The sequence below is a fragment of the Jiangella alkaliphila genome, assembly GCF_900105925.1.
Taxonomy (GTDB): domain Bacteria; phylum Actinomycetota; class Actinomycetes; order Jiangellales; family Jiangellaceae; genus Jiangella; species Jiangella alkaliphila.
Genome location: NZ_LT629791.1, coordinates 339245 through 395865, shown reverse-complemented (window position 1 = coordinate 395865; position 56621 = coordinate 339245). Strand labels below are relative to the sequence as shown.

Genomic DNA, 56621 nt, shown 5'->3' with positions numbered 1-56621 from the left:
CGCGCGGCCCGCCCGGTCCCCACCGGTTCTCCCGCAGCAAGACTGAGAAGCCGTTCAGCACCTCGCCGTCGCGGGCCAGCGTCAGGTAGGCGGGGTCCTGGACGAGGACGAAGTGCGGCGCGGCCTCGCGCGTTCGGGCGCCGACGACGGTGCGCACCAGCGCGGCCGACTCCACCGCGCGGTCCAGCTCCTTCGGCAGCGTCACCCGCATCGAGTTCGTCACGCGCACGTGCAGGCTGAACTTCAGCTGCCACGGCGCGTCGGCCCGGTACACCGTCCGCACCGACGTCGTCGGCAGGAACGGCGCGCCCCACGCCCCGAGATCGACGACGGCGCCGGTGTCGAACAGGTCCGCCGTCTGCGGGTCGGCGGCCAGCCGGTCCGCCTCGTACGGGTGCGCGGGCAGCAGGATCCGGTCGCCGCCGACGGCCTCGCGGGTCGCCTGAAGCGCCGCCTGGTCGACGGCCGGATCGTCGCGCAGCAGCGCCGTGGCCAGCTCCGGCGCCGGCGTGTCCAGGGCGCTGCCGTGCCGCACCAGCTCGCGGTCGACGGCCAGCCAGCGCAGCGCGAACCGGCCGCCGGTCTCGGGGGAGAACCGCTGCCGCTCGACGGCGCCCAGTTCGCCCCGGCTCTTCGGCGTCGGGTGGACGAGATGGCCGAGCAGCAGCGCCTGCTCGGTCTCGGGGAAGGTCAGGGGAGCGGCGGACCACAGCCGGTCGATCTCGCCGGCCCGGCCGTCCAAGTAGCCGGCCACCGCCGCGGCGCTGTCCAGGACCCGGGCGAGCAGTGGCTCCGTCCGCAGCCCGGTCCCAGGCAGCGCGTCGGCCAGCAGCACGGCCAACTGCGCCAGCCCGACCGGCCGCGGCTCGCCGTCGGCGATCTGGACCAGCGCCGGCAGCTCCAGCTGGTGCCGGTAGGTCGCCGACACCCTCCGGACGCCGATCAGGAGGCGGGCGTTCCAGTGCGGCAGCGGGATGACGATCCGCGCGCCACCGGCGGCCGACTCCAGTGTCCAGCCCGGCACCTCGCGCAGCCAGCAGGACAGCAGCGCGTGCGCCGTCGCGTCGTCGGCGGCTCGAGTGGGCGACGGCGCGGTCTTCGCCAGCAGCTCTGTCATGCCGCCACCCCCAGCCCGGCCGCCGCCTCGGCCGCCACCGCCGCGAGCAGCGCGGCGACGTCGTCGTGGCTGGTCAGCGGGTTGGTGAAGGTGAGCTTCAGCGCGACCCGGCCGCGGTACCGGGTCCGGCCGACGACCGCCCGGCCCGACGCCAGCAGCCGCCGCTGCACCTCGACGCTCAGCGCGTCCAGCCGGTCGTCGTCGACGCCATCCGGGCGGCAGCGGAACAGCACCGTGACCGTCTGCGGCGGCGCGACCAGCTCGAGGCCCGGCACCCGCCGCACCGCCTCGCCGGCCTTCGCGGCGAGGTCGACCAGGTGCTCGACCAGCCCGGCCAGCCGGCGCCGGCCGGTGGCCCGCAGCGAGACCAGGATCTTCAGCGCGTCGAACCGGCGCGACGTGTCCAGCGACCGGTCGACGAGGTTGAGCACGTCGTCGTCCTCGCTGCGGTTGAGGTAGTCGGCCGGCTCGCGCACGCTGCCCAACGACGCCCCGTCGCGGACCAGCAGCGCGCTGGCCCCGATGGGCTGCCACCACAGCTTGTGCAGGTCGGCGGTGATCGAGTCGGCCCGCTCCAGCCCGGCGACCAGCGGCCGCAGCCGGTCGCTGAGCACCAGCGCCGACCCGACGGCCGCGTCGACGTGGAACCAGGCCCCGGCGGCGGCCGCACGGTCGGCCAGCGCGGCCAGCGGGTCGACGGCGCCGGTGTCGGTGGTGCCGGCGGTCCCGACGACGGCGATCGGCACGCCGCCGGTCTGCGCCAGCTGGTCCAGCGTCCGGTCCAGGGCGGCGACGTCCATGCGGCCGTCGTCGTCGGTGGTGACGGCGACGACGGCGTCGCGGCCCAGCCCCAGCACGGCGGCGGCCTGCCGGACGCTGACGTGCGCCCCGGCCGACGCCAGGATGCGCCAGCGACCCGCGCCGGCCGGCAGCCCGCTGAGGTTGGCCCCACCGGCGGCGTGGTCGCGGGCGAGCAGCAGCCCGAGCAGGTTGGACGCCGTCCCGCCCGACGTCAGCACGCCGGACCCCGTCGACGGCAGCCCGATCAGATCGTTCAGGCGACCGACCAGCCGGTCCTCGACGTACGTCGCCATCGGCGCCTGGTCGTAGGAGTCCATCGATTGGTTCGTAGCGGCGATCGCCAGTTCGGCCGCGACCGCCGTCAGCAGCGTCGGCGGGTGCAGATGGGCGGCGCACCACGGGTCGGTGACGCGCGCGCCGTGCGCCAGCACCGTCCGGCCGACGTCGGCGAGCACCTCCCCGAGCGGCTCCGCGTCGTCGGGCAGCGGCTCGATCGCCGCCGCCGTCTCGCGCAGCCAGCCTGGGCCGGCGGACGGGAACGGGCCCCGGCCGCCGGGGTCGTCGGTGGCGGCGAGGACGGTGAGCACCTCGGCGACGGCCGCCCGTAGCGCGTCGTGCGCGGCGGGGCTGCCGTCGAGGAACAGCGGCCCGGTCACCGCTCGCCCCCCTCGTCGGCCTCCGCGTGGACGGCCCGCAGCGCCGCGCCGAACGCGTCGACCACGCGGTCGAGCTCGTCGTCGCTGATGACCAGCGGCGGCAGGAACCGGACGACGGCGTCGTGGCTGCCGCCGACCTCGACGATGACGCCGCGCTCGAGCATCGCCCTCTGAACGCGACCCGCCAGCCAGCCGTCCGGCACCGGGACCCCGTCGGCGTCGACCACGCCCGGGTCGACCAGTTCCGCGCCGACCATCAGGCCACGGCCGCGGACGTGCCCGACCCGCGGGTCGTCGGCGGCCACCGCGAGCAGCCCCTCCGTCAGACGGCGGCCGGCCTCGCGAGCCCGCTCCGCCAGCCCGGCGCGGACCACCTCGCGGATCGTTGCCGCGCCCGCCGCCAGCGCCAGCGTCTGGCCGCGGAACGTGCCTGCATGCGAGCCGGGCTGCCAGCCGTCCAGCTCGCCGCGGTGGACGATCACCGCCAGCGGCAGTCCGCCGCCGATCGCCTTCGACAGCACCAGCACGTCCGGGTCCAGCCCGATCGCCTCGCCGGCCCACAGGTCGCCGGTGCGGCCGAGGCCGGTCTGGACCTCGTCGGCGATCAGGACGGTCCCGGCCGCGCGCGTCGCACGGCGCACCGTCGCGGCGAACGCGGCGGGCATCGGCTGGACGCCGCCCTCGCCCTGCACCGGCTCGGCGATGACCGCGGCCGGCGTCGCGATGCCGCTGAGGTCGTCCGTCAGCGCCCACTCGACCAGCCGCCCGGCCATCGCGGCGCCGTCGTCGAGGCCGAACGGCGACCGGAACGCCGTCGGGAACGGCAGGTGGTGGACGTCGGGGAGGAGCGTGCCCAGCGGCTCCTTGACCGCCTTGCGGCCGGACAGCGCGAGCGTGCCCTGCGTCATGCCGTGGTAGGCGCCGCCGAACGCGACCAGACCGGACCGGCCGGTCGCGGTGCGGGCCAGCTTCACCGCGGCCTCGACGGCGTCGGCGCCGGTCGGCCCGCAGAACAGGATGCGCCCGTCGCGCAGTGGCTCGGGCAGCACGGCGAACAACTGCTCGACGAACCGGTCCCGGACCGGCGTCGGCAGGTCCAGCGTGGACAGCGGCGCACCCTCGTCGAGGACGTCGTGCAGCGCCTGCACGACGACCGGGTGGTGGTGGCCGAGCGCCAGCGCGCCGGCGCCGGCCAGGCAGTCGATGTACTCGCGGCCCTGGCGGTCGCGGACGGTGGAGCCTGTGGCGGACACCAGGGCGATCGGCAGGCGGCGCGGGTAGGAGCGGGCCGAGGATTCTCGGAGGCGTTGGCGTTCGAGCAGGTCGTCGGCGGTTTCAGCGGTTCCGGTTGCCGGCGGCTCGGCGAGCCTGACACCCTCGTGGTACGCCACGGACGCGGTCCTTTCACAGGGAATGATCTGCAGTCAACTAGGTTTGCCTAACCTAACCCAGACTGCAAGCCGCTCCGTCAGGTGCCCGGGGGTGTGCGACACCCGGCACCCTCACCACATCTGGGTCGTAGGCCACGCAGGCGACCGTCCGTTGTTCCGGCCAGGAGCCCTGGAGCGGGTAGAAAGACAGATATCCGATGATCGCCCCGCTGACCGTGTCGGGCGGCCTACTCCCCATCAGCTCGCGACATCGGTGGTCCGACTCACGGCGCATCGACGCCTCGCCTGGAAACTCGTCGGCGACGAACACGAACGTGCCGTAGACCTCACCCTCGTGCGGACCAGAGCACGGCACCACCGTGAGATCACTGGGTGACGGGTTCTCCTCCGGCAGCGTGCCGAGTCCGTCGATGCACTCGCCGTCCTGGAGGACCGACCAGTCCGACGGCGTGCGATCGGGTTGGAGGAACTGCGTCGGTGCACCGCCGAGGACCAGCGCGACCGTCCATACGCTGGCGGCGACTATCCCGACGATGGCGTACCAGCGGCCGTCCTGCCTCCGTCCGGCGGTCTGGCCGAGGGCGATGATGCCGAATACGATCGCCAGCGGGATGAGCGGCAGTAGGCCGCAGACGAATGCCGCGATCGCGAACCCGTTGGTGTCGGGCTTGCGCGGTGGCGGCGCGGCAGGCCAGGTGTGCTGGCCGTACGTCGGCGGATACTGCCCGTGCGGCGGCTGCCCGTAGGCCGGGTATTGCGCCGGTCCGGGCGGGACCGCCGAGCCGTTCGGCGGGCTCGCGTACGGGTTGGGTGGCGGCGTGGGTGTCGGCGCGCCGGGATCGGACATAAAAAACGGTATCGCCGGGGCCGGACTGAACCGTCACAACGTGACATGCCATACCTCTCGTGCGAAAGGTCACGAAGCGATAACCTCGCCGGGTGCCTGCCTTGCAATGAGCACTCATACGCACCGGTGCGCAGAGGTGCTCATTGCAAGAAGCCCGCCGGGTCGGCCGATCCTCACCGGCCCGTCCCGCCCCCCTTCGGTTCTGCGGAGAGGAACGCGTTCATGAGGCGTACTGATCGAACCCGTTCGAGTCGTCGCACCGTCATGCTGGCCGCGGCCGCCGTCCTGGCCGTGCCCGCGGTCTCCGTCCCCGCCGCCGTCGGCGTGGCCGAGCCGGCACCGTCGGTCGCGGCCGGCCTGCCCAGCGGCAACACCGAGTACCGGACGCTGGCCGACTACGAGGCCGACATGGCGGAGCTGGTCGCCGACCACCCCGACCTGGTCAAGCCGATCACGCTGCCCTACCCGACGACGTCCGGGCGCACCGTCCGCGGGGTCGAGATCAGCACGAACGTCACCGCCGACGACGGCAAGCCGGTGTTCGTCGACGTCGGCATGCACCATGGCAACGAGTTCCCGAGCGGCGAGCTGACGATGGAGTTCGCCATCGACCTCGTCCAGCGCGCCGCCGCCGGCGACCGAGAGGTCACCCGGCTGCTCGACAGCGCGCGCGTGGTCGTCGTGCCCATCGTCAACGTCGACGGGTTCGTGCGCGGGCGCCGGCAGACCGACACCAACACCGACATGAACCGCAACTACGGCATGGGCTGGCTGCCGATCTCGACCGGCGGCGCCGCGCCGTGGTCGGAGCCGGAGACCCGCAACATCGAGTGGCTGCTGTCGACCCGCCAGGCGGTCGTGTTCAACACCCAGCACACCTGCATCCAGGTCGTGCTGTACCCGCCGCTGCAGCTCGCCGCCGGCCCCGCCCAGGACGTCGGCCGGCTGCACGCCCTCGCGTCCGAGGTCGCGTCGATCTACGGGCCCGGTTACGACGCGCTGCCGTCGGCCGAGGACTACGAGACGACCGGCGAGGCGATCGACTGGGCGTACTACGCGACCCGCGGGCTCGCGTTGACAACCGAGACGTGTCCCGACGCCGGTGTCGCGCGGACCTACCAGACGCAGGTGCTCGACGTGTACGACCAGCACCGCGAGGCGATGCTGACGATGCTCGAGACGGCCGCCGACCCCGACCAGTACGCCGTCATCGACGGCAAGGGTCCGAAGGGCGCCGTCCTGCGGATCACCAAGGCGTTCGACATGTACACCAGCCCCTACCTCCAGTCCGACGGCGCCACCCGGCCGTCGTCGTTCACCACCACGCTGACGTCCGACCTCACGCTCGGCCGCAACGGGAAGTTCGAGTGGGCCGTCAACCCGTCGTACCGGCCGATACCGGCGTACCAAGAGGACGGGATCCACGGGTTCCAGACCGGGTTCTACGAGGAGCCGTGGATCCTCACCTGCGAACGGCCCGACGGCACCGTCCTGCAGACCGTCCCCGTCGACGTCGACCTCGGTGAGACCGTGACCGTCGACCTCAAGGAGTGCCGCCGCGAGTTCCACCAGGGGCGTCCGTAGGTCAGCAGGTTTCGACCCTCCGTGGTCATGGGCCGGCGTGTCACCGTCGGCCCATGACCACGTTTCCCGTTGTGTTCGAGAGCAACGGCACGCTGCTCACCGGCCGTGTCCACCGGCGTACGGAGGACCTGCTGGAGCGGCAGCCCGCCGTGCTCGTCACCGGTTCCTGGCTGACCGTCAAGGAACAGATGGCCGACCTCTACGCGGCCGAGCTGGCCGCCCGTGGGTACACCGCCATCACGTTCGACTTCGCCGGCTTCGGCGAGAGCGCAGGCGAGTCCCGTCAGTTCGAGCTGCCCACCCGCAAGATCGCCGACATGGTCGCGGCCGCCCGCTTCGCGTCCTCGCTGTCCTTCGTCCGTCCCGGCGCCCTCGGCTACGTCGGCGTGTGCGCGAGCGCCCAGTACGCGCTGGCGGCCGTCGCGGCCGGCGCCCCGATCGCCTCCTTCGCCGGCGTCGCGGGCTGGTTCCACGACACTGAGTCGGTCGCCCCCTTCTACGGCGGCCTCGACGGCGTGCGGATGCGGCTGGACCGCGCCACGGCGGCGCTGGACGTGCTGCGGCGGGACGGGACGGTCGTCACCGTGCCCGCCTACGAGGTCGGCAACGACCGCGCCGGCATGTTCTTCGAGATGGACTACTACTCGAACCCGGCGCGGGGTGCCGTGACGGCCTGGCCCAACGAGATGGCCGAGGCCAGCTGGCTCCCCTGGCTGACCTTCGACGGACTGTCGCCGGCAGCGGCCGTAACGGCGCCGTCCCTGTTCGTCCACTCCGACGGCTGCGTCTTCCCGGAGCACATCGAGCAGTTGCGGTCGCGGCTGCGCGGTCCGGTGGAGGTGGCGTGGGGCGAGGGCACGCAGACCGACTTCTACGACCAGCCCGCCCAGGTCTCCTTCGCCGTCGAGGCGCTGGACACGCACTTCACCAAGACGCTGCCCGCCTGACGGTCACGACTGATCCTCGGAGCCGTGCGCGGCGTAGTAGCGGCGCGACTTGTCGCGGCTGCCGCAGGTGGCCATGCTGCACCACCGGCGCCGGCCGTTCTTGCTGGTGTCGAGGAACAGCCAGTGGCACGACGGGCAGTCGCCGACGCGGTCGAGCGGTCCCTGCGTGAGCAGCCCCACCGCGGACCCGGCGACCTCCCAGAGCAGCGCTCGCAGCGTCTGCGGCTCCGCCCACGACAGCCGGAACGTCGCGCCGTCGTCCACGAACCGGCACCGCGCGATCCCCTCGGCGTGGGCGGCGTGGACGATCTCGAGGTCGTCGGGCGAGGGCCGCTCGCCCTGCGCCAGCGGCCGGAACACGCGGAACACGGTCTCGCGCAGGTCGCGAGCGACCGGCAGCGTGAACACCAGGCTCGGATCGTCGTCGACGGGGTACCCGACTGCGCGCGCCCAGGTCACGACCTCCGCCGGCGACCCCAGCCAGTCGCGCCGGGCGACCGGCCGGGCGTTGACCGTGTTGGCGAAGTCGAGGCAGAGTGCATTGCCGACCAATTCGACGTCGCTCATGTGGCCAGAATATCTCACCGTTCATTTGGCGTTGACAGGTAAGAAGTCCTGTATGGACACTACAACCAGTGAAACGCCGATGAAGGGTGAGAATCCGATGCGGGTGCTGCCGGTGTCGCTGGGGCGGTCCTTCAATGGGCTGTGGTTCGGGACGGGGGCGGCCAACCTCGGTGACGGGATGGCGCTGTTCGTGCTGCCGCTGCTGGCGCTCGCCGTCGACGCGTCCGCGGGCGGGGTCGCGGCGGTGGCGGCGGCGCTGACCCTGGCCTGGCCGGTGTTCGGCCTGCACGCCGGTTGGATCGTCGACCGGGTGGACCGGCGGGCGTTGCTGAGCACGGTGAACGCGGTCCGTGGGCTGATCCTGGGCGGGGTGACGGCCGCCTACGTCGCCGACGTGCTGTCGCTGCCGCTGATCCTCGTCGCGGCGGTACTGCTCGGCGTGGCCGAGACGCTGGTCGACACCGCGCTGACGTCCACCATCCCGCTGGTCGTCGAGCCGGCGGGACGGAGCCGGGCCAACGCTCGGATCGAGGCGACCATCAACGTGACGAACCAGCTGGCCGGGCCGCCGCTCGCCGGGTTGCTGGCCGGGGCCACGCTCGCCCTGGCGACCGGCGCCAGCGCGGCCCTCTACGTCCTCGCCATCGGCGGGCTGCTCGTGATGAGGCTGCACCGGCCCCAGCCGGCCGCCAGCCCCGCCACGCCGCCCGCGGGCCGCGGACGGAGCGAGCTGGTCGCCGGGTTCCGATTCCTGTGGCGGCAGCCGGTCGTGCGGACGTTGACGTTGTTCACGGCGGCGATGAACGTCGTCTGGGCGGTCGCCGTGTCGCTGCTCGTCGTCTACGCCGTCGAGCCGGGGCCGCTGGGGCTGACGGCGGCGCAGTACGGGTTGCTGCTGACGGGCATGGCGGTCGGCGGCCTGATCGCGTCGGTGCTGGTGGAGCCGCTGCGCCGGTGGGTCGGCACCACCCGCCTGATGGTCGCCGACGCCGTCGGGACGGTGCTGTTCGTGGCGCCGGTCGCGTTCGACGCCGGGGTCTGGGTGGTCGCGGCGGGCGCCGTCGTCGCGGGGGCGGGGTCGAGCATCTGACGGATCCTGGCGGGGACGATCCGGCAGAACCTGTCGCCGCCGGAGCTGCTCGGCCGCATCTACTCCGCGTCGCGGATGATCAGCTGGGGCGTCATCCCGGCCAGCGCCGCCCTGGCCGGCGTCATCGCCGAGCTGTGGGGCGTGCGGGCGGCGTTCGTCGCGGCGACGGTGCTCGCGGTGCTCGTGCTGGCCGCGTTCGTGCCGTTCGCGTTCCGCACCGACCTCGAAGCCGCCGTCAGCGGCCCCGTCGACGACGAGGTCGTGCCGGCGCCCCGCTGAACCGCGCGCCGGCTGTCGGACCCGCGTGGAAGCATGGCCGGCATGAGCGACGACACCATGCGGCAGCCGCTGCGCCGCCCCGACGCCTCGGCCGCCGTCGAGCGGCTGGGCTGGCGCTATCTGCTGGCCCGGTTCCACACCGGTGTCGCGGTGGGGTCGCCGGCCGAGGCGCTCGACGTCGCGGCCACGGCGGTGCGCGCGGCCGGCCCGGCGGCTGACGGTCATCTGCGGGCCGACCTGCGGCCGGGCCGGGTGCTGCTGAGCCTGCAGGACGCCGCCGTCGCGAACGTGACCAGTGCGGACGTCGAGGCGGCGGACCGCATCACGACGGCGCTGCGGACGGCCGGACGCGAGACCGACGCGGCGGTCGGCGCGCCGCAGCGGTCCGAGCAGGCGCTCGAGATCGCCATCGACGCGCTGGACATCCCGGCGGTGCGGCCGTTCTGGAAGGCGGTCTTCGCCTACACCGACGAGCCCGGACTGGACGGGCCGACCGACGCGCTGGTCGATCCTCTCGGTCAGGGGCCGGCGGTCTGGTTCCAGCAGATGGACGCGCCGCGGCCGCAGCGCAACCGCATCCACTTCGACCTCAGCCTCCCGCACGACGAGGCACGGCGGCGGCTCGCGGCGGCGCTCGACGCCGGCGGACGGCTGGTCAACGACGGACGGGCGCCGGCCTTCTGGGTACTCGCCGACGCCGAGGGCAACGAGATCTGCCTCTGCACCTGGCAGGGACGGGACTGATGCCGTGACGACGCTCGGAGTGCTCGGCGTGCCGTCCAGTGCGGCCGCCCACTGGCCTGGTCAGGAGCGGGCGCCGGCCGCCCTTCGGGCCGCCGGGCTGGTCGAGCTGTTGCGTCAGGCCGGCCTCGACCTCGCCGACCACGGCGACCGCCCGGTGCGCCGCTGGGCGGCGGCCGGGCCCAGCACGCCGAACAACCTCGACGCCGTGGTGGAGGGGCTGCGCGACACCCGCGACGCCGTCGCCACGATCCTCGCCGCCGGCCAGACGCCGTTCGTCGTCGGCGGCGAGTGCACGCTGACCGTCGCCGTCGTCAGTGCGTTCGCCGCCGCCGGGCAGGACGTCGGCCTCATGTACGTCGACGGCGGGCAGGACCTCATGACGCCGGCCGACCACCCGCACGAGCCGATCGCCGACGGCATGGGCGTCGCGCACCTGCTCGACCTCCCCGGCACGGCGCCGGCCCTGAGCGGCTTCGGGCCGCGCCGGCCGCTGCTCACCGCCGACCAGATCTGCTTCTTCGGCTACGCCGACGACGAGGAGGACGTGCACGGACGGGTGCCCAGCTGGCGGTTCCCCGCGACGTCAGTCGCGCCCGACCCCGCCGCCTCGGCCGCGCTGGCGCTGGCCGCGCTCACCTCGGTCACCGCCCGGTTCGTCGTCCACCTCGACATCGACGTCGTGAACTTCCTCGACCTCCCGGCCGCCGACGTGCCGCAGTACCGCGGGCTCACGCTGGATCAGGTCATGAGCGCGGTGACGGTCATGGTCCGGCACCCCGGGTTCGCCGGCCTGGTGCTCACCGAGTTCAACCCCGACCACGGCGAGCCCGACGGATCCACCGCGCGCCGGCTGGCCGAGGCCGTCGCCGCCGCCTTCACAGCACCGCGCTGAGCCCGTCCGCGAGACACTGAGTCGGTGACTGCCGATTCCACGCCGGGCGATCTGATGCGGCGCATCGCGTTCCTGCTGGAGCGGGCCCGCGAGCCCATCTACCGGGTCCGCGCGTTCCGGACCGCCGCCGAGACCGTCGACTCGATAGGGCTGGCCGAGCTGGTCGACCGGGTGGAGGCCGGCACGCTGACCGAGCTGCCCGGCATCGGCAAGGTGACCGCCACGGTCATCACCGAGGCGCTGGCCGGCGAGGTCCCGGTGTACCTGCGCCGGCTGGAGGCGACCGGCGGCCGGCCGGTCGCCGAGGGCGGGGCGGAGATCAGGGCGGCGCTGCGCGGCGACCTGCACACGCATTCCGACTGGTCCGACGGGGGCAGCCCGATCCCCGAGATGGTCCGGGCCGCGGCCGAGCTGGGGCACGAGTACGTCGCACTGACGGACCACTCGCCGCGGCTCACCGTCGCGAACGGGCTGTCGGCGCAGCGGCTGCGCGAGCAGCTCGACGTCGTCGCGGAGTTGAACGAGAAGGGGACCGGGATCCGGATCCTCACCGGCATCGAGGTCGACATCAACGAGGACGGCTCGCTCGACCAGACCGGCGAGCTGCTCGGCCGGCTCGACGTCGTGGTGGCGAGCGTGCACTCGAAGCTGCGGATGAAGTCCGACGAGATGACCGAGCGCATGGTCACGGCGATCGCGAACCCGCACGTCGACGTGCTCGGGCACTGCACCGGGCGGCTGATCACCGGCAACCGCGGCACTCGGCCGGAATCGACGTTCGACGCGGAGATCGTGTTCGCGGCGTGCGAGCGGTTCGGCGTCGCCGTCGAGATCAACTCGCGGCCGGAGCGGCTCGACCCGCCCAAGCGGCTGCTGCGGCTCGCCGTCGAGGCCGGCTGCTCGTTCGCGCTGGACACCGACGCGCACGCGCCGGGTCAGCTGGACTGGCAGCCGTACGGGTGCGAGCGGGCCGCCGCCTGCGGGGTGCCGGTCGAGCGGATCGTCAACACCTGGGCGGTCGACGACCTGCTGGCCTGGACCGGCCGCGCCTCCTAGATCGCCCGGTGCGTTGTGAAGGGCGAGTTACTGCTGCCCTGGCCGTAGTAACTCGCGCTTGACGGGGCAGCTAGGCCAGCATGGTGGCCATGCCGCGTGCCGCCCTGCCCGTCCTGCTGCTCGCTCTCTGCCTGACCGGATGCTCCAGCGACGAGGCCGGAGAGCCCAGCGAGCCCGGCGACGGTGGCAGCGCGACGTCCGCGGCGCCGAGCGGGCCGTACCAGGAGATCGAGTTCACCGGCGGTGACGGCGAGCCGCGGCAGGGCCGGGTGTACGGCCCGGACGACGCGCCGGTCGCCGTGGTCCTGTCGCACATGGGCAGTGACGGCGACAGCCAGGACGACTGGGCGGCGACGGCGCAGGCGCTGGCCGAACGTGGTCATCGGGTGCTGACGTACCAGCGGCTGCGGCCGCGCTACCAGATCTGGCAGGAGATCATCGGCGCCGTCGAGCGGCTGCGCGACGACGGCGCCGAGCGGGTGGTCGTCGCCGGCGCGAGCCTCGGCGCGATGGCGTCGCTGCACGTCGCGCTCCAACCGGAGCCGGCCACGGACGGCGTCGTGTGGATCGCCGGCGGGCTGCGCTCGGACGGCATGGTCTTCGACCAGGCGACGGTCGCTGGGCTGGCCTGCCCGGCACTGCTGATCAGCGGCGACCAGGACTCCTACGGCGGCACCGAGGCCACCCAGCAGCTGCACGAGTGGCTGCCGGGCAGCGAGCTGCTGATCCTGCCCAGCGCGCGGCACGGCACCGACATCCTCGCCGAGGGCGGCGCACCCGCCGAGCAACTGGAGACCGCCGTCCTCGACTTCATCGACGAGGTCGCCGCGGCCGAGGCGCCGGCGCCCTGCTGACGGCGAGCGCGCCGGCGCCGAGCGCGACCACGGCCAGGACGGCGCAGCCCCAGAGCGCGGCGACCGGGCCGTTCGCGTCGACGAGGACGCCGAGCAGGCTGGTGGTACCCGCCGCGACGCCGACACTGAGCCCGAGCGCCGTGCCGGCGGCCAGCCCGGCGTGCCGCGGCAACCCGTCCTGCGCGACGATGACCAGCGGGTAGAAGATCCCCTCCAGCACGAACCCGATGACGATCAGCAGCACCACGGCCAGCAGCGGCCCGGTCAGCGGCAGCACGGCCGAGAGCGGGACCAGCGCCAGCACCGCCACCAGCACGACCGGCCGTCGCCCGTGCCGGTCGCCGAGCGCGCCGGCCGCGTACGTCCCGGCCGCGCCGGCCAGCAGCATCCCGGTGACGGCCGCGCTGCCCAGGCCGACGCCGGAGCCGAGCGTCTCGTCGAACCAGACCGGCGCGAACGCCATCAGCCCGAACAGCACGCCCGCGGCCGCCGTCGCGCCGAGCGTCGCGAAGCCGAACGTGCGCCAGTCGCTGGGCAGCGGCACCGCGTCGGCCTCCGCGGCCGGCGAGGACAGGTCGGAGGGCACCCCGCGGCCCAGCAACAGTGCTCCGAGCAGCGGGATGACGGCGACCGCGCCGGCCGCCTCGATGCCGTACGCCGCTCCGAGCGGCACCACCAGCGACGGGCCCAGCGCGAAGCCGATGTTGCCGCCGAGCGCGAAGACCCCCAGCGCGGCGCCGGGGCTGGCGGCGGCCGCGGCCCGGGTCGCGCGGAACGCCTCGGGATGGAAGATCGCGACGCCGAGGCCGCCGAACAGCAGCGCGACGGCGATGGCGGAGAACGAGTCGAGCAGGGTGGCCGCCAGCAGCCCGGCGCCGGCCAGCACCAGCCCGAGCGGCTGCAGCCAGGAGGCCCGGACGCGGTCGCCGACGACGCCGGCCAGCGGCTGCATCACCGACGATGCGAGGCTGCCGGCCAGCACCAGCAGCCCGGCGTCGGCGTAGCTCATGCCGCGTTCGGCGACGAAGAACGGGATCAGCGCGGGGACGGCGGCCTGGAAGAGGTCGGCGCCGGCGTGCGCGACGGTCAGCCGGGCCACCCGGCCGCGGTCGACGTCCTGACCGGGGATCACCCGCTCGAGCACGGCCGTCACGGCGCTCATGGCAGTAACCCGCGCAACGTGAGGTCGAGGACGGCGTCCGTGGCGCGCTTGGCCGACCACCGGTGTTCCCGGCGCAGGTGGCGGTAGGTCTCGCAGACCTGGACGTACAGGACGGTCGCGGTCTCGTCGGGATCGGCGGACGGACGCAGCGAGCCGTCCAGCGCGCCGTCCCGCAGCAGCCGGACGATCGGGGCGGTGAACTCGGCGCGAGTGAGCGAATCGTCGCCGGGGTCGTGGTAGATCGCATTCAGCGTCGGGTCGTCCAGCCCGGCCATCAGGTCGGACCGTTCGTCGGTGACCGCGCAGAAGACCTCGAGCGCCGCGGTCAGCCGGGCGCGCGCGTCGCCGGGGCCGGTGAGGACGGGGAGCAGCCGCTCGCGCTCCTCGCGGGCCAGCTCCTCGCGCAGCGCGACCAGGATCGCGGCCCGCGTCTCGCCGCGCCGGTACAGGGTGACGCGGGTGATGCCGGCCTCTTTGGCGATGTCGGCCATCGACGCGCCGCCGAGCTCCTGCCGTTCGGCCAGCCGCTTGGCCGCGGCCAGGACGTCCTGAGACACCGGCGCTTCACTCATGATACAAGGTGTATCACGGCGCAGCTCAGGACGTCCAGACCCAGCGGCAGATCGGATCAGTCCAGCGGGTAGGCCCGGAGCACCTCCTGCTCGAGTCGGGTCCCGTCGCCCTGGGCGTCGATCCGCAGCGAGACGTGCTCGGCGTCCTTCGGGTGCCGGACGGTGACGGTGTACGCGCCGGCTCCACCCGCCGGCCGGACCACCGCGGGCCGCCAGCTGGCGCCGTCGTCGTAGGAGACCTCGACCCGCACCCGCCGGACGGACGGCGCCGGCGCGCCGACCTGCCCGCCGACCGTGAGGCCGAACTGGAAGGCGCGGCCGGCCGGCGCCCGGTTCAGCGGGTCCAGCGGCACGTCGTACGACGCGAACAGCAGCGGCAGGAACGCGCAGTCGCGGTGGCCGCGGTCGGTGCACGCGTACTGCGGCGGCAGGTCGCCGACGCCCGAGGCCGGGGCCGCGGATCGGAACGTCCACGCCGTCGACGACCGCGTCCCGAAGCTCCACGGCGCGTCGGACCACGCGTCGATCTCCAGCCGGTACTCCGAGTCCGCCGCGACCGCCGCCAGCACCCCGCGCCCGGTGCGCCGGCTGACCACCAGCTGGTCGTCGCGGAACAGCCGCGTGGCCGAGTTCTCCCAGCGGATGTCCCAGGCGCCGTAGTGGCCGTCGCCGGAGTCGGTGAAGTCCTCGATCCAGAAGAACAGCTCGTCGGCGTCGCGGCAGGCCGGACACGGCATCCCGACCCGGTCCTGCTCCAGCACCTCGCGCCGCGGCGACGGCACGAACGGCCCGCCGAACCAGGTGTCCGCCAGTTCCTCGCCGGCCGAGAGCGTCCGCAGCCGGTCGCGCGCGTGCCGGGCCAGCACGACCTCGTCGGTCTCGTAGCCGACGAGCTGCTTCAGCCACAGCATCCCGGGCGAGGCCGTCACGTACTCCGTCCGCTCGATCGGTGCGCGGAAGTAGCGGTACGAGTCGAACGAGTTGTCCTGCCACGGCGCGAACGACGGGTTGACGTCCGCGACGGTGCGCTGCGTCGCGTCTGCGTGGTACGTGCTCGAGACCGTGGCGAGGTCGTCCGGGTCGACGACGTACGACAGGTCCGCGCCGACCGCGCCGTCCTGGTCGAAGCGCAGGTCGTAGAGGTACGGGCTGTCAGGCGTCGAGTGGACGGTGACGTCGCCGCCGCGGGCCAGCAGCGTCTCGGCCTCGCTGAGGTCCAGCGCGGCCGCCGGGATGGGCAGCCCGCGCTCGACCGCGCCGGAGAACGGGTAGCCGGCCCGGCTGTAGAGGAACGCCAGCTCGGCGCCGGCCGCCGCGACGGCCCGGATCTGCTCGCTCCACTGCCCGTTCGCGGCCTCGACCAGCGCGATCTTCCCGTCCAGGTCGACCTCGGCCAGCTCCGACGGCGTCGCGGTGCCGGCGTCGACGACGTCGCGGCGGAACGGGCCCTCCGGCAGCTCGGGCGCGTAGACGAAGTACTCCGGCTCGAACGCGGCCAGGCCGGCGCCGTCGACGACGATGTCCGGCTCTGCCAGCGAGAACTGCGTGACGAGGTGGAAGCCGCCCTCGGTGACCTCGTCGGTCGGCGTCGCGTAGACGTCCGTGAACGGCTCGCCGAGCAGGTAGCGGTAGTGCATCGCCTCGCCGGCCAGCGGGAACCGCCAGAACTCGAGCTTCGCGAACACACCCTCGACGGTGCGGCCGACGTCGGCGGTGACCGGGACCGCGGTGCGGCCGTCGAGCACGACGCTCGCCCCGCCCGGCTCGACCTCGACCTCCGGGTCGCCGGCGAACGTGTACGTGTACCGCTCGCCGTCGGTCTCGTTCATGATGCTCAGCACGCTGTACGTGCCCGGCGGGACGCGCACCGTCGCCTGGCCGCGCGCGTCCAGGTTCGGGAACGAGACGTGCTTCGACGAGTCGTCGACGTTGCCGACCTGGACGGTGGCGCCGCGGTTGGGCTCGCCCTCGCGGTCCAGCACGGTGACGGTGAGCTCGTAGACCTCCTGCTCCTTGTTCAGCCCGAGCGGCAGCGAGACGCTCACCCCGTCCGGGCCGATCCCGGTGACGAAGCCGCTGTACAGGCCCGCGGCGCCGAGCGACGGATCCAGCGTGACGTCGACGGTCGCCGTGCCGTTCGCGGGGACGGTGACCGCCGGCGCGCCGAGCGTCAGCATGCCGGCCGGCGCCGGCGTCGGCCCGGCGCTCGCCGACGCGGCGAGGTCGAGCGTGACCGTTGCGTCGGTGACGTTGCTGAACGTGACGGTGCGGACGATCGGCTCGAGGTCGGTCTGCGGATACGGCAGGTAGCCGAAGTTCAGCGGCGCCGGCCCGGCGAACACGCCCTGGCCGACGGCGGTCGCGACGTCGAGGCGGCCGCCGCCCTGCTGGTAGACGGTGAGCCCGTCGCGCGGGACCGCCGTCGACACCAGTGCGGCCTTGACCTGCTCGGGCGTCCAGTCCGGGTGCTGCTGGCGGACGATCGCGGCGGCGCCCGCGACGTGCGGCGTGGCCATCGAGGTGCCGGACGCACTGGTGTAGAGGTCGTCGACCGGCGTGCCCATCGCGGTCCCGGCGGCCCGGGCGGCGACGATGTTCGTGCCCGGCGCGGTGATGTCGGGCTTGACGGCGTGGTCGCCGACCCGCGGGCCGCGGCCGGACGTCGCCGCCAGCTCGTCGGTCTTCGTGACGTTGCCGACGGTGAGCGCGGCGTCGGCGGCGCCCGGGTTCGTCAGCGAGTAGTCGCCCGGGCCGTAGTTGCCGCCGGCGATGACGAACAGTGCGCCGGTCTCGGCGGTCAGCTCGTTCACGGCCTGGCTGAGCGGGTCGGTGCCGTCGCTGGCGTACCCGCCGAGGCTCATGCTGACGACGTCGGCGCCGCCGCGCGCGGCCCACTCCATGCCGGCGATGACCCACGAGTCCTGGCCGCTGCCGCCGTCGTCGAGGACCTTGCCGATCATCAGGTCGGCCCCAGGCGCGACGCCGCGGCGGGCGCCGTCGGAGCCCGCGCCGGTGCCGGCGACCGTGGCCGCGACGTGGGTGCCGTGGCCGTGCCGGTCGACCGGGCTGTTCCCACCGGTGAAGTCCTGTTGAACGGTGAGTTGGCCGGCGACGTCCGGGTGCGCCGGGTCGACGCCCGTGTCCAGGACCGCGACGGTGGTGCCGGTGCCGTCGAGGCCGCTCGCCCACGCCTCCGGCGCGCCGATCATCGGCACGCTGACGTCGAGGGTCGCCGCGACGGCGCCGTCGAGCCAGATCGCGTCGACCGACCGGTCGGCCTGGACGGCGGCCCAGAAGGTGCCGGCGTCGGCCTTGGCGACCTCGACCGCCGCGCCGTCGATGCTGGGCAGCGGCAGCGTGGCGTCGCTGGCCGGCAGGCTCTCGGCCCGGGCGGCGACGGCGTCGGCGCCGGCGGACGCGGACCGGGCGGCAGTCCCGTCGTACGTGACGATGACCGGCAGCTCGGCGGCCGCGTCGTCGGCGTACCCGCTCTCGATCAGCCGGGTGACGTTGAACAGCTGGTCGTCGACGGTGCCGGCGCGGACCAGCGGCGCGACGCCGGCCGGCACGACGTACGTGTCGCCGTCCAGCTCGTACGCCTCGACCGCGCCCCCGTCCGCCGCGGCGACGGCGACCGACGTCTTCCCGCCTGCCGTCGTCACGTCGACGACGTCGCCGGTGACCAGCGTGACCCGGGTGGTGGACCCGCCGGTCGGGGCCGCGGCCGGCTCGGCGGCCTCCGAAGTTGCTGCCTCCGGGGCGGCGGTGACGGGGGCGGCGGCGCCGGCCAGCGCGGTGACGGTCAGGGCGACCGCCAGGGCGGTGGCGGTCAGGCGGCTCGGATGGCGAGGTCGCACGGCTCCTCCTGGGGGTGGGCGAGACGTGGTCGGTACCAGATGTGCCGGATGTCCGGTCCGGACAAGATGGCACCGCCGCCGCCCGGGGCGGAAGGACTATGCGTGGCCGGTAGGCGTCAATGGCGCAAAGATGCCCACTTGGGGCGGCGGTCGGACAGCAGTGCGGCCGTGAGCCGCGACACGTCGTCGCCGCCGTGCCCGGCGTCGATGGCTCGGCGCATCTGTGCGAGCACGGCCTGCTGGACGCTGGTGTCCAGCCCGGCCCGCCCCGAGGCCTCGACGACGTGCTCCACCCCGGCGGCGATCGTCGCCAGCGTCGCGACGTCGGCGTCGTAGTTGCCCTCGTCCAGCCTGGCGGCGTGCTCGTCGACGGAGCTCAGCAGCAGGCTGGTCAGCCCTTCGGCGAACGGGGCGAAGTCGGCGCCGTCGATGCCCTCGGCCTTGGCCAGCGCGAACGCGTGCGACAGGCCGGAGACCGCGGTCCAGAACAGGTCCAGCAGCGCGACGTCGAAGGCGGCGGCCCGGCCCGGGTCGGTGCCGAGGTGGTGCTGCGCACCGCCGAGCGCGGCGAGCGTCGCCGTGTGCCGCTCGTAGAGATCGGCCGGCCCGCTGTAGATCAGCACCGCGTCGGGCGTGTCGATGGTGACCGTCGGCGTCATGATCGACCCGTCGAGGTAGTCGATGCCGTGGCCGGCGGCCCAGCCGGCCAGCTCGCGCGCGGCGTCGGGGGAGTCGGCGGTGAGGTTCACGACGGTGCGCCCGCGCAGCGCCGCGGCGGCCGGTTCGAGCAGTTGCCGCGCGGCCACGTAGTCGACCACGCACACGACGACGAGGTCCGCGCCGGCGACCGCGTCCGCGACGGTCACGGCCCGCCGCGCGCTCGCCGCGACCAGCGCGTCGCCCTTCTCCGGGGAGCGGTTCCAGACGGTGATGGGGTGGCCGTGGGCGAGGAAGGCGCGGGCGAGGGCCTGGCCCATGTTGCCCAGCCCGAGCATGGTGACCTGCGGAGATGTCGTCATGTCGGGTACGCTAAACCTTCACGCCGACGTGAGGGTCAAGCCGTCGGCGGGCGACTGCGGAGGACGGAATGCGCATCGGCGAACTGGCCCGGCGGACCGGCGCGACGGAGCGCGCGCTGCGCTACTACGAAGAGCAGAACCTGCTGAAGCCGGCCCGCCTGCCCAGCGGCTACCGCGACTATGCGCCGTCCGACATCGAGGCCGTGCGGCATGTGCGGTCGCTGCTGGCGGCCGGGCTGCCGAGCCACCTGATCGCCGAGCTGCTGCCGTGCATGGTCGACACCGGCGACGGCCTGATGCCCGGCTGCCGGTCGATGCTCGAGCCGCTGGAGTCCGAGCGCGACCGCCTGACGTCGGCCATCGACGAGCTGACGACGGCGCGCACCCTGCTGGCCGCGCTGATCGACCGCACCCCCGAGGACGACTCCGAGTACGACGCCTGGATGGCGGCGCACGCGTCCGCCTGACTCCGTTGACGCGGCGGGTGGTGGTGCGGAAGCCTAGGGGTCTGGCGTGGCTCCCGCCTCACCTTCGCCGACCGGCCCCAGCCCGGTTGTGATCCAGAAGGCAAAGGGACTTCTTGTCTCGAGCCGCTCGTCCTGGTCACCCGCCTCGGACGGGATCGCTGGGGGGTCACGTGCGAGTGCGTGGGAGGCCGGATGACAGCGCACAGGAACCTCAAACGCCGGGTCCGTGCTCGCGCCGCGAAGACGGGCGAGTCCTACCTGGCGGCACTCCGGCACTTCCGCACGACTCCGACAGGAGACGCCATGCCGGAACAGCCCCAGACCACCCTGCGGATCGCCGTCGCACAGTCGACGGTCCGCGACGATCCCACCGACGCCGACGGGCTGCGCGCGAGCGCGGCGCAGGTCCGCCGGCTGATGACCGACGCGGCCGCGGCCGGTGCCCGCCTGGTGCACTTCACCGAGGGCGCCATCTGCTTCCCGAGCAAGTACGTGCTCTCCGAGCTCGGGCCGGACGAGGTCGGGCCGGCCGACTGGAGCCGGGCCGACTGGGCGGTGCTCGACGACGAGCTGCGCCGCATCGTTGCGCTGGCGGGCGAGCTGGCGATCTGGACGGTGATCGCTGCCGTCCACCGCGCGCCCGGCTCGGAACGTCCGCACAACAGCCTGTACGTCGTGTCCGACCAGGGCGCGGTGGCCGCGCGCTACGACGAGCGGACGCTGTCGAACACGAAGCTCACGTACATGTACACGCCCGGCTCGCGGCCCGTCACCTTCGACGTCGACGGCTACCGGTTCGGCCTCGCGCTCGGCATGGACGCGCACTTCCCCGAGCTGTTCACCGAGTACGAGCGCCTGGACGTCGACGGCGTGCTGGTGTCGTACGAAACGGGCGGCGTGCCCGGCCGCGAGACGGTGGCGACCGAGGTCCGTGGGTACGCGGCGGCGAACAGCTACTGGGTCGGCCTCGCCGTCCCGGCCGAGGCCGGTGCGCCGTTCGCGGGGGTGATCGGCCCACGCGGCGAGTGGTCGGCCGCCTGCCCGGCCGACGGCGTCCCCGCCATCGCCGTCACCGACGTCCACCGCGACGACACCGTCGGCCCGCTCGCCCGCGACTGGCGCCGTCGCACCCGCGGCCGCATCGGCGTCTGACGCCGCGCAGCCACTGAAAGGGGCCGGAAGGGCCTCGTCCCGGACGCGTCATTCGTCCGCGGCCGGGGCCCTTCTGGCGTGCGTTGACATCCCATGACCTCTCTAATAGTGACTAATAAATCTGCCAGTCGCATAAGACTTGCGTAGGGCGGATTGCTTGTGTCACGGTCTTGTGAGTCATTCGAGACGAGGGAGTCATCGTGGACCGACGAATCGTCAGGCGATCCGCCGCCGGGTGTCTCGCATTGCCGCTGATGATCGCCGCACTGGTCGCGCCGGCACCGGCGACTGCCGCGCCCATGGGCGTCACCGATACCGGGGACACTCTCGTCGTTTCGGGAGAGACCTACGACCTGCGCATCGTCAAGGACGGCTTTCGCTATTCGTTCGCCGACAGCTCGGGCACGCTGATAGCTCCGGCGCATGCCGAGTCGGGAATGCGGCTGCGCCCGGAGGGCGCGACGGACTTCGCCGACGCGGTCGACGCGGAACTGATCTCCCGTCCGAACGCCCGCGTCGCGATCATCGAGGTGACGCTCGAGGACGGTTCGCGCACCACGGTGAACGTCCGTCCGTTCGACAGCTACGTGCGCATCTCGGTGGGGAATCTCCCCGGCGACGGCGGCACGATCGACTTCCGCACGGGCCCGGTCGCACCGGCCTACGGACTCGGCGACCACGGTTCGTGGGCCGACGGCTCCACCGAGCAGGGCGAGTCGTGCAACAGCCGGGTGCGGGCCCGGCCGACCACCGAGTTGACCGGCCTGGAGCTGGACGACGTCACCAACGGCGGCAGCTGCCAGCGCTTCATCAGCAACTTCACCGTCTTCCCGAAGCAGCGGTTCGGGCAGGTGTGGTTCGAGGACGGACGCAAACGGGTCGCCCTGACGGAGACGGAGAACCGGCTCGGCGCCCAGGGTGTCGACCGGGTGGACGCGCTGTACTACTTCGCCGGCCGCGACCTCGAGCAGGTCTACGCCGACTACCAGCACGTCCGCGGGGAGCACGGGTACTACGACGCCCGCCCGAACCCGGAGTTCTTCGGGTTGGGCTGGGAGGCGTTCGGGGCGCTGCGCTGGGACACTTACCAGTCGTCGGTGACCGAGACGGTGCAGCGGTTCCTCGACGAGGGCTACCCGTTGAGCTGGGGCGTGGTCGGGTCGGGCTTCTGGCCGGGCGCGCGGAGCACGCCGGAGGAGGGCACGACCAACAGCTTCGGCAGGTGGGACGACACCGCCGAGCCCGGGCGCGACGACGGGCTGCCCAATCCGCGCTATCCCGACCCCGACGCGCTGAAGCGGTTCTTCGCGGACAACGACGTGAAACTGATCCTCGGCGCCCGCAACAACTTCAAGGCCCTTCCGGAGGACGGCGGGAACTTCGTCGAGCGGAACGACGGCCCTTCCGTGCACGAGGCGATCGAGCGCGGCTATCTGGTCAGTGACCCCGACGGCACCCCCACGGTCATCACGGGGGCGGTGTTCCCCGACGGCCACAGCTATGTGCTCGACGGCGCGAACGACGAGGCGGTGGACTGGTTCGTCGAGCGGTTGCGGGAGTGGGGCGTGGACGGCTGGAAGGAGGACGCCATGCTCTACACGCCCAGGCTGTACCGGGACGCGAACTGGAATCCGGTACTACAGGCCATGCACGAGGCCGGCGATCTGGTGATGGCGAGGAATGCCGCCTATTCACTGCCGGGCGACATTCTCCGGATCAACGACACGATCTACGGCACCGGCGAGAACTTTCACACCGACCCCGACCGCATGCCGATCAATCTGCTGAATTTCGCCGCCAGCGGTGTCTCCAGTCTGTACGGCGACTATGTCGGCGGGACGCCGGAAGTGCCGATGAGCGATCCGTCGTACCAGAAGTACTACGTCCGCAATGCTCAGTTCGACGCGCTGCAGCCGGTGCTGGCGTTCGGGCGCGGCCCGTGGGAAATGGGCCGGGACGACTACGCGGCCGCCGTGAAAGACGTGGCGCTGTGGCACGAGTCGATGCGTCCGTACATCTACGACGCGGTCCTGGACGGACACGAGACCGGCTTCCCCTACGCCATGACGCCGCTGCCCCTGGCCTATCCCGACGACGAGACGACGTATGGGCTGGCCAACGACACGACCCGCCAGTACGAATGGATGCTCGGTGAGTCCGTGCTCGCGACGCCGGTGTTCGGCGCCGACTTCGAGACGGCGCAGTCGCGCGACGTGTACCTCCCGGCCGGGAAGTGGATCGACATCGCGACCGGGTCGGTCTTCCAGGGGCCGGTCACGCTCGACGACTACGCCATCGGCTACGACCGCGTGCCGGCGTTCGTCGGCGGCAAGGGCGTCACCGTCACCGGAGCCGGCGACGACCTGCGGGCCCAGGTGTACCCGATCCAGCGGGGCTCGAGCTACGAGTTCAGCGACGGCGCCGACACGTCCCTGATCCGCAACGACAACACCGGCTGGGACACCGCCTCCCTCACGATCACCGACACGTCCGCGGGCCGGACGGTGGAGTACGACGTCGATCCGGTCACCGGGGCGCTGTCGTTCCCGATCACGGCCGGCCACGACTACCGGCTCACCGGCGGCGGCACCGCTGAGCACAGCGTGCCGCTGGACACCGCGCCGCCCGCGCAGGTCAGCGGCCTCTCGCACGCCGACGCCGGCGGCTCGACGACCCTGCGGTGGGACGCGGCCACCGGCGCCCGCGGTTACGTGGTGTCGGTCAGCGGCCACGGCGCCTGCCCGACCGGCGAGGAGGTCGTCTTCGGCGCCACGACCGGCGCGACCGAACTCACACTCGGCGTGGCCGAGTCGGCCGGCGGGACCTACCGGGTGCGGGCGGTCAACAACGTCGGCGCCGGCCCGTACTCTGCCGGCCACGCCATCGTGCCGCCCGTCGACGACGACCCCGGCCCGATCGTCGTCACCGACGAGGGCGAACCGCCCACCTGCGACCCCGAGCACCCGGCGTACCAGGAGACGGGGACGTGGTCGCCCAGCGCGGTGAGCGGATTCGACGCGTCCAGAACCCGGTTCAGCCGGCAGGTCGGCGCGACCGCGACCTGGCGAGCCGTCCTGGAGCCCGGCGCCTACGAGGTGGCCGTCTGGTTCCCGGCGAACAGCATCTGCAGCACCGAGACCACGTACACCGTCCAGCACGCGGGCGGGTCGGCGGACGTCCCGGTGGATCAGTGCACCACCGGTGGCCGGTGGCACTCGCTCGGCACTTACGACTTCGGCGGCGGGTTGTCGGCGGTGACGCTTACGGTAGGCGGCGGGACCGTGCGGGCCGACGCCGTGCGTTTCAGTCCCAGCCCGTGACGAACAGAGAGTGATGTGAGATGAGCGGCTTCGGGAGATGGTGCCTCGGTATCGGCGTGGGGCTCCTGGCCGCAACCGTGGTGTTCCGGATCATGGACCTCATCCCGGCGACGGTGATCGCCGGCCTTCTGGGCCTGATGGCGGTCGGCATCGCGGGCTACGACGCACTCTACGAGTGGCAGGGCCGAATCCAGCGGCGCCGAGCGGCGGCCAAGGCCCGCCGCGAGCGGGAACGGGAGATCCGCGAGGGCCGCTGAACAGGCCTAGCGGCCCTGCGCCAGGAAGCGGGCTCGGGCCCATTGCCGCCGCGCGAGGAACAGGCACAACACGCCGGCGACGGCGAACAGCGCGACGAACCACCAGGGAAAGCCGTCGTCCTCGTTGAACCCGCGCCAGTTGTCCGTGTAGTTCCCCACCTGGGCGACCCACCAGGCGAGCCAGGTGACCCCGGCCATGCCCCACGCGATGAAGGCGTTGATCACCCACATCCACACCAGACGGCGCGCCTTGGCGGGGTCGCCCAGATCCGACCACCGGTCCTTCTCACGTCCCGTCAACGGCTCCCGCTTCCCAGTTGCCCGTGACGTCCAGGCTCTCGTCGACCTGCACGATGAGCTCCGGCGTGACCACGTCGGGCGCCCCGGACACCTGGATCAGGGACGGGATCCCGTTGCCGTCGCTGATCGCCCAGACCACACCCGTGTACTCCTGGCCGCCGGACTCGTAGGTGTAGGAGGTGTTGGCCCGGTCCTCACCCGTGCGAAGCGTGGTGACCGGCGCGTAGTCGTCGTCGGTCGCGCCCGTGCCCTCGACCTGGCTGATGAACCAGTCGATGGCCTCCTGCGCGGACATCGCGGCGCCGCCGGGGATGAACCCGATGCGGCCTGCCACCCCGCCGCTGGCGGTGGAGAGCTGATGGACGTAGGACCAGCCGTCGAGGTCGCCCATCGACTCCCAGTCGGCCGGGACCTGGGCGGTCAGGTGCTCGGCGGTGATGGTCTGCAGGTCGGCGTCGTCGCTCGCCGCATCGGGCGACTCCGCGGTCTCGGACTCTTCCCCGACCGGATCGAGCTCGCCGGCCTCGAACGAGCAGGCCGCGAGCGCCGGCGCAAGGACCAGGGCCGTGACCGCGGCCAGGATGGAACGGCGGATACGCATGTGATCTCTCATTCCTTACTTCTCGAACATCCGGGCGCCGAACCAGTCCAGACGTGGGCGCCAGCCGTTGTTGCGCAGGACCGTGAACACCGGCACCTTCGCGTCGGCCGGCTTGATCATGACGGCCCCCTCCCACGAGGTGCGGGGTCCGGCCGGACCGGTCACTCTGACCTCGCCGTCGGCGCCCTCGACGAAGGTCATCGAGGTGCCGCCGGACGTCTTGCCCTTCTTCCACGTCCAGGTGCCGTAGGCCACCGCGCCCAGCGGTCCGGCCGCCGCACGGACGGCCGCCGTCCCGGAGTGCTCGACGAACTTGTAGGTCGCTTTGGACGGGTCGAGGTCGACCTCCATGCGCCACGCGTAGGCCTGCGACCCGCGCACGAAGAGGGTCTGCCAGCGCATCTCCTCGTGCTTCCACTGCACCTCGACGCGCACGCCGTCGGAGCTCGGTGAGGCCTCGATCGTGTAGGGCAGCTCGTCGCTGTTCATCCCCACCAGCGCGGCGACCACGTCGTCCACCGGCGCCGGCGCGTCGGCGCCGCGGACCGGTCCGTCGGGCACCTCGGCGCGCTCCCGGGCAGCGAGCGCGCGACGTCCGCGCCGCACGGTCAGGAGACCACGCCACGCCACCCCGAGGGCGGCGACGAGAATGAGACCGATGCCCAGCGCCAGTTGGTCGTTGAGGATCGCGAGGACGCCGGCGACGAACAGGATGGATCCCACGACGAAGACGACCCGGCGGCTGATCACCGCGAACCGCTGGTCGGTGTTGGTATTCACGGGGCCGAGTGTACGTAAACAGCTTTCCGTCGTCATGCCCAGAGCGAAAATACTTACCGCGTGGCGTCGGCCAGGCCGGTTAGGATGTGCAACCGGGGGAGGCGGAGCGATTGGCACACGATGTGGTGGCGGCCCTGCGCGGCGCGCTCCCGGGGCTGCCGCCGTCCGAGCGGCGCATCGCCGAGCACGTCATCGCCAGCCCGGCAGCGGTCGTCGACCAGACCATCACCGAGCTCGCGGCCAGTTGCTCGACGTCCATCGCGAGCGTCGTGCGCTTCTGCCGCAACGTCGGGTTCGCCGGCTACCGGGAGTTCCGGCGTGCGCTCGCCTCGTCGGTGGGCCGCGACGAGGTGTCGCTCAACCGGTTCGGGGTGTCCGACAGCGACATCGACCCGGACGACTCGGCCCGCGACGTCATCGCCAAGCTCGCCTTCCACGAGGCCCGGTCGATCGAGGCGACGGCCGAGGGCCTGGACGCGGACGCGCTGGACCACATCGCCGAGGCCGTCGTCGCCGCGCCGCGCACCGACGTCTACGGCGTCGCCTCCAGCGGGCTGGCCGCGGCCGATCTCCAGCACAAGCTGCACCGCATCGGGCTGACGTCCTACTACTGGAGCGACGCACACTTCGCGCTGATGAGCGCCGCCGTCCTCGAGCCGGGCTGCATCGCGATCGGCTTCTCCCACTCCGGCCTGACCGTGGAGATCGCCGAGTTCCTCACCGCCGCCCGCCGTGCCGGCGCCACCACGGCACTGATCACGAACTTCCGCAACTCCCCGATGGCCGAGAACGCCGACCACGTCCTCACGACGAGCACCAGCGAAACGGCCTACCGGCCGGCCAACATGTCCAGCCGCATCGCCCAGCTCGCCGTCGTGGACTTCCTGTTCGTGCGGATCGCCCAGCGCCTCTACCGGAGCTCGACACCGGAGTTGCAGTCCACCTACGACGCTGTGCAGCGTCATCGACTCGACAGGGGACGGCCGCCGTCCGCCGGGTGACCAGCGGTCGCTCGGCCGGCCGCACGGGCCTCCGCGGCCTCGCGCTGGCCGGCGATCTCGTCCTCGAACCGCCTCGCCAGGTCGGTGAGGTGCTCGAGGACGTCGGGATGGCGGTCCTTCAGGTCGTACGTCTCCGCCGGGTCCAGCTCGAGGTCGAACAGCTGCGGCAGTTCCCGGTCCTGGGCCCGGTTCGGGTCGCGGGGAAAGCGGTCGAGGTGCAGCTTCCACCTGCCTGACCGGACGGCGTTGAGCGTCCACCAGTGGAAGAAGAACAGCGGCCGCGGCTCCGGCACCGAACCGCCGGCGAGCAGGGCGGACACGTCGACCCCGTCGATCGGCCGGTCCTGCGGCACCGAACCGCCGGCCAGCCCGGCCAGGGTCGGCAGCAGGTCGAACAGGCAGGCCGGTTGGTCGGAAACCGCGCCGGCCGGGATGCGTCCGGGCCACCGCGCGACGAACGGGACCCGGATCCCGCCCTCGTACGTGTGCAGCTTGGTACCGCGGAGTCCGCCGGTGCTGCCCTCGAACCAGGGCCCGTTGTCGCTGGTCACCATCACCAGGGTGTCGTCGGCCAGGCCCAGGTCGTCGAGCGCGTCGAGCAGCCGGCCGACGTGGTGGTCCAGGCTCTCGACGACGTCGCCGTACCGGCCGCCGGCGGACCGGCCGCGGAACTCGGCCTCCACGTGCAGCGGGATGTGCGGCATGGTGTGCGCGAGGTAGACGAAGAACGGCCGGCCGGCCTCCTCGTTGCTGTGCCGCTCCATGAAGTCGATCGCGTGGTCGGTGTAGGCGCGGGTCAACGTCGCCTGGTCGACGTCGGCCGTGGAGATGTGCTCCCCTTCGAACAGCTCGACCGGGTGCATGTCGTTGCTGTAGAGCAGCCCGGCGTACTCGTCGAAGCCGTGCCGCGTCGGGTAGTGCTCGGGCCGGCACCCGAGGTGCCACTTGCCGAACATCGCCGTCCGGTACCCGGCGTCGCGGAGCAGCTCCGGCAGTGTGTGCTCCCACTCCGACAGGCCGGTGCCGTCGCGCGGGTTCAGCACCTTCGGCAGACCGACCCGCTGCGGATACCGGCCGGTCAGCAACGCCGCCCGCGACGGCGTGCACACGGCCGAGGCCGCGTACATGTGCCGCAGGGTGATCCCGCCGGCGGCGATCGAGTCGATCCGCGGCGTGTTCAGGATGGTGTTCCCCATGCAGCTCAGGTCGCCGTACCCGAGGTCGTCCATCACCACGAGGACGATGTTCGGCCGGCCGCTCATCGTGCCAGCGCCGGATCGTCGGTCTCGATCATCCATTCCTCCAGGCGCGCCGCGAGGTCGGCCTTGACCCGCGCGTGGGACGGATCCGCGGCGAGATCGCGCAGTTGCCAGGGGTCGTCGTCGAGGTCATAGAGCTCGTCGGCCGGTCGTGGCCGCAGGTGGTCGTCGCCCAGGCCCAGCCGCGACGGGCTGCGTTCGATGTCCCCTGACAGCCTCAGTGGTGTGCCCGGTTCGAGGTTGCGGATGTAGGCGTACCGGTCGGTGCGGATGCCCCGGATCGGGTCGTACTCGTCGTGGTGGTTCTTCTCGGCGAAGATCTCGGTGCGCCGCGGGCCGGGTTCGCCGCGCAGGGTGGCGGCGAAGCTTCGTCCCTGGATGAACGGCGGGACCTGCCCTCCGGCCAGCTCGAGCAGCGTGGGCAGCACGTCGACATGGCTGACCAGCCCGTCCGGGGCTCCCGCCGCGACCTTCCAGGAGCGCGGCGGCCGGGCGAGGAATGCCACCCGGATGCCGGGGTCGTACAGCGTGCCCTTCGCGCGCGGGAACGCAATCCCGTGGTCGGTGGTGAACAGGACCAGGGTGGAGCCGGCGAGGCCGGCCCGGTCGATGGCGTCCAGGACGCGGCCGGTGGCGGCGTCGGCGACCCGGATCGAGCCGAGGAACGCGGCCAGGTCCGCCCGCGTGTGGTCGTTGTCGAGCAGGAACGGCGGCACCTGGACCGTCGCCGGGTCCACCGGCGGGTACTCCTCCGCCGGATACGGCCGGTGCGTCTCGAAGAACCCGACCGTGAGGAAGAACGGCTCCGCCGGCGCCGCCTCCAGCCACTGCACCGCCTTCTCCGACACCGGGCCGCAGCGGGCCCGCCCGGCCGGCCACGCGTGGACCTCGTCGAAGCCGAGCCGGCACGGGTCGTGGCTCTCGTGCTGCTGACCGATCAGAGCGGTCCGGTAACCGAGCTCGGACAGCAGCGACGGTGCGGTCCGCTCGCCGGGCCGGTACTCCCAGCCCTGGTTGACCAGGCCCATCAACCCGTTGGTGTGTGGGTAGCGGCCGGTGAACAACGAGCCCCGGGCCGGGCTGCACAACGGTGTCGTGCAGAACGCCCGATCGAAGCGGAGACCGTCGGCAGCCAGCCGGTCCACCGCCGGACTCGTCACGTCACTGTGGCCGTACGCGCCCAGGTGAGTACCGACGTCGTGCCAGTGGATCAGCACCACGTTCGGACGCTCGGCCGAGATCATGCGCGGACCGCCGATCCGCAGGGGACGAGATCGGCGTGCACCTCGCCGAGGCCCTCGATCGCGCCGCGGACGACGACGCCGGCCGCGTACTCGTCCCGGGTGAGGACGAGCCGCGCCGCCGTCCACCCGAGCGTGATGACGTCGCCGGGGAACAGCGTGATCATGGCCGAGATGGTCTGGATCAGGTCGTCCGGGCCGGCGAGGTACGTCGACGTCGAGCCGGTCACCACCCGGTCACCGGCCTCCAGCGACATCGACCGGCCGCGCCAGTCGTGCTCGGGCAGCGGCACGACCCGCTCGCCCGTCACGTTGAACCCGTCGGCCCACCGGCCGTACATGGCGGGGATGCCGCGCTCGCCCGTCCGCGCCGGCTCCACGACGGCGTCGGCGAACGACCGGTCGCACAGCGAGATCATGGGCAGGTACCCGAGCACGACGTCGCGCCAGTCCGCCACGTTCGCCGCGAGCGCGCGGACGACGACGGCGAGCTCGATGCTCACGACGAGGTCCGTGGCGCGCGGCGGGATCTCGACCACGGATCCGCCGGCACCCAGCGAGCTGGCCGGGCCGTTGAGGAACCGCGGCACGTCGAGGCGGGGCAGTCCGTCGGTGTCCTCGGCGGTCTCGTGGTTGCCGAACGACGTGTAGAAGTGCCGGGCCGACCCGGCCGTCCAGGCCCCCGGCTCCAGGGCGGACGCGCCGGACGTCGCGACCTCCCGCACCGCATAGGACGGGTGCGCATTCAGTGGCACCGGTCCGTCGGCGACGGCCACCGGGTTCACCAGCGTCCCGACGTCCTCGATCTCGGCCTCCAGCCGCGTGGCCGGGTCGGCGACGTCGTCCGGGAGCACCGGCAGCCCGTCGACGCCCATCGTCGCGAAGTGGAGGACGTCGCCCGGGTACAGCGAGGCGAACGACGAGTACCAGGAGATGACCTGCTCGATCCCCAGCAGCGTCGCCCCGCTGTGCGCCCGGTCCCGCGTCCGCCCCGTCTGCCGGGTGTACATCAGCAGGTTGTACGGGTCCGCGACCTCGTCCTTCGTCACCAGGAACGGACCCATGGGCGCGAGCGTGTCGGCCTTCTTCCCGCCCCAGGAGGCGGTCGCCTGGTAGAGCCAGTCGCCGTAGCGCTCGGGCAGTGAGTAGCCGCGCCCGGCGTTGCCGGGGACGATCCCGTAGTAATAGGTGCCCGACACGTCGTTCACGACGGTGTAGCCGGCGACGTGGTCCATGGCCCGCTCCAGCGGGATGTACCGGCCGCCCTTGCCGATGACCACGGCCAGCTCGACGTTGTACGCCATCAGCGGCAGGTGGTTGCCGTTCCTGAACGTGACCGGCGCGCCGGGTCCGATCGCCGCGCCCTGCGGCCGCTGGTGCCCGAGCGGGAACAGGTTGATGAGGCGGGTGTTCGGGTTGTTCCGCACGAACGACGGGGCGTTCGCGACCAGTCCCCAGTAGAGCCGTGGCCGGGGGATCGGCGCCAGCAGCTCGACGTCGTCCACCGCCGCCCCGGCCCTCGGCAGCAGCGTCGCGTCCGACCGCGCCACGAACCGCTCCACGTAGGCGACCAGCCGCGACAGCGCGGCCATGCCGTCGTCCTCGAGCGCGAGGAACTCCACGAGCGTGGCCGGCCAGTCGTCCCCGCGGAACCGGGGACGACTGGCGACCAGGCCCGAGGACGGGATCGACGCGTACCGGGCGAGGAACGCCTCGGCCCGCGCGGGTTCCACCACCCACGCTCGCCCGGTGGCCGGCTCGTCGACGACGAACCCCCACCGTTCGGAGCCGTCGTCGACGAGGTAACTGGACAGCCGCACGCGTCGGTCCCTTCCGGTCTCAGGAGTTCCGGAGCGCCCCGCCCAGCGGCAGGCGCCGCCAGGTCGTGCCGTCGCCGATGGCCAGCACGCCGGCACCGGTCGACGCGTCCTGCACCAGGGCCACCCGGCCCGCGGCCGGCTCCGGCAGGTCGGCCGCCGCCACGACCGAGAGCTGCAGATCGTACGCGTAGACGGTGCGGATCTTGCGGTCCGCCGACCCGATGTCGCGAGCGTTGTCGACCGTGGGGGACAGGCCGTTGATGTCCACCCGCATCGCCGCGACACCGTTGGCGTTGTTCGTCGAGCAGAGCAGTTCGACGGCGGCCGCGCCGGTCGTGTTGGCCGGGACGACGCGCACCCCGCCCTTGACCCCGGGGCCGGCGCCGACCGCCTGTTCCGACGCGGCGACGAAGCTGCCGTACGCGTCGGTCCCGGGTGTGGGCGCCGTCGTCGCGCGGACGACCAGCGCGCCGTTCTTCGCCGCGCTGAGCTCGTGCTGGCGGGCGCCGGCGCCGCGCCGTTCGATGTAGTTGTCCGCCCCGAACGCGTCGGCGTACACGACGGCGCTGCTGCCGTCGACGACGTTGCCCACGATCGTCGAGCCGGACACGGTCCCGATGACCCGCACCGGGGGTGCACCGGCGACGGTGTTCGCGCCGAAGGCGTTGCCCATCACCGACAGGCCGGTGGCATGCCCGTTGACCCGGACCGCGCCCCAGCGTTCCTCGGCGACCAGATTCCAGTTGTCGAACGAGTTCGCCGAGACCGTCACCTCCGCGACCGCCGCCGCGAAGTAGACCGGAGATCCGTCGACCCAGTTGAAGCTGTTCCCGGTGATCGTCACGTTGCGCGCCGTCGCCTCGGGACGGAACTCGATCGCGTGTCGCGGCCGGGCGCCCCCGCCCGGGTTCCCGCCGCCGAGGACGTTGCCGGTGAAGGTGAGGTTGGTGCCACCGGACTTGATCGAGATCACCGACGCGTCGGTGGCGTTGGTGGCCCCGTTCTCGACGACGTTGCCGGAGAACGTCGAGTTGATGATCCCGCCGGTGAACAGCCGCCGGCCGATGTCGAGGACGTTGTTGGCGATGATCGCGCCGCGGAAGTTGTGGGCGTCGGCTCCGGTCGTCGTGATCGCGAAGCTCATGCTGTGGAAGTGGTTGCCCTCGATGAGCCACTTGCGCATCCCGTACGGCAGGACGTGGACGTTGTCGCCCTTGACGCCGTCGACCGGCCAGGAGATCTCCAGCCCGATGTTGCCGACCGCGACGAGGTTGTTCGTGAAGACCATGCCCCGGCCCACGTGCTTCGCGGCGATGTTGAAGTCGACGAACGTGCACTCGGTGATCGTCGCGTCCATGTCGTCGCTGTTCGAGATGCCCTCGCCGAGGCTGTCGTCCCGCTTGGTCTGGACGGCGACGGCGTTCTGCCGGCTGGGGTCGACCACGAAGGCGAGGCCCCGGAACGCGGCCAGCGGGGCGCCGCACGCGATGGCGGTGCCGTCGAAGTCGACGTCGATGAGCGACGTCCGCGAGCCCATGGTGCCGGCGCCGGCCAGGACGATGCGGTTGAAGTTCGCGCCCCCGAGATGCTCGACGTCGGGGATGACGAGGGTGCGGGTGACGCGGTAGGTGCCGGGCGGGAAGTACACGATCTTGTTCAGTGCGGCCTGTTGCGCGTCGATGGCCTGCTGGATGGCGGCGGTGTCGTCGGCGACGCCGTCACCGGCAGCGCCGAAGTCCTGCGGAGTGGTGGCGCCGGTCAGGTCCATGGCCGGCGCTGCCTGCGCCGAGGTGCTGACGGCGCCCAGGGTCGCGGTGGCGAGACCCGCGACACCGGCGGTGCGGAGGAGGTGACGTCTGTCGACAGTCGTACCCATGCTGCTGTTCCCCTTCGTTGGAGTAGCCGGTCCCTCGTGCGGTGCCGTGAATCCCCCGTGCGCGTCAGTAGCCCTTGACCTCGGGCCACGCCAGCTCGAACCCGTCGGAGCGGAGCTCGTGCTGGAACGTCGCGAGCCTCCTCTCGTCGGCGCGGACCTGGTCCGGTGTCAGCGAGTGGGCCAGGCAGTGCGCGGCCAGGGCGCCGGCGGCCTCGCCGATGTTCCACTCGACCGGATGGAGCCGGTAGCAGCCGTTGGTGATGTGTGTCGTGCCGAGGTTCTTCCCGGCGGCGAGCAGGTTGCTCATGCGCACCGGCAGCAGCGCGCCGAGCGGGATCTGGAACGGGCTGCTCGGCACGTCGAGGTAGTTGTCGCCCCCGGTGGAGGGGTGCAGGTCGATCCGGTACATGCCCACCCCGACCGAGTCCGGGTAGTGCACCGCGCCGGCGTCGCCGCGCACGGCGAGCGACAGGTCCTGCTCGACGACGGTCGTCTGAGCCCGGATGCGCCTGGACTCGCGGATGTAGGGGGCCATGGCCAGGCCGTCGGCGGTGCCCATGACGTCCGGCCGGAGCCGGAGGCCGGGCCAACCAGTGCCGCCGTCGGGACGCGGCGCGTCGGTCTGCAGCCAGAACAGCATGCTCAGCGACAGCTGCCGAGCCCCGTCCAGGTGCTTGTCGCGCTCGGCGTCGGAGACCCCCACCAGCGGCCCGGGCAGGTAGTCGATCATCGGCCAGTTGACGACGGTGACGTCGCTCGCGGCGAAGCCCGGCTCGTACTGCTCGCGCGCGAAGATGCGGCGGAAGACCCAGAGGTCCCGGTCGCCCGGGTCGGCGCTCTGGTCGGCGACGATCGGGCCGGCGTGGCCGTGCGGGACGAACGTGCGGGTGAGTGGCTCGAGGGTCCGCGGATCCGGCGCGGTGAGACTCAGCAGCCGGTCCGGCCAGACGCCGGGCCGGTAGTCCCGCCAGAAGCCGTACTGGTCCGGCCGCTCGATCGTGTGGTCCTCGCCGTCGCGGTGCTCGACGGCGAACACCCACGAGAACGCCTGCTGGTTGAGCGGCTGGGCCTCGCCCGGCGCGCTGGGCTCGCCGGTGTCGGCCGAGGACTCGAACCCGGTGACGTGCTCGACGCCGGCCAGCGGCAGGAGGTCGCCGAGCTCGGTGCCGTCGAGGACGAACGGCGCCTCGACGGTCACCGCGTCCCCTGATGCCGAGGCGACGGTGACGGCGGCGATCCGGTCGCCGTCGACGTGCGCGGCGACGGCTCGGTGCCCGGTCAGCACCCGCAACGTACCGGCCGACCGGTACGGCGCCAGCATGCCCTCGAGGACGGCGAGCGCGGCCCGCGGCTCGTGGCACAGCCGGCTCACCCGGCCCAGACCCGGGTTCAGGTCCGGTTGCCGCAGCGCCGCCGAGGTCAGCGGGTACCACGTCCGGTAGTACTGCCGGACCCCCTCGCGGAACGCCCGGTAGGACCGGGTGCAGCCGAACTGCTCGATCCACGGGTGCTCGTCGGGCGGGACCGCCTGGCTGGTGAGCTGCCCGCCGAGCCACTCGTACTCCTCGGTCACGATCACCGACCGGCCGCGTCGCAGTGCCGCCAGAGCCGCCGCGACCCCGCCCACACCTCCGCCGACGATCAGCACGTCGGCGTGGAGGTTCTGTACGTCACTCACCTGATCCCGCTCCTCGGGTCGCCTGGGACGTCGCGCCCGTGCCCTCCAGGTCGTGGGCGGCGCCCAACAACTGCTGGGTGTAGGGATGGGCCGGCGCCGTGAACAGCTGCTCGGCCGAGGCGGACTCGACCAGCTCGCCCGTCCTCATCACCGCCACGCGGTCCGCGATCTGGCGCACCACCGCGAGGTCATGCGTGATGAACAGGATCGACAGGTCGTGCGTGCGCTGGAGGTCGACGAGCAGCCGCAGGATCTGCGACTGGACGGACACGTCCAGGGCCGACACCGCCTCGTCGCAGACCAGCAGCCGCGGCTGCAGGGCCAGCGCCCGGGCGATGCTGACCCGCTGGCGCTGGCCGCCGGACAACGCCGACGGGCGGCGGTCGGCGAGGCCGGCGTCGAGACCGACGTCGGCGAGCACCTGCGCCAGCGCCTGCCGTCGATCGCCTTCCGGCGCGACGGCGGGATGGACTTTCCAGGCCTCGCGGATGATCGCGGCCACGGTCATCCGCGGGTTCAGCGACGAGCCCGGGTCCTGGAACACCATCTGGACGGCGCGCTGCAGCTCCGCGGGCCGCTTGTCGATCGGCCCGAGCGGCCGGCCCTCATACGTGATGGTGCCCTCCTGCGGGCGGACGAGTCCGAGCACGCAGCGCGCGACGGTCGACTTCCCCGAGCCGGACTCGCCGACCAGAGCCAGCGTCTCGCGCGCACCGATGTCCAGGTCGACACCGTTCACGGCCTGGACGACCGTCCGCGCCCCGCGCAGCGACCGGCGGGGTCCGGGGAACGCCACCCGCAGGCCGCGGATCTCCAGGACGGGCCCGCTCACGACTCGACCTTTTCGGCGAGGTGGCAGGCGCTGAACCGACCGGTCTCGACCTCGCGCAGCACCGGCACGTCTGTGCGGCAGCGATCCACCGCCAGCGGGCAGCGCGGGTGGAACGCGCACCCGCCGGGCCGGTCGAACGGGTTGGCCGGGGCGCCCTGCAACGGCTCGGCGATCGCCGACTTCGTGCTCACCGCCGGGACGTTGTTGGCCAGCGCCCGGGTGTACGGGTGCCGCGGGTGCTCCAGCACCTCCCGTGCCGGGCCGCGTTCGGCGACCCGGCCGGCATACATGACCACGATGTCGTCGGCGACGTGCGCCATGACCCGCAGGTCGTGGCTGACCAGGAGCATCGCCATGCCCTCCTGGTCGCGCAGGTCCGCCAGCAGGCGGAGGATGCGCGCCTGCGTCGTGACGTCGAGCGCGGTCGTCGGCTCGTCGGCGATGATCAGCTGCGGCTCGCCGGCCAGCGCCATCGCGATCATCACCCGCTGCCGCATCCCGCCGGACAGCTCGTGCGGGTACACGTCGATCCGCTGCTCCGGGTTCGGGATGCCGACGCGGTCCAGCAGCTCCAGCACCCGGGTGCGGACCTGCTGACGCGGCCGCCCGGCACGCCGCAGGATCTCGCCGACCTGCCGCCCGACGGTCTGGATCGGGTTCAGCGCGGCCAGCGGGTCCTGGAAGATCACCCCGATCTCGCGGCCGCGGACCTGCCGGATCCGGCGCGCGGCCGCGGCCAGCAGATCGTCCGACCTCCACGTGATGCGACCCGCCGTCTCGGCCCCGGGCGGCAGCAGCCCGACGATGGCCATCGCGCTCATCGTCTTGCCGCTGCCGGACTCCCCGATGAGGCCGGTCGTGCGGCCGGCGTCCACCGCGAACGACACGCCGTCGAGGACGGTCCCCGCGCCGGCGCCCGACGGCAGGACGACGTCGAGATCCTCCACCTGGAGCAACTGATCAGTCACCCGAGACCGCGACCTCGTCGAAGTAGGGCAGGCCGTCGGGGACGGGCTCGAAGCCCTCGACGCCGGTCCGCCACGCGTACGGCTGCTCGACGAACATCGGGTACATGCCGACCGCGTCGTTCCAGATGATCTCGATCGCCTGCGCGTACAGGTCCTCGCGCTGGGCCTTGTCGCTGGTCGCGCCGGCCTCGGCGAGGATCTGGTCGAGCTCCTCGTTGCAGTAGCCGATGCGGTTCGCCGCGCAGGTGTAGAGGCGGCCCAGGTTGGTCGCCGCGTCGAAGCCCTGCGAGCCGAGCTGCTGCAGGTTCATGTCCCACTCCAGCGCCAGCAGGTCCTCGAGGAAGACCGCCTGCTCCTTCTCCAGCGGCTCGACGGTGACGCCGATCTCGGCGAGGTCCGAGACCACCGCGTCGACGAAGTTGCGGAAGTTCGCCTGCGAGAACTGCCACCGGATCACGGTGTTGTAGTCGAAGCCGGCCGCGTCCAGTGCGGCCTTGGCGGCGTCGGGGTCGTACTCCACCGGCTCCTGCGGCGCGTACCCGAGCACCGGAGGGCTGACCGGCGAGTCCGCCGGCGTTCCGGTCTCCGGGTACAGCGAGGCGATGATCGACTCGAAGTCGACCGCCTGCCAGAGCGCCCGGCGGACGGCGGGGTCCTGCAGCGCCGGGGTGGAGGCATTCATCCACATGGTGATGACGCCCGGGCTCGGGACGTTCTCGACGGTGATGTTGGAGTCGGAGGTGAGCTGGGTGATCTGGTCGTCGGGCATGCCCCAGGTGACGTCCACCTCGCCGGTCTGCAGCGCCGTCATCCGCGCCGCCACCTCGGGGATCGACTGGAACTCCAGCGAGTCCAGCGTCGCCTCGCCGTCCCAGTAGCCCGGGTTCGGCGCGAGCTGCAGCGTCGCCCCCGGCTCGAACGACTCCACGACGAACGGGCCGGACCCGATCGGGTCCTGGAAGAAGCCCTCCTGCGCGGCGGCCTGCGGCGTCACGAAGAACGACGAGATCTTGCCGAGGAACGCCGCGTCCGGGGTCGGGGACGTGAAGACCACGGTCGACTCGTCGGGCGCGGCCACGGTGTAGCCGCCGAAGTTGCCGGCCAGCGGACCTTCCCCGGCCATGACCCGCTCGAACGACGTCACCACGTCGGTCGCCGTCACGGGGGTGCCGTCGGAGAACTCGACGCCCGCGCGCAGCGTGAACGTCCACACGCTGGCGTCGGCGCTGGGCTCCCACGTCTCCGCGAGCTCGCCCTCGAACTCGCCGGGACCGGTGCTGACGACGAGCTGGCTGAAGATCGCCCGGGCCGCCAGCTGCGTCCCGGCGTCCATGCTGGCCGGGCCGTGCGGGTCGAGGTTCTCGATCGGGATCGGCCCGGCGACGGTCAGGTCGCCGCCCGTGGCGCCGCCGGTCTCGCCGGCCGGCGACGCGGGGTCGTCGGACGAGCAGGCGGCCGCCACCATGAGCAGCGCGACCGCGCCTGCGGCCGTCGAGAGCGAACGCCGTGTGCGCATTCTCATTGCAGGAGTCCTTTCGTCGTGGAAAGACAGAGGCCGGCGGGCTAGTCGCGCTTGCGCGTGAACCGCCGGGTGAGCTTGTCGCCGACCAGCCCGATGCAGACGACCAGGACGGTGAGCGCGATACCGGGGAAGACCGTGATCCACCACGCCGTGGCGAGGTGCTCCCGGCCGCCGGCGATGGCCTGGCCCCACGACACGATGTGCGGGGGGAGTCCGAGACCGAGGAAGCTCAGGGCCGCTTCGGACAGCACGGCCGACGCGAGCTCGATGGTGGCCAGGGCGACGACCGACCCGGCCAGGAACGGCACGATGTGCCGGGTGAGCGTGGCGGGCTTGGAGACCCCCATGATCCGGGCGGCGTCGACCCAGTCGCGCTCCCGGGTGGACATCGTGATGCTGCGCGACAGCCGGGCGAAGCCGACCCAGCCGCCGACCGACAGCGCGATGATCACGACCCCCATGCCGCGCTCGAGCAGCCCGGCGATGACGATCGCGAGCAGGATGCCCGGGAACGCCATGAGGATGTCGACGGTCCGCGAGATGGCCGCGTCGGGCAGCCCGCCGAAGTACCCCGCGATCGCACCGAGCGCGACGCCGAGCAGGCTGCAGATCGTCACCACGGCGGCGCCGATGAGGAACGACGTCCGCGCGCCGTACACGACCTGCGCCAGCACGTCGCGGCCGACGGCGTCGGTGCCCAGCCAGGCCGTTCCGGACTCCGTCTGCGACCCCGGAGCCAGCAGCCGCTCGGTCACCTCGGTGGCCACGGGGTCGTAGTCGATGAGGAACGGGCCGATCGCCGCGACCAGCACGTAGATGCCGATGACCACGTACGGGACGGCGGCCAGCGGCCGGCGGCGCTGGCGCCGGGCCGGAGCCGTCGCCGGGCCGGGCGGGGGCGCGGGCTCGGGCCCGGTGAGCAGGATGTCCGACTGGGTCATCGGCGCGCCTCCAGACGGATCCGCGGGTCGAGCCTGGCGTTGACGACGTCGGCGGCGAGGTTGAGGACGATCACGCACAGCGCGATCAGGACCGTCGCGGCCTGGACGACGGCGTAGTCGCGGTTGCCGACCGCGCTCACCAGCAGCGACCCGAGCCCGGGCCACGCGAACACGGTCTCGATGATCACCGCGCCGCCGAGCAGCGTCCCGACCTGCAGGCCGACCACCGTCACCACGGGGATCATCGAGTTCTTCAGGACGTGGCCGGTGAGCACCTGCGTCTCGGTGAGGCCCTTCGACCGGGCGGTGTTGACGAAGGCCTCGGACATCGTCTCGGCCACGCCGCTGCGGGTCATGCGCGCCACGAGCGCGGTGAACGGGATCGACAGCGTCACCGCGGGCAGGACGAGGTTGGAGAGGCTGCCGCCGCCGGCGCTCGGCAGCACCTGCAGCTGCAGCGCGAAGATCAGGATGAACATGATGCCGACCCAGAACGGCGGCAGCGCCTGCAGGCCGAGCGTGACCGTCGAGACGGCGCGGTCCAGCGCGCTGCCGGGGTTCTTGCCGGCGAGGACGCCGAGCACGAGGCCGGCGACGATCGCGATCACCGTGGCGGCCAGGGTCAGCTGGATGGTCGCGGGGAACCGCTCGAGCACCTGGTCCATGGCCGGGCGCCCGAACCGGTAGGACTCGCCGAAGTCGAGCCGCACGACGTCGCCGAGGTACGAGAGGTACTGCACCAGGAGCGGCTGGTCGAGGCCGAGGCTCTGCCGCAGGGCCTCGATCTCCTCCGCGCTCGCGTCCGGGCCGAGGGCCACGGTGGCCTGGTCGCCGGGCGCGAGCCGGACGACGATGAAGACCGCCGTGACGACGCCCCAGATGGTCAGCAGGCCGATCGCCAGCCGCCGGACGATGAAGTAGCTCATCGCGCCACCCCCGCCGGCGGTGCGGCGACCGAGTCGCCTGGGATCGGGGTACAGGCCACGTTCAGCTGCCGCGGCCCGCCGTCCTCGTCGTCCAGCAGGTCCAGGAGCAGCCGGACGGCTTCGCGGCCCATCTGCTCGCGGTGCAGCGAGAACCGGGTCCAGTCGCGGGCGTCCTCGCCGAGCGCCGGGTCGCCGAGCAGGACCACCGAGCAGTCCTCGGGGATGCGGGCGCCGGCCGCGGCCGCCGCCCGCTCCACCGCCACGATCGTCGAGTCGTCCTCGCTCGGCTCCACCAGCAGGGCCGTCACACCGGCCGACAGCCAGTCGCGCAGCAGGTCGCCGGTCACCGTCCCGGAATCGTCGACGATGCACCCGTCGGCGGGGATCCCGGCGTCGCCGAGACCCAGGCGGAAGCCGGTCTCGCGGTCCCGGGTCGGTTCCTGTCCGTCGCTCAGCTTCAGGTACGCCATGCGCCGGTGCCCGAGCCGGGCCAGCTCCCGCACCACGGCACTGGTGGCACCCACATAGTCCGCGGCGACGTAGGACAGCTCCTCGCCGGGGACCTCGCGGCGTCCGATGAACACGAACGGGAAATCCTCCTGCACCAGCGCCGCCAGGTCGTCGCGGTGCAGGTGCCGCCCCAGCAGCACGCAGCCGTCGGCCACCTTCAGCCGGTTGACGCCGCCCGCGTAGATGCGCCGGTCGGTACCCGAACTGGCCGAACTGAACAGCAGCAGGTCGTAGCCGTACTCAGCGGTCGCCTCCTCGACACCGAGGAGGAACGGGAAGTAGAAGTCGCGCTGGCCGACCGGGAAGACGGGTTCGAACGTGTAGAGACCGAGCATGCGGTTGCGTCCGCCCTTGAGCCTGCGCGCCGCCGCGTTGACCGTGTAGCCGAGCTCGGCGGCCGCGCGGAGCACCGCCCGGCGGGTGCCCTCGGCGACCTGCTCGCGGGCGGCGCCGCCACTGATCACCAGCGAGACCGTCGCCTGGGACACCCCCACACGACGGGCGATGTCCACCTGCGTGGGCCGCCGCCGTTGCGCTGCCATCTGAGTCCTTAATACGTATTGGAAGCTCGATGGGCGCTCACGTTACGGATGCATGACATGGAACGTCAAGAGTCAGATGTGCGACGTAGGTGCAGTATTCGCCATGCGCATCATCACGTCACGGACGAACGGGCCTGACCGCCGGGCGGTGGTGGGGTGTTCGCCCGCGGGGGCGCTTTTGGGGTGATTTCCTGTGCTGGCGGACATCGCCGGGCCGTGTTTGTCGATTTCGCACTCGATGGCCAATGCGGGCCATTTCTGCGGGTGTGTCGGGTGCTGGTGGCTCGCTTATCGAATGAGTGAGCCCGCTGGCCAGAGCGAATAACGATCTTGAGGTGTGCGTTGTGCGATTTGGTTTTCGGTCGAGTTCAATTGAGTTCTCACGCCGTGTATCATGAGTGTGGGGGCGCCTATTCGCCGATATGGCGCGCAGGTGAATACCAGCGGGCCTCGCTCGTCATCGGAGGGCCGCCGCGGGGCCGCCGCAACCGTGGCGCCGTCCGAACCGCCTCGTGCGCTCCGCCGGGTGTTCGCCTGCCCGGAATGTCCATGCGCCCCCGAGCGGGTCGCCGATCACCTCGGCATCGATCATGAGGGTCTGGCGACAGCGGCGCGGGAGGGGCTGGGACGGCCAAGCCGTCGAACGGTGCGCGGTCAGGCGGCAGGCGCCCTTAGTTTGACCTCTAAGCCACTTTAGAGCCGATCTAAGCCACCCACCCAGGGATAGATCTTCGCCGGCCGGGCCAGCTCGACTTGGGTGAGGTCGCGCCCGACCCGCAGCTCGCGCAGGTGCCCGGCGACTACCGCGACGGGCGTGCGGTCGCGCGCTGCCTCCCGCGCTAGCGCTCGCTGGTGCGCGCGTCACGCAAGTGCAGCTCCTTGCCGACGCGCCACACCGGGCGGTAGCCGTCGCTCACGGCGCCGCCTTCCCGTTCTCGTCGCCGGGGTGCCGTGTCGAGCCGATGACGCGAATGCCGTACTGGTCGATCACGTGCGTGACGTGGTAGTGCTTGTCGGCGTGGCCTTGGGCGGCCTGCTCGGCGTTGCTGTACGACGAGAACGCGCGCCCGGAGTTCCTGCAGCGCGGGCAGTGTGCCCGGTACGCCGGTGCCCAGCGCCGCCCGGTGGCCTCCTGCTCCTGAGTGGTCACCCGCCGCGTCGCGCCCGCGCCCTGACGAGGCCGCGCCCCCACTGCTCCGCCCAGGTCGCCCACACGCACGGCCACTCCTGGCCACAGTCCCGACAGGACGTGCGACGGCGCGGGATCCACCCGCCGCCCGGCTGGTGAGCCGACAGCAGCTGGGCGGCGTAGGCGTCGACACGCTCAGGCGACCAGTCGACGAGGCCGTGCCCCTGCACGCGAGCCGTGAACATGGCGGCAAGGTAAGGCAGGCGGAGCGGCGCTGCGAAGGGTGTTTGCACGAGTCTGCAGGAACCCGCCCATGAGCTTGACCCGGCAGTCGGCGCAGCGTCAGGCTCGATGCAAGCTCGTGCAAACGACGACGAAGGGCGGCGTCATGGCGTTGAAGTTCCTCGGGATCTTCCCGGATACCCCAACGAACGATTCTCCGACGATCTGGCTCGACGACGCGACGGGAGACTTGGTCATCCAGTCCTGGACGGCGGACGAAGAGACCGTCACGGAGGCTCAGAGGGTGGGCTCGATCCCCGGCCACTCCACGGAGATTCCGGCACACGAGTCGATGATTCGGCTGCCGGCCGTGATGCGCCAATACCTGCCGGGGCCGGAGGGCGCCGATCAGTGATCGCCTTCGACGAACTGCTGGCTCAAGCCCAGCGCTCGGCTGTGCACCTGGAGATGCGCGACTCGTACATGCTCGACGATCCGACGTTCGTCGCCTGGCAGCGAGGCGAGACGATGGACCCGGTCGAGCAGTGGCGCCCGTGGGTGGAGCTGGTGCAAGCAGCGCTCGCGCGGGGTGTGGCCATTCGACGTGCGCGCATCATCTCCGAACCGGTCAGCGCCTACGTACGGTGGGAGTACGAGACCACGACCATGAACGTCGAAGCCGGCGAACAGGTGCGGTGGCTACCGCGCCGGCGAGCCACGGACATTCCTCTGCCGGGGAACGACTTCTGGCTCTTCGACGATAGCCCGGTGCTCGTGAACCACTTCGACGGGAACGGTCAGAAACCTGATCTTGGCTACGAACTGATCGACGACGATCCGACGCTGGCCAAGCTCTGCGCCTCGGCGTTCGAAGCGGTGTGGGAGCGGGCCATCCCCCACGAGGAGTACCGCCCTTGAACCACGCGCACTGATGGCGGTCTCCCCGTCGTCGAGCGTCCAACAGGCCCGTCAGCTCCTCGCCGATCGGCTTCGCGAACTCCGGGAGCAGGCAGGGCTGACGGGCCGCGACCATGCCCGCGCCTGTGGCTGGCACGGGGCCAAGACTTCGAGGATCGAGAACAACAAGACCGCCCCGTCTGCCGATGACATCCAAACATGGTGCCGCGTCACGGGCGCCGACGACCAGGCCGCTGACCTCGTGGAGTCGCTGCGCGCAGCCGAAGGCATGTTCGTTGAGTGGCGCCGGATGGAGCGCAACGGCCTGCGCCACGCTCAGGAGGCGGTCCGGCCACTCTTCGAGCGGACCCGCCGCTTCCGCGCGTACTCGTCCTGGCTGATTCCCGGCATGATCCAGACGCCGGCCTACATTGAGACTGTCCTTCGGGCGGCACAGCGTCGCCGCGACCTCGCCGACGACGTGGACCAGGCGGTCACGTCGCGGCTGGAGCGACAACGGCTGCTGACCACCAACGGCAAGGTGTTCGCCTTCCTCATCGAAGAGTCCGCGCTGCGAACCGACATCGCCAACGCCGACGTCATGATCGACCAGCTCCGCCACCTCGGAGACGTCGCGGGGATGCCGAACGTCAGCCTGGGCATCGTCCCCATGCGCGCCGACCGCGGACATCGGCCGGTCGAGGGCTTCTGGATCTTCGACAGTTCCCAGGTCAACGTCGAACTGGTATCCGGTCATCTCACCATCACCCAGCAAGGCGAGGTCGCCCTCTACGCCGACACCTTCGCTCAGCTCGCCGAGCTGGCCGTCTACGGCAACGAGGCACGAGCCCTGATACGGGCGGCCGTCAACAGCCTGAGCGGCGCGACCGAGTAGTGCCGCGACTGGCGATCACTCGAACGTGAGTTCAGCTCTGTCCGACATGGTCGCCATACGCTGCCCCATGGAGCGCCGCCATGCCGCTGTTCGCCGAGACCAGCACCGGCAGCCGCCACGCGACGGCGCTCGGTGACGTGTCCGCGTGGCCTGGGTTGGCGTCGGGGTCGGCCAGCGTGTGCTGCGGCGCGCTTGCGCGCCGCCTTGACCGAGTAAAGAAAGTTCTCACCGCGCCTGTCGTCACTGTCGTGTGCTCCGTCGGTTGATGTGCGACACGCGTCCGTCAGTTGATCTGCGACATCGGTCGTGATCGGCACCCTGATTTGGGGCGTCTCCGTGGGGCGTCCCGGACTCGGGGAGGCCGGGATTGGCATTGGTTGTCTTGTCGGTGGTCGAGCAGCGCCTGGACGCTGTGCGGGCACCCCGGCGACCAGCCCGGTCTCGGCGTCACCCTCGCGCGAGGGCTGGCGAGCACGCGGTGGCGTGACTTCGGCGACCTCGACGCCGCCGCGAAGTACCGCTACGAGCAGGCCTACCTGCCCTACAGCCGACTCACCGACGGCACCGTCCACGACTGGTGACGACCGACGCCGCACTGTTGATCCTGCGCGGGTTCGTAGTCCACTCCCGGGGCCGACCTGAGCTTCTCCACCTGGGCGTGTCAGTCACCGGGCCGTTGGTCCGGGACGGAGCCAAGCCGGCGTACGGTGTCGCGGGGCACGGTCCTCCACAGCAGCCAGATCGTCACCAGGTAGAGGACCCAGACGAGCGCCACGAACGTCGCCAGGCTGAATACACCGCTGCGTGCCTCTGCGGTCCATCCACCTTCCTCGGCTACCCCGATGACGGATCCGAACAGGCTAACGACAGTCAGGAGCACCGCCACGCCCATCAGCGCGTAGCGGACGCGCGGCTTCCAGCGCTGTGGCGCCTCGACATCGACGCCGTGATCGGCAAAGAGCCGCAGCCAGCGGAGCCCTTCGGGGTCGACCTGCTTCTCCCGGCGAGCCATCCCCCAACCGGCGACGGCGCTTCCTGCGAGCATGCCTGCTCCGGTTGCCGCCCCGCCGCCGGCCGCCTGCCGAAACGCCGACAGGCCTATCGTCGTCATGCCCAGTCGAGTGGCAGCACTCGGCGTCGCCAGTGTGACGTGATAGCTGCGGCCACCGACCACGACCGTCAGCTGACCGACACGCAGACGGGCGTGCTCGACCTCCACGATCGGCACGTCGAAGACGGTCTTCTCCTGTCCCGACTTGTCCAGTACGACCAAGCGGCAACGCCGATCGACTGTAGCGTCCAGCCGACAGGGCGGTTGGCGGCCGATGGGGATCCGTACATACACGCCGAAGGAACTGAATTCGTCCGACGATGGGGGGCTTCCGGTCTCCATAGGTGGACAGACTATCGACATGGCGGAGCCCTCGGCCGACGTGCCGGTACGACTGTCACGCCCGCCACCGCCCCGATGCGTTGATAGGTGGGTGGCCCTGGAAGGACGCGAGCGGGATCTGCGGGACGTGCGGCACCTAACCCCAGCCGTCCGGGTCTCGCAAGTTGTCGACCAGCTCGTTGATCGGCCGCGACATGCGGCGCGTACGGCCGTGCGCAGCATCAAGGGCCAGCGGCCACGGACCGCGCATAGCGCAGTTCACTAGGCCGACTGTCGCAGATCACCCGACGGAGATCTGTCGCACATCAGGCATCGGATCACACTGTCGTCACAACGAGCCGGCTGGCTGGAGTCGGGGAGCCTCTAGCCGTTTGCTGCGAGCCGGAGCTCCCAGCAGTCGTCGCCCCTATCTGACAACGTCTCCCATGACCACGTCGGGGCGCACGTTGGTGTAGTTGGCGACATCAGCACTGATCTCGGCGCCCTTTTCGGTCATCGCTGCGCCGAACGCTTGGGCGCTCGACACGAGCGCCCAACCAATCGCCTCGAACGGGCCGCTGGTGATCTTGTCGGCGCCCCAGCTCTGACAGTCGTCGCCGAGCGCGGCGGCGAGCATCGGCATGTGCGTCGACGTGTAGTAGTCCATGTCAAACGTCGACTCGTCGGTCTTCGGATAGAGGAACGTCACGCGGGCCATTCGCCGAGTGTCGCATGCTGATCGGGATGGTCCGTTACCCAGACCGCCGGCCGCCACGCCGGTGGTCAGTTGGCTCAGGACCGCTCAGCTGCATGGACGATCGTTGTGCGGATCGCAGCCCAGGGCAGTCGTCGTCACTCATCACAAGCCGTACACCAGCATCGTCGAGCGTGGTTAATTGTCCTTGCCACGCGGGATGCGCCGCATGAGCCGCGTTGATACGAGGGAAGACAATGATCGGCGGTCTACCGCCCGCCGCTCGGGTAGGTCGTGAGCTGCGGTACGTGCGTGCTGATGTCGAGGCGTGGTTTGCGGCACAGTTCGGGGCTGCGTGATGGGCCGCGCGCCGCTGCCGATACCTGGCGCGGCGTGTTCTGAACCCGACAGCCGCGGGCCTGCTCGATGACGCCCTACAGACGACGGTGGTGGAAAACCATGGGTAAAGCATGGCCTCTGCTGCTGGTCGCGCTGGGTCGAGTCGCTGACCTGCTGTGGAGTGGGCCCCCAGGGGATCGAACCCTGAACCCGCGGATTAAAAGTCCGCTGCTCTGCCAATTGAGCTAGAGGCCCCGCGGACAGGCTACCCAGTCGCGCCCCGGGCGGCCGAACGCACGTCACCCCGAACGGCCAGACCTGGCGGATAGGCCTTGACGGCCAGGACACAGGGAGTTCATATCGACGCTACGGATCGGACACCTCGGGACAGGCAGAATGCAGAACATACTGGACAGCGTTGATCCCTTAATCGGCACCGGGGCCACGGACCTGCCGCCCGCCCAGGGTCTGGCCGCGACGTGGTGGTGGCCGAAGGCGCAGGTCGGCAACACCCATCCCGGCGCGAGCTACCCGCTGGGCATGGTGTCGGCGTGCGCCTACTCCGGCGCGTACCCGACCGGCTACGGGGTCTACCGCATCAGCACCGAGGGCCAGCCGACGCAGCTGTACGACCGGAACCAGGCGTCCGGGTTCACGCACTTCCAGCAGTCCGGCACCGGCGCGATCCGCAAGTACTACAACTACTTCCGCGTCACCCCGATGATCGAGCCGCTGGACGCGCTCGGCACGCTGTGGAACCTGCACGACGAGGTCGCGGAGCCGGGGTACTACGCGGCGACGCTCGACACCAGCGTCAGGTGCGAGGTGACCGTCGGCGCGAAGACGGCCGTCCACCGGTACACGTTCCCCGAGAGCCGCAGCGCCCGCGTCGTCGTCGACTTCTCGTACGGCGGGCTGGCCATCGAGCATGGCCGGACGGTGCCGCTGCGCGCCCACATGCAGAGCCTGGGCCGCGGGCAGGCCGAGGGCACGCTGGTGATGGAGGGCGTGCCGCTGTCGGTGTTCATCGAGGCCGACACCCCTGACTGGCGGCAACTGCTGTGGTACGACCGCCGCCTGGTCGACGGCGGGACGCGGCTGGACTTCGACTACATCCGGCGGACGACGCTGCGGCCGTTCGGGCTGATCCTCATGGGGCCGGCGGCCGCCGGGCAGACGGTGGAGCTGAAGATGGGCTTCTCGCTGCGCGGGACGGAGCAGGCGCGGGCCAACCTGGACGACGAGCTGGGGCTGGGCCGCACCCGGTTCGACAAGTGCCGGTCGCGCACGCGCAAGAAGTGGTCGTCGCACTTCGACCAGGTGAAGGTCGACGGCGGGACGGAGGCGCGGCGGACGGTCTTCGCCACCAGCCTGTACCACTCGCTGATCAAGCCGTGCTTCGCCGACGACGAGAGCCCGTTCTGGCCGACGCCCGGGCCGTTCGTGTTCGACATCTGCACGATGTGGGACATCTACAAGACGCAGATCCCGCTGATCACGGCGCTGGCGCCACGTCGGGGCGCGGCGCTGCTGGAGTCGCTGATCCGGGTGTGCGAGGAAGAGGGCAACTTCCCGATCGGCTACCGCATGGCCAAGGGTGCGGACCGGTTCTTCCGCCAGGGCAGCGCGCTGGCGCACACGGCGCTCGCCGACGGGTACCTGCTCGGCCTGGACGGCATCGACTGGGACTGGGCGCTGGTGCACATGCAGGACGACCTGCGCCGGGTGTACGGCGAGGACTTCCTCGAGAAGGACGTCGTGCATCCGGTGACGCACACGCTCGACCTCGCCTACGGCTACCACTGCACGTCGCTCATCGCCCGCGGCCTCGGCGACCGCCGGCTGGCCGACGAGCTGGAGCGGCGGGCCAAGCACTGGGCCAACGCGTTCGAGCCGGAGACCGGGCTGCTGGCGAAGTCGACGTACTACGAGGGCGGCCGGTGGAACTACTCGTTCCGGCTGCTGCACGACATGGCCGGGCGGATCGAGCTGGCCGGCGGCGACGACCGGTTCGTCGAGCTGCTCGACGCGTTCTTCGGCTACGGTCAGCCGCCGGTCCGGCAGCTCGGCACGCCGCCGTTCGCCGACGAGTACCGCGCCGGCGCCGCGCTTCACCGGTTCGAGGGCCTCAACAACGAGCCTGACATGGAGGCGCCCTGGGCGTACCACTACGCGGGCCGGCCGGACCGGACCGCGCAGATCGTCCAGGCGGCGCTCGCGTACCAGTTCGCGCCGACCCGCGGCGGGCTGCCCGGCAACGACGACTCCGGCGCTCTGAGCTCGTGGTACGTGTGGGCGTCACTGGGCTTGTTCCCCGTCGCCGGGCAGAATCTGTTCCTGGTGAACGCGCCGGCATTCGCCACCGCCAGCCTCGAGATCGGCGGCAACGAGTTCCTCATCGAGACGATCGGACACCGCGAGACGCCGATCAGCTACGAGACGGGAACTGCACCGGCACCGCAGTTCGTACAATCGGCAACTTTCAACGGCAAGCCGCTCGACGGCGGATTCATCACGGGAAACGAGCTGCACGGCGGTGGCCGCCTGCAGATCGAACTGGGTCCGGAACCCTCGGCCTGGGCGACGAAGGAGCGTCCGCCGTCGGTCTCGGACCGTACTGACGGTTAGCAGACTCGGAGGTGTTGCCATGAGCCGACCCACCCGCCGCTTGGTGATCGTCGTCCGCGCCGATCCGGTGATCTGCGGTCATTCGGGCGAGGCTCGCAACCTCGCCGAAGTCGCGCTCACCAGAGGGTTCGACGACGTCCGCATCGTGACGTGGCCGATACCCGCCCTTCAGGCGGCCGGCCTGCCGCTCAAGCCGCTGGACTCCATCCTCCCGTACAGCCCGGGCATCACCGTCGAGCGGCCCGAGCCGGTCGGCGACTATCGCGTCCCGGACGGACGGTACCTGCTCGGCCTGACCAGCCGGCTCTACGAGCTGTTCACCGACGGCGTCCCGACGGTGTGCATCTCGATGTACCTGTCGCCGCACACGAACGCCGTCGTCGAGGCGTTGCACGGCGCCCGGGCCGGCGGCGCCGGGTTCGGCGTCACGACCATCGCCAAGGCGGTCGGCTCCGACATCACGAACATCGTCCGCACCACCCTCGCCGAGGGCCGGGCCGGCGCCGCGGCCTTCCTGCTGACGACGTTCCTGGCCAACGACGCGTGCGTAGCGGTGTCGGAGTACACCCGCGACCTCATCGTCGAGTCGGCGCTGCAGGTCGACGCCGTCTGCGGGACCCGATTCGCCGCCGAGTGCGCCGCCCGCGTCAGCGTCAGCTACCCGCCCATCGACACCGCCGCGTACGTCGACCTCGACCCCGCCGCCGTCGACGCGGCGCTGGCCCGCCGTGGCCTGCGCCGCGACGGGTACGTGCTGTTCCTGTCGCGGGTCACGCTGGCGAAAGGCGTCGACGACCTTGTCGCGGCCTATCAGGCGTCGGCCGGACGCGAGCACGTCAGGCTCGTCATCGCCGGCACCGGGCCCGAGCTGGCTCAGCTGCGGGCGCTGGCTGCCGGCGACGACCGCATCGACTTCCTCACCGACGTCAGCGACGAGGAGAAGCCGCTGCTGATGACCGGGAGCGCCGCGTTCGTGCTGCCCAGCAAGCCGCGGCCGGAGTTCGTCGAGACGTTCGGCATCGCGCTGGTCGAGGCGATGCTGGCCGGCGGCGGACCGGTCATCACGACGACGACGGGCGGCATTCCCGAGTCGGTCGGCGGCACCGCCATCGAGGTCGCGGCCGGCGACCCGGCCGGGCTCGCGGCGGCCATCGACCGCGCGGTGCTCGAGCTGACGCCCGAGGACCGGCAGGCGGCGGCGCTGCGGGCGCGGGCGTACGCGATGCGGTTCGACCGCGTGCAGGTCTTCGACGGGCTGATCGACGGCCTCGCCGTCCCGGCCGGCTGACTATGCGGAGGACCTGACAGAACGCTGACAATACCTGGCGGAAAATCGTGCGAAGTCTGTCAGTGGCTCCGGGTTGAATGGTCTCCACGCCGGACGGGCACATCCGGTCCGGCGTGGTGACCTCGAAGGAGTAGCTGCCCGATGACAACGCTCGACGTCTCCGCTGTCCGCACCCGCTTCACCGGCCAGGTCGTCGCTCCGGGCGACGACGGCTACGACGGCGCCCGCGCCATCTTCTACGGCGGCCTCGACCCCAAGCCGGCCGTCGTCATCCACCCGTCCGACCCCGCCGAGGTGGCCGGTGTCATCGCGCTGGCCCGCGAGACCGGCCTCGAGCTCTCCGTCCGCTGCGGCGGGCACAGCGTCGCCGGCCATAGTGTCGTCGACGGCGGCATCGTCCTCGACCTCAGGCACCTGCGCGCCATCGCCATCGACGTCGAGGAACGCACCGTGTGGGCGCAGGCCGGCCTGACGGCGGGCGACGTCACCAAGGCGGTCGCCGAGCACGGGCTGGCCATCGGCTTCGGCGACACCGGCACCGTCGGCATCGGCGGCATCACCACCGGTGGCGGCGTCGGCTACCTGTCCCGTAAGCACGGCCTGACCATCGACAACGTGCTGGCCGCCGAGGTCGTCACCGCCGACGGCCAGATCCTCGAGGTCGACGCCGACCATCATCCCGACCTCTTCTGGGCCATCCGGGGCGGCGGCGGCAACTTCGGCGTCGTCACCCGGTTCAAGTACCGGCTGCACGAGCTGCCCGGCGTCGTCGGCGGCATGATCCTGCTGCCGGCCACCCCCGAGGTGGTGCACGGCTTCCTCCAGGAGGCGGCCGCCGGACCCGAGGAGCTGTCGGTCATCGTCAACGTCATGCCGGCGCCGCCGATGCCGTTCATCCCCGCCGACGTGCAGGGTTCGCTGGTCGTGCTCGGGCTGGTCTGCTACGCCGGGCCGGCCGACGAGGGCGAGAAGGCGCTGGCGCCCATCCGCGCACTGGCCGAGCCGCTCGCCGACTTCGTCCGGCCCATCGCCTACCCCGAGATGTTCATGGAGGCGGAGGGCGACGAGGAGTACCACCCCACCGCCACCGCTCGCACCCTGTTCGCCGACGAGCTCGACCTCGCCCGCGTCACAGAGGTCATCGAGCGGCTGCGCACCGCGCCGGCGCCCATGCGGGTGACCCAGTTCCGGCCGCTCGGCGGCGCCATCTCCCGCGTCCCCGCCGACGCGACGGCGTACGCCCACCGCGGGCGCGCGTTCATGGTCAACGTCGCCTCGTTCCTCGACGGCCCCGACACCCGGCCCGAACGGGAGCAGTGGGTCCGCGACACCGCCGCGGTCGTCGCCAACGGCGGCCCCGGCGCGTACGTCAACTTCGTCGCCGACGCCAGTGCCGAGTGGGCCCGCGAGGCATACCCGGGCGCCACCTGGGAGCGGCTCGTCCAGGTGAAGCGGCAGTACGACCCCGACAACCTGTTCCGCCACAACGTCAACATCCCGCCGGAGGGCTGACTTCGGGCCGACGCCACCATGATCATGTCCGCTGGCGGTCGCTGGGACGCCGCCAGGGGACATGATCACGCGAGTGTGGGCAGGCTCAGGACGGGGTGTCGGCGAGGTGGGCGTAGGCGCGCTCCCAGTCGGCGAACAGCGCGGCCATCCGCGGGTCGACGGCGGCGAGGGGGACCAGGTGGCGGCGGGTCTCCGCGTAGTAGGCGCGCTGCTTCGCCGGCCGCGGGTGGGTGTGCAGGCGCTGGACGTTGCTGTATCGGTCGGCCAGCTTGAGCCGCAGCGTGTCGGCGGGCAGATCGCGCAGGTGGTCGAGGTAGCGCAGCCGGACGGCGGCGCCGTCCTCGCCTGGCTCCGGCGGCGGCTTCGTGACGGCGTCGACGAGCGTGGCGACCCGCGGGCCGAACCGCTCGGCGACGTCGGCGGAGGTGGCCGGGGTGTCCTCGACGACGTCGTGGAGGAGCGCGGCGGCGAGCAGGTCGGTGTCGGTGACGTCCAACTCAGTGGCGAGGATCTCGGCCACCTCCAGCAGGTGCCGGGTGTACGGCTCGCCGGCCGGCCGGGTCTGCCCGGCATGGTGTTCCGCGGCGAACGCGTACGCGTCGGCCAGCCGGTCGAGCTCCGCCCCGGTCAGCCGTGTGGTCAGTGCGGAGCTGGCGTCGTCCCAGGTCAGCCAGGTGCCGAAGGTTCTCATGTGGGAGCGTCGGGCAGCGAAGCGCGGTACTCCGCCCAGCTCGGCAGCGGCTCGGCCGGCGAGTCGCGGCGGACCCGGACGTGTTCGAGCTCGTGCGGGATGCGGCGACGGCGCAGCTCGGCGGCGGCCGCGTTGAGAGCGGCCTGCGCGGCGTCGGCATCGGAATACTGGCGCTCGTCGATGGCGAACGTGGCGACGAGGTCGCCATCGATCGTTCTCAGATGCCCGATCCACACCCACGCATGGCTCATGTCAGTCAACGCCGTTCCTGGTCTCGTCCTGGTCGAGCGCGGCCGCCTCGGCCTGCATGCCGCGGATGCGGTCGCGCTCCTGGTCGCTGACGGGTACGTACGGCTTGTAGACGGTGTTGTGCTCGAGGTCCGCGGCGATCGAGGCTCGTTGCGTGGTCAACTGTAGTTCGAACGGGTACGCGAGCCCGCCGACCCGCGCGACCAGGATGAACGGCACCACGCGGTAGGCCGGGTTGTGCGGCTTCGGATCGGTGTACCGGTTCTCCCAGTCCAGTACCCGGCCGTCGTCGCTGGTGCCGAAGCGCTCCACCACGGCGCCAACCAGCGCTGCGAGGTCGGCGGTGCCGGCGACGGTGATCCGCGCGCCCACGGCGTCGAGCACGTCGCCCACGCGGTAGCCGGCGCGGCCCGGGCGGTTCTTCGCGCCGGCGGACATCCGCCGGACCTTCTCGACGAGGCCGTCCGGGTCCTTGACGCGCGAGCTGACGGCCGCGTCCGGGTAAGCCGCGGCCAGCGAGCTCAGTTCGGCGAACACACGTGGCTCGACCTCCTCGACCAGGCGGCGCACGTAGTCGTCGAGCAGCACGAGCTGCTCCGCAGTGGGGTCGGCGCCGACGCAGCGGCCGGGGTCGGCGAGGACGGCGGCGGCGACGAACAGCTCCTTGCGGGACCGGCCGTCCGAGGCGACCAGCGCATCGGAGGGCACCGGAGCGAACAACGGGCCGCGCCCGGGATGCGCCGCGACGTAGTCGCCCAGGCTCCGGCCGGCCAGCGCGCGTCCGTCGGCCAGCTCGCCGAGGATCGTCAGCGCGCCACCCCGCCGCTCGGGGTCGCGGAGCGCGCGGGTCAGGTCCAGCGAGTGCGCGGTGTCGGCCAGCAGCCGGGCCACCAGGGCGGCGACGTCCGGATGCGGTCCGGCCAGCGCGGATCGAACGGCCGCGACGGCGTCGTCCACCGGCCGCCGCGGCGCGGAAGGCGACGCGGCCACCGGCGCCGCAGCCCCCGGCGAGGGCCGGCGCAGCGCCTCCAGCTCGCCGGCGGCCGACGAGAGCACGCCGGACACGTCGCCGCCGAGCCGCTGGAGGTCGTCCTGCAGCCGCCGGTGTGCGTCGTCGAGCGCGGTCAGCATCGCCGGGTCGACGTGGCCCCGGGCCTGCTCGAGCAGGCGCCGCAGCTCGGCCAGCTCGGCGCGGACGTGCTCCGCGACCTCGCCGACGGCCGCCGGGACCTCGCGGTCGTGCAGCTCGCTCAGCCCGTCGACGCCGTCCGCGATGGGCCGCTGGCTGTCGCTCTCGCCGCCCGGCATGCGCTCCAGCGTCTCACGACGCGAACAGTCAGTCGTCGATCAGCCGGATGTCGAACTCGCTGATCCGGTCCGGGTCCATGACGATGTCGATCTCGACCACCAAGCCGTCCGCGACGGAGAACGGGAAGACGCCGCGCGGCCGGCCGCCCGCCGTCCAGACCAGGCCGATCGCGCCGTCGATCAGCGCTCGCTGAGTGCTCCGCGCCCGGTTCAGGAACACGTCCGCGACCGCCTGCGGCCCATGCATCAGGCTGCCCAGGGGCGCGGCGCCGCGGGACCTGGCGGCGAGGGAGAGGTCGACGGCGACGTCGTCCGCCCGCATGACGACGTCCGGGTCCAGCACCGCGAGCAGCGCCTCGAAGTCGCCCTGGCGCGACGCCGCCGTGAACGCGTCGAGCACGAGACGCTGCCGCCGGACGTCGTCCGCGTCCGGCGGCCGCGTCGCCGCGCCCACACCCTGCACCCGCCGCCGGGCCCGGCTGGCCAGCTGCCGGGCGGCCGTCGGCGAGCGGCCGACCAGCGGCGCGATCTCGTCGAACGGGACGGCGAACAGGTCGTGCAGGACGAACGCCAGCCGCTCGGTCGGCGCCAGCGTGTCCAGCACCACCAGCAACGCCGGGCCGACCGCGTCGGCCAGCAGCACCTCGCGTTCCGGATCGACCCCGTTCACCGCGGCGGCCGGGCCTGGCGGCTCCGTCGTCAGCGGCTGCTCGCGGCGCGCCGTCCGCGACCGCAGCATGTCCAGGCAGACCCGGGCGACCACGGTGGTCAGCCAGCCGCCCAGGTTGTCGACGCCGTTGGTCCCGGCGCGGGCCACCCGCAGCCACGACTCCTGAACGGCGTCCTCGGCCTCGCTCGTCGAACCCAGCATCCGGAAGGCCACGGCGCGCAGGTGCGTGCGGTGGCTCTCGAACTGTCCTGCCAGCCAGTCGTCCTCGCCCATCGGTCACATTCCTTCGTCGCGGTCCGTCAGTGCGCTGACGAATGAAAGGCGGCAGGTGTGACAAGCGGATCTGGACGGATGTGATGATGATGCGTCGATGGGCTGAGTTCGTGCTGGCACATCGCCGGTGGGTCGTGGCGTTCTGGGCGCTGGTCCTGGTCGCGGGCGCCATGGCGTCCGGGCCGGCCAACGAACGGCTGACCACCGACTTCTCGCTGCCCGGTGAGCCCGGCGCCGAGACCGCCGAGCGGATCGAAGAGCGGTTCGGCAGCGGCGGCAGCACGGCGCCGTACCTGGTGTCGTTCACCGCCCCGGACGGCGCGGACGCCGCTGACGGCGCGGAAGGCTCCGCGGCCGCGTTCGACGAGGTGGGGCGGGCGCTCCCGGACGTGCGGCTGCTGCATGCCGGCAACACCGGCGACGACGCGTTCCTGACCGAGGACGGCCGGACGTCGTTCGCGCTGCTGTTCTGGCGGTGGGACGAGTCGGCGACGGGGCTGCCGACCGAGCAGATCAGGGCTGCGCTGGAGGCCGCCGCGCCCGCCGGTGCGTCCGTCGGCGTCACGGGCTACGACGCGCTCGCCGCCGGCTCGGAGGAGGAGGAGGGCTGGGGCGTCCTGGCGGAGGTGCTGGTCGGCTCGGTCGGCGCGCTGGCGGTGCTGGCGTTCGTGTTCGCCTCGCTGCTGGCCTTCCTGCCGTTGGTGGTGGCGGCCGCGTCGATCCTGGCGACGTTCGTGCTGCTGCTGGGGTTGACCTACCTCGGCGAGTTCTCCGCGCTGGTGTCGTTCCTGATCGCGCTGATCGGGCTGGGCGTGGCGATCGACTACTCGCTGCTGCTGGTGACCCGGTGGCGGGAGGAGCGCCACCACGGCCGCGACAACCACGACGCGGTGCGGGTGGCGATGCAGACCGCCGGGCGGGCCGTGCTGGTCAGCGGCGGGACGGTGGCGATCGGGCTGATCTCGCTGCTGGTGCTGCCGGTGCCGTTCATGCGCAGCGTCGGCATCGCCGGTGCGCTGATCCCGC

52 protein-coding genes and 1 tRNA gene (2 of these 53 running past the window's edge) are annotated in these 56621 nt (G+C 72.1%); 21 read left to right on the top strand and 32 right to left on the bottom strand.

The features are described from left to right. The 4 genes in view from BLV05_RS01865 to BLV05_RS01850 are tightly spaced (at most 52 nt apart) and all read right to left on the bottom strand, a layout consistent with a single transcriptional unit that may run on beyond the window. On the bottom strand, positions 1–1117 hold the 5' portion of the coding sequence (locus BLV05_RS01865) for an IucA/IucC family protein (protein WP_046766674.1). The gene continues 665 nt to the left of window position 1, outside the view; 1117 of the gene's 1782 nt are visible here — the first part of the coding sequence; it begins with the start codon at positions 1115–1117; its stop codon lies beyond the left edge, outside the window. Further along, the gene (locus BLV05_RS01860) at positions 1114–2574 is read right to left on the bottom strand and encodes a pyridoxal phosphate-dependent decarboxylase family protein (protein WP_052762086.1); all 1461 of its coding nucleotides are present in this window, start codon (positions 2572–2574) and stop codon (positions 1114–1116) included. The genes BLV05_RS01865 and BLV05_RS01860 overlap by 4 nt, the downstream gene beginning before the upstream one ends. Next, positions 2571–3965: a diaminobutyrate--2-oxoglutarate transaminase family protein gene (locus tag BLV05_RS01855; RefSeq protein ID WP_046766675.1), complete on the bottom strand. Its 1395-nt coding sequence runs from the start codon at positions 3963–3965 to the stop codon at positions 2571–2573. The genes BLV05_RS01860 and BLV05_RS01855 overlap by 4 nt, the downstream gene beginning before the upstream one ends. A gap of 52 nt (positions 3966–4017) precedes the next feature. Then, a complete protein-coding gene (locus BLV05_RS01850) occupies positions 4018–4812 on the bottom strand; it encodes a DUF4190 domain-containing protein (RefSeq protein WP_046766676.1) in 795 nt (264 codons plus the stop codon). 222 nt (positions 4813–5034) lie between these two features. On the opposite strand from BLV05_RS01850, the gene BLV05_RS01845 reads away from it, so the two are divergent. Continuing rightward, on the top strand, positions 5035–6396 hold the full coding sequence (locus BLV05_RS01845) for a M14 family zinc carboxypeptidase (protein ID WP_160312705.1): 1362 nt from the start codon (positions 5035–5037) through the stop codon (positions 6394–6396). 53 nt (positions 6397–6449) lie between these two features. Next, positions 6450–7343 carry an alpha/beta hydrolase gene (locus tag BLV05_RS01840; protein WP_063932484.1) on the top strand — a complete coding sequence of 298 codons (894 nt, stop codon included), beginning with the start codon at positions 6450–6452 and terminating at the stop codon, positions 7341–7343. Positions 7344–7346: 3 nt separating this feature from the next. Here BLV05_RS01840 and BLV05_RS37460 read toward each other — a convergent pair whose 3' ends face one another. After that, positions 7347–7910, bottom strand: a complete 564-nt coding sequence (locus tag BLV05_RS37460; protein WP_052762089.1) for a CGNR zinc finger domain-containing protein — start codon at positions 7908–7910, stop codon at positions 7347–7349. 79 nt (positions 7911–7989) lie between these two features. On the opposite strand from BLV05_RS37460, the gene BLV05_RS01830 reads away from it, so the two are divergent. The 6 genes from BLV05_RS01830 (at position 7990) to BLV05_RS01805 (ending at position 12825) form a co-directional block, all read left to right on the top strand. After that, a complete protein-coding gene (locus tag BLV05_RS01830; protein ID WP_052762090.1) occupies positions 7990–9000 on the top strand; it encodes an MFS transporter in 1011 nt (336 codons plus the stop codon). 75 nt (positions 9001–9075) lie between these two features. Further along, positions 9076–9279: a hypothetical protein gene (locus tag BLV05_RS01825; RefSeq protein WP_052762091.1), complete on the top strand. Its 204-nt coding sequence runs from the start codon at positions 9076–9078 to the stop codon at positions 9277–9279. Between the two features lie 42 nt (positions 9280–9321). Continuing rightward, positions 9322–10023: a VOC family protein gene (locus tag BLV05_RS01820; RefSeq protein WP_231948697.1), complete on the top strand. Its 702-nt coding sequence runs from the start codon at positions 9322–9324 to the stop codon at positions 10021–10023. A 4-nt stretch (positions 10024–10027) separates the two neighbouring features. Next, positions 10028–10915 carry an arginase family protein gene (locus BLV05_RS01815; RefSeq protein WP_052762092.1) on the top strand — a complete coding sequence of 296 codons (888 nt, stop codon included), beginning with the start codon at positions 10028–10030 and terminating at the stop codon, positions 10913–10915. A 54-nt stretch (positions 10916–10969) separates the two neighbouring features. Further along, positions 10970–11971: a PHP domain-containing protein gene (locus tag BLV05_RS01810; protein WP_046766678.1), complete on the top strand. Its 1002-nt coding sequence runs from the start codon at positions 10970–10972 to the stop codon at positions 11969–11971. An 89-nt stretch (positions 11972–12060) separates the two neighbouring features. Next, the gene (locus tag BLV05_RS01805) at positions 12061–12825 is read left to right on the top strand and encodes an alpha/beta hydrolase (protein WP_160312707.1); all 765 of its coding nucleotides are present in this window, start codon (positions 12061–12063) and stop codon (positions 12823–12825) included. Here BLV05_RS01805 and BLV05_RS01800 read toward each other — a convergent pair. The 4 genes from BLV05_RS01800 to BLV05_RS01785 form a co-directional block, all read right to left on the bottom strand. Then, entirely contained in the window at positions 12782–13987 is a 1206-nt protein-coding gene (locus BLV05_RS01800) for an MFS transporter (protein WP_052762093.1), read from the bottom strand. The two genes, BLV05_RS01805 and BLV05_RS01800, sit on opposite strands and share 44 nt — an antisense overlap. Continuing rightward, positions 13984–14559, bottom strand: coding sequence for a TetR/AcrR family transcriptional regulator (locus tag BLV05_RS01795; RefSeq protein ID WP_052762094.1), 576 nt, complete (start codon positions 14557–14559; stop codon positions 13984–13986). Before BLV05_RS01795 ends, BLV05_RS01800 begins: the two co-directional genes overlap by 4 nt. 56 nt (positions 14560–14615) lie before the next feature. Further along, positions 14616–18416: a S8 family serine peptidase gene (locus BLV05_RS01790; protein ID WP_046766680.1), complete on the bottom strand. Its 3801-nt coding sequence runs from the start codon at positions 18414–18416 to the stop codon at positions 14616–14618. A gap of 116 nt (positions 18417–18532) precedes the next feature. Beyond that, a complete protein-coding gene (locus tag BLV05_RS01785) occupies positions 18533–19435 on the bottom strand; it encodes an NAD(P)-dependent oxidoreductase (RefSeq protein WP_046766681.1) in 903 nt (300 codons plus the stop codon). Between the two features lie 68 nt (positions 19436–19503). Between BLV05_RS01785 and BLV05_RS01780 the strand changes: the two genes are divergently transcribed. The 4 genes from BLV05_RS01780 (at position 19504) to BLV05_RS01765 (ending at position 24631) form a co-directional block, all read left to right on the top strand. Beyond that, positions 19504–19902, top strand: coding sequence for a MerR family transcriptional regulator (locus BLV05_RS01780; RefSeq protein ID WP_046766682.1), 399 nt, complete (start codon positions 19504–19506; stop codon positions 19900–19902). Between the two features lie 303 nt (positions 19903–20205). Next, positions 20206–21054 (top strand): carbon-nitrogen hydrolase family protein, encoded by an 849-nt coding sequence (locus BLV05_RS01775; protein ID WP_197683499.1) that lies wholly within the window; start codon positions 20206–20208, stop codon positions 21052–21054. Positions 21055–21254: 200 nt separating this feature from the next. Next, positions 21255–24374, top strand: coding sequence for a golvesin C-terminal-like domain-containing protein (locus BLV05_RS01770; protein WP_197683498.1), 3120 nt, complete (start codon positions 21255–21257; stop codon positions 24372–24374). A 20-nt stretch (positions 24375–24394) separates the two neighbouring features. After that, on the top strand, positions 24395–24631 hold the full coding sequence (locus tag BLV05_RS01765) for a hypothetical protein (RefSeq protein WP_046766684.1): 237 nt from the start codon (positions 24395–24397) through the stop codon (positions 24629–24631). A gap of 6 nt (positions 24632–24637) precedes the next feature. Here BLV05_RS01765 and BLV05_RS01760 read toward each other — a convergent pair whose 3' ends face one another. The 3 genes from BLV05_RS01760 to BLV05_RS01750 are packed head-to-tail and all read right to left on the bottom strand — an operon-like array spanning position 24638 to position 26312. Then, a complete protein-coding gene (locus BLV05_RS01760) occupies positions 24638–24931 on the bottom strand; it encodes a hypothetical protein (RefSeq protein ID WP_046766685.1) in 294 nt (97 codons plus the stop codon). Then, positions 24918–25532 carry a hypothetical protein gene (locus tag BLV05_RS01755; RefSeq protein ID WP_046766686.1) on the bottom strand — a complete coding sequence of 205 codons (615 nt, stop codon included), beginning with the start codon at positions 25530–25532 and terminating at the stop codon, positions 24918–24920. Before BLV05_RS01755 ends, BLV05_RS01760 begins: the two co-directional genes overlap by 14 nt. Positions 25533–25547: 15 nt before the next feature. Then, positions 25548–26312 (bottom strand): hypothetical protein, encoded by a 765-nt coding sequence (locus BLV05_RS01750; protein ID WP_046766687.1) that lies wholly within the window; start codon positions 26310–26312, stop codon positions 25548–25550. A gap of 110 nt (positions 26313–26422) precedes the next feature. Between BLV05_RS01750 and BLV05_RS01745 the strand changes: the two genes are divergently transcribed. Continuing rightward, positions 26423–27313, top strand: coding sequence for a MurR/RpiR family transcriptional regulator (locus BLV05_RS01745; RefSeq protein WP_052762096.1), 891 nt, complete (start codon positions 26423–26425; stop codon positions 27311–27313). Here BLV05_RS01745 and BLV05_RS01740 read toward each other — a convergent pair. The 13 genes from BLV05_RS01740 to BLV05_RS01680 all read right to left on the bottom strand — a co-directional run bounded on the left by BLV05_RS01740 (position 27274) and on the right by BLV05_RS01680 (position 42802). Then, positions 27274–28575, bottom strand: coding sequence for a sulfatase family protein (locus tag BLV05_RS01740; RefSeq protein WP_052762097.1), 1302 nt, complete (start codon positions 28573–28575; stop codon positions 27274–27276). The two genes, BLV05_RS01745 and BLV05_RS01740, sit on opposite strands and share 40 nt — an antisense overlap. Then, entirely contained in the window at positions 28572–29816 is a 1245-nt protein-coding gene (locus tag BLV05_RS01735) for a sulfatase family protein (protein ID WP_052762098.1), read from the bottom strand. The genes BLV05_RS01740 and BLV05_RS01735 overlap by 4 nt, the downstream gene beginning before the upstream one ends. Then, positions 29813–31633 carry a fumarylacetoacetate hydrolase family protein gene (locus BLV05_RS01730; RefSeq protein ID WP_046766690.1) on the bottom strand — a complete coding sequence of 607 codons (1821 nt, stop codon included), beginning with the start codon at positions 31631–31633 and terminating at the stop codon, positions 29813–29815. The genes BLV05_RS01735 and BLV05_RS01730 overlap by 4 nt, the downstream gene beginning before the upstream one ends. Positions 31634–31652: 19 nt before the next feature. After that, a complete protein-coding gene (locus BLV05_RS01725) occupies positions 31653–33509 on the bottom strand; it encodes a glycosyl hydrolase family 28-related protein (protein WP_046766691.1) in 1857 nt (618 codons plus the stop codon). Positions 33510–33573: 64 nt separating this feature from the next. Continuing rightward, positions 33574–35187 (bottom strand): FAD-dependent oxidoreductase, encoded by a 1614-nt coding sequence (locus BLV05_RS01720; RefSeq protein WP_046766692.1) that lies wholly within the window; start codon positions 35185–35187, stop codon positions 33574–33576. Continuing rightward, complete coding sequence (locus BLV05_RS01715) at positions 35180–36019, bottom strand: ATP-binding cassette domain-containing protein (protein ID WP_052762099.1); 840 nt, start codon at positions 36017–36019, stop codon at positions 35180–35182. Before BLV05_RS01715 ends, BLV05_RS01720 begins: the two co-directional genes overlap by 8 nt. Beyond that, positions 36016–36987, bottom strand: a complete 972-nt coding sequence (locus BLV05_RS01710) for an ABC transporter ATP-binding protein (protein ID WP_046766693.1) — start codon at positions 36985–36987, stop codon at positions 36016–36018. Before BLV05_RS01710 ends, BLV05_RS01715 begins: the two co-directional genes overlap by 4 nt. Then, a complete protein-coding gene (locus tag BLV05_RS01705) occupies positions 36980–38509 on the bottom strand; it encodes an ABC transporter substrate-binding protein (protein WP_082154904.1) in 1530 nt (509 codons plus the stop codon). Before BLV05_RS01705 ends, BLV05_RS01710 begins: the two co-directional genes overlap by 8 nt. 41 nt (positions 38510–38550) lie before the next feature. After that, positions 38551–39450 carry an ABC transporter permease gene (locus BLV05_RS01700; RefSeq protein WP_052762101.1) on the bottom strand — a complete coding sequence of 300 codons (900 nt, stop codon included), beginning with the start codon at positions 39448–39450 and terminating at the stop codon, positions 38551–38553. After that, the gene (locus tag BLV05_RS01695; RefSeq protein WP_046766694.1) at positions 39447–40376 is read right to left on the bottom strand and encodes an ABC transporter permease; all 930 of its coding nucleotides are present in this window, start codon (positions 40374–40376) and stop codon (positions 39447–39449) included. The genes BLV05_RS01700 and BLV05_RS01695 overlap by 4 nt, the downstream gene beginning before the upstream one ends. Next, the gene (locus BLV05_RS01690) at positions 40373–41428 is read right to left on the bottom strand and encodes a LacI family DNA-binding transcriptional regulator (RefSeq protein WP_046766695.1); all 1056 of its coding nucleotides are present in this window, start codon (positions 41426–41428) and stop codon (positions 40373–40375) included. The genes BLV05_RS01695 and BLV05_RS01690 overlap by 4 nt, the downstream gene beginning before the upstream one ends. Before the next feature lie 913 nt (positions 41429–42341). Beyond that, on the bottom strand, positions 42342–42578 hold the full coding sequence (locus tag BLV05_RS01685; protein ID WP_046766696.1) for a hypothetical protein: 237 nt from the start codon (positions 42576–42578) through the stop codon (positions 42342–42344). Beyond that, positions 42575–42802, bottom strand: coding sequence for a hypothetical protein (locus BLV05_RS01680; RefSeq protein ID WP_152690558.1), 228 nt, complete (start codon positions 42800–42802; stop codon positions 42575–42577). Before BLV05_RS01680 ends, BLV05_RS01685 begins: the two co-directional genes overlap by 4 nt. A 143-nt stretch (positions 42803–42945) precedes the next feature. On the opposite strand from BLV05_RS01680, the gene BLV05_RS01675 reads away from it, so the two are divergent. The 4 genes from BLV05_RS01675 (at position 42946) to BLV05_RS01660 (ending at position 45152) form a co-directional block, all read left to right on the top strand. Next, the gene (locus BLV05_RS01675; protein WP_046766842.1) at positions 42946–43194 is read left to right on the top strand and encodes a hypothetical protein; all 249 of its coding nucleotides are present in this window, start codon (positions 42946–42948) and stop codon (positions 43192–43194) included. After that, positions 43191–43697 (top strand): DUF6879 family protein, encoded by a 507-nt coding sequence (locus tag BLV05_RS01670; protein ID WP_046766698.1) that lies wholly within the window; start codon positions 43191–43193, stop codon positions 43695–43697. Before BLV05_RS01675 ends, BLV05_RS01670 begins: the two co-directional genes overlap by 4 nt. Before the next feature lie 13 nt (positions 43698–43710). After that, entirely contained in the window at positions 43711–44571 is an 861-nt protein-coding gene (locus tag BLV05_RS01665; RefSeq protein WP_046766699.1) for a helix-turn-helix domain-containing protein, read from the top strand. A gap of 377 nt (positions 44572–44948) precedes the next feature. Then, on the top strand, positions 44949–45152 hold the full coding sequence (locus tag BLV05_RS01660) for a hypothetical protein (RefSeq protein ID WP_046766701.1): 204 nt from the start codon (positions 44949–44951) through the stop codon (positions 45150–45152). 80 nt (positions 45153–45232) lie between these two features. Here BLV05_RS01660 and BLV05_RS01655 read toward each other — a convergent pair whose 3' ends face one another. The 3 genes from BLV05_RS01655 to BLV05_RS01640 form a co-directional block, all read right to left on the bottom strand. Then, positions 45233–45844 (bottom strand): hypothetical protein, encoded by a 612-nt coding sequence (locus BLV05_RS01655; RefSeq protein WP_046766702.1) that lies wholly within the window; start codon positions 45842–45844, stop codon positions 45233–45235. A 526-nt stretch (positions 45845–46370) separates the two neighbouring features. Beyond that, entirely contained in the window at positions 46371–46661 is a 291-nt protein-coding gene (locus BLV05_RS01650) for an EthD family reductase (RefSeq protein WP_046773033.1), read from the bottom strand. A gap of 497 nt (positions 46662–47158) precedes the next feature. Continuing rightward, a tRNA-Lys gene (locus BLV05_RS01640) sits at positions 47159–47231 on the bottom strand. 141 nt (positions 47232–47372) lie between these two features. On the opposite strand from BLV05_RS01640, the gene BLV05_RS01635 reads away from it, so the two are divergent. The 3 genes from BLV05_RS01635 (at position 47373) to BLV05_RS01625 (ending at position 52404) form a co-directional block, all read left to right on the top strand. Further along, a complete protein-coding gene (locus tag BLV05_RS01635; RefSeq protein ID WP_082155866.1) occupies positions 47373–49604 on the top strand; it encodes a glycoside hydrolase domain-containing protein in 2232 nt (743 codons plus the stop codon). Positions 49605–49623: 19 nt separating this feature from the next. Continuing rightward, positions 49624–50892 (top strand): glycosyltransferase, encoded by a 1269-nt coding sequence (locus tag BLV05_RS01630; protein ID WP_046773034.1) that lies wholly within the window; start codon positions 49624–49626, stop codon positions 50890–50892. 141 nt (positions 50893–51033) lie between these two features. After that, the gene (locus BLV05_RS01625; protein ID WP_046773035.1) at positions 51034–52404 is read left to right on the top strand and encodes an FAD-binding oxidoreductase; all 1371 of its coding nucleotides are present in this window, start codon (positions 51034–51036) and stop codon (positions 52402–52404) included. A gap of 85 nt (positions 52405–52489) precedes the next feature. Here the strand turns inward: BLV05_RS01625 and BLV05_RS01620 are convergent, their stop codons facing one another. From BLV05_RS01620 to BLV05_RS01605, 4 genes are read right to left on the bottom strand one after another with little or no spacing between them, the layout of a single operon-like run. Further along, the gene (locus BLV05_RS01620; protein ID WP_052763222.1) at positions 52490–53095 is read right to left on the bottom strand and encodes an HD domain-containing protein; all 606 of its coding nucleotides are present in this window, start codon (positions 53093–53095) and stop codon (positions 52490–52492) included. Next, positions 53092–53346 carry a hypothetical protein gene (locus tag BLV05_RS01615; protein ID WP_046773036.1) on the bottom strand — a complete coding sequence of 85 codons (255 nt, stop codon included), beginning with the start codon at positions 53344–53346 and terminating at the stop codon, positions 53092–53094. Before BLV05_RS01615 ends, BLV05_RS01620 begins: the two co-directional genes overlap by 4 nt. 1 nt (position 53347) lies before the next feature. Next, positions 53348–54652: a RelA/SpoT domain-containing protein gene (locus BLV05_RS01610; protein WP_052763223.1), complete on the bottom strand. Its 1305-nt coding sequence runs from the start codon at positions 54650–54652 to the stop codon at positions 53348–53350. Positions 54653–54680: 28 nt separating this feature from the next. Beyond that, entirely contained in the window at positions 54681–55595 is a 915-nt protein-coding gene (locus tag BLV05_RS01605) for a sigma-70 family RNA polymerase sigma factor (RefSeq protein WP_046773037.1), read from the bottom strand. Positions 55596–55705: 110 nt separating this feature from the next. On the opposite strand from BLV05_RS01605, the gene BLV05_RS01600 reads away from it, so the two are divergent. Next, a protein-coding gene (locus tag BLV05_RS01600) for an MMPL family transporter (protein ID WP_197683496.1) crosses the window boundary here: on the top strand, positions 55706–56621 show its 5' portion. It continues 1208 nt past the right edge of the window; 916 of the gene's 2124 nt are visible here — the first part of the coding sequence; the start codon lies at positions 55706–55708; its stop codon lies beyond the right edge, outside the window.

What these genes read in the sequence shown, in the direction of transcription:
- BLV05_RS01735 (WP_052762098.1), bottom strand. Translation starts at nt 29,816, where the DNA reads ATGATCTCGGCCGAGCGTCCGAACGTGGTGCTGATCCACTGGCACGAC.
- BLV05_RS01800 (WP_052762093.1), bottom strand. Translation starts at nt 13,987, where the DNA reads ATGAGCGCCGTGACGGCCGTGCTCGAGCGGGTGATCCCCGGTCAGGAC.
- BLV05_RS01850 (WP_046766676.1), bottom strand. Translation starts at nt 4,812, where the DNA reads ATGTCCGATCCCGGCGCGCCGACACCCACGCCGCCACCCAACCCGTAC.
- BLV05_RS01805 (WP_160312707.1), top strand. Translation starts at nt 12,061, where the DNA reads ATGCCGCGTGCCGCCCTGCCCGTCCTGCTGCTCGCTCTCTGCCTGACC.
- BLV05_RS01845 (WP_160312705.1), top strand. Translation starts at nt 5,035, where the DNA reads ATGAGGCGTACTGATCGAACCCGTTCGAGTCGTCGCACCGTCATGCTG.
- BLV05_RS01780 (WP_046766682.1), top strand. Translation starts at nt 19,504, where the DNA reads ATGCGCATCGGCGAACTGGCCCGGCGGACCGGCGCGACGGAGCGCGCG.
- BLV05_RS01650 (WP_046773033.1), bottom strand. Translation starts at nt 46,661, where the DNA reads ATGGCCCGCGTGACGTTCCTCTATCCGAAGACCGACGAGTCGACGTTT.
- BLV05_RS01775 (WP_197683499.1), top strand. Translation starts at nt 20,206, where the DNA reads ATGCCGGAACAGCCCCAGACCACCCTGCGGATCGCCGTCGCACAGTCG.
- BLV05_RS01740 (WP_052762097.1), bottom strand. Translation starts at nt 28,575, where the DNA reads ATGAGCGGCCGGCCGAACATCGTCCTCGTGGTGATGGACGACCTCGGG.
- BLV05_RS01840 (WP_063932484.1), top strand. Translation starts at nt 6,450, where the DNA reads ATGACCACGTTTCCCGTTGTGTTCGAGAGCAACGGCACGCTGCTCACC.
- BLV05_RS01725 (WP_046766691.1), bottom strand. Translation starts at nt 33,509, where the DNA reads ATGGGTACGACTGTCGACAGACGTCACCTCCTCCGCACCGCCGGTGTC.
- BLV05_RS01605 (WP_046773037.1), bottom strand. Translation starts at nt 55,595, where the DNA reads ATGGGCGAGGACGACTGGCTGGCAGGACAGTTCGAGAGCCACCGCACG.
- BLV05_RS01620 (WP_052763222.1), bottom strand. Translation starts at nt 53,095, where the DNA reads ATGAGAACCTTCGGCACCTGGCTGACCTGGGACGACGCCAGCTCCGCA.
- BLV05_RS01820 (WP_231948697.1), top strand. Translation starts at nt 9,322, where the DNA reads ATGAGCGACGACACCATGCGGCAGCCGCTGCGCCGCCCCGACGCCTCG.
- BLV05_RS01810 (WP_046766678.1), top strand. Translation starts at nt 10,970, where the DNA reads ATGCGGCGCATCGCGTTCCTGCTGGAGCGGGCCCGCGAGCCCATCTAC.
- BLV05_RS01665 (WP_046766699.1), top strand. Translation starts at nt 43,711, where the DNA reads ATGGCGGTCTCCCCGTCGTCGAGCGTCCAACAGGCCCGTCAGCTCCTC.
- BLV05_RS01785 (WP_046766681.1), bottom strand. Translation starts at nt 19,435, where the DNA reads ATGACGACATCTCCGCAGGTCACCATGCTCGGGCTGGGCAACATGGGC.
- BLV05_RS01705 (WP_082154904.1), bottom strand. Translation starts at nt 38,509, where the DNA reads ATGAGAATGCGCACACGGCGTTCGCTCTCGACGGCCGCAGGCGCGGTC.
- BLV05_RS01630 (WP_046773034.1), top strand. Translation starts at nt 49,624, where the DNA reads ATGAGCCGACCCACCCGCCGCTTGGTGATCGTCGTCCGCGCCGATCCG.
- BLV05_RS01615 (WP_046773036.1), bottom strand. Translation starts at nt 53,346, where the DNA reads ATGAGCCATGCGTGGGTGTGGATCGGGCATCTGAGAACGATCGATGGC.
- BLV05_RS01690 (WP_046766695.1), bottom strand. Translation starts at nt 41,428, where the DNA reads ATGGCAGCGCAACGGCGGCGGCCCACGCAGGTGGACATCGCCCGTCGT.
- BLV05_RS01610 (WP_052763223.1), bottom strand. Translation starts at nt 54,652, where the DNA reads ATGCCGGGCGGCGAGAGCGACAGCCAGCGGCCCATCGCGGACGGCGTC.
- BLV05_RS01765 (WP_046766684.1), top strand. Translation starts at nt 24,395, where the DNA reads ATGAGCGGCTTCGGGAGATGGTGCCTCGGTATCGGCGTGGGGCTCCTG.
- BLV05_RS01700 (WP_052762101.1), bottom strand. Translation starts at nt 39,450, where the DNA reads ATGACCCAGTCGGACATCCTGCTCACCGGGCCCGAGCCCGCGCCCCCG.
- BLV05_RS01625 (WP_046773035.1), top strand. Translation starts at nt 51,034, where the DNA reads ATGACAACGCTCGACGTCTCCGCTGTCCGCACCCGCTTCACCGGCCAG.
- BLV05_RS01675 (WP_046766842.1), top strand. Translation starts at nt 42,946, where the DNA reads ATGGCGTTGAAGTTCCTCGGGATCTTCCCGGATACCCCAACGAACGAT.
- BLV05_RS01825 (WP_052762091.1), top strand. Translation starts at nt 9,076, where the DNA reads ATGATCAGCTGGGGCGTCATCCCGGCCAGCGCCGCCCTGGCCGGCGTC.
- BLV05_RS01635 (WP_082155866.1), top strand. Translation starts at nt 47,373, where the DNA reads ATGCAGAACATACTGGACAGCGTTGATCCCTTAATCGGCACCGGGGCC.
- BLV05_RS01680 (WP_152690558.1), bottom strand. Translation starts at nt 42,802, where the DNA reads ATGTTCACGGCTCGCGTGCAGGGGCACGGCCTCGTCGACTGGTCGCCT.
- BLV05_RS37460 (WP_052762089.1), bottom strand. Translation starts at nt 7,910, where the DNA reads ATGAGCGACGTCGAATTGGTCGGCAATGCACTCTGCCTCGACTTCGCC.
- BLV05_RS01795 (WP_052762094.1), bottom strand. Translation starts at nt 14,559, where the DNA reads ATGAGTGAAGCGCCGGTGTCTCAGGACGTCCTGGCCGCGGCCAAGCGG.
- BLV05_RS01695 (WP_046766694.1), bottom strand. Translation starts at nt 40,376, where the DNA reads ATGAGCTACTTCATCGTCCGGCGGCTGGCGATCGGCCTGCTGACCATC.
- BLV05_RS01830 (WP_052762090.1), top strand. Translation starts at nt 7,990, where the DNA reads ATGAAGGGTGAGAATCCGATGCGGGTGCTGCCGGTGTCGCTGGGGCGG.
- BLV05_RS01755 (WP_046766686.1), bottom strand. Translation starts at nt 25,532, where the DNA reads ATGCGTATCCGCCGTTCCATCCTGGCCGCGGTCACGGCCCTGGTCCTT.